At 72.4% G+C, this 57,671-nt stretch carries 44 protein-coding genes and 2 pseudogenes (1 of these 46 running past the window's edge); 22 read left to right on the top strand and 24 right to left on the bottom strand.

The features are described from left to right. The 3 genes from AB0G15_RS30850 to AB0G15_RS30840 form a co-directional block, all read left to right on the top strand. A protein-coding gene (locus tag AB0G15_RS30850) for a hypothetical protein (RefSeq protein WP_362846511.1) crosses the window boundary here: on the top strand, positions 1-358 show its final stretch. It extends 860 nt beyond the left edge of the window; the window shows 358 of its 1,218 coding nt (coding positions 861-1,218); the start codon falls outside the window, past its left edge; the stop codon is at positions 356-358. Further along, on the top strand, positions 348-1,817 hold the full coding sequence (locus AB0G15_RS30845; protein ID WP_362846509.1) for a hypothetical protein: 1,470 nt from the start codon (positions 348-350) through the stop codon (positions 1,815-1,817). Before AB0G15_RS30850 ends, AB0G15_RS30845 begins: the two co-directional genes overlap by 11 nt. Before the next feature lie 188 nt (positions 1,818-2,005). Then, positions 2,006-5,380, top strand: coding sequence for a chromosome partitioning protein ParA (locus AB0G15_RS30840; protein ID WP_362846507.1), 3,375 nt, complete (start codon positions 2,006-2,008; stop codon positions 5,378-5,380). 425 nt (positions 5,381-5,805) lie between these two features. Here AB0G15_RS30840 and AB0G15_RS30835 read toward each other — a convergent pair whose 3' ends face one another. Further along, a complete protein-coding gene (locus AB0G15_RS30835) occupies positions 5,806-6,450 on the bottom strand; it encodes a TetR/AcrR family transcriptional regulator (RefSeq protein WP_362846505.1) in 645 nt (214 codons plus the stop codon). Positions 6,451-6,594: 144 nt separating this feature from the next. Here AB0G15_RS30835 and AB0G15_RS30830 point away from each other — a divergent pair, with 144 nt between their 5' ends. From AB0G15_RS30830 to AB0G15_RS30805, 6 genes and pseudogenes are all read left to right on the top strand, one after another. Continuing rightward, positions 6,595-7,374 carry a glucose 1-dehydrogenase gene (locus AB0G15_RS30830; RefSeq protein WP_362846503.1) on the top strand — a complete coding sequence of 260 codons (780 nt, stop codon included), beginning with the start codon at positions 6,595-6,597 and terminating at the stop codon, positions 7,372-7,374. Continuing rightward, entirely contained in the window at positions 7,371-7,847 is a 477-nt protein-coding gene (locus AB0G15_RS30825) for a nitroreductase/quinone reductase family protein (protein WP_362846501.1), read from the top strand. Before AB0G15_RS30830 ends, AB0G15_RS30825 begins: the two co-directional genes overlap by 4 nt. Before the next feature lie 164 nt (positions 7,848-8,011). After that, positions 8,012-8,480: pseudogene (locus tag AB0G15_RS30820) on the top strand (transposase); the annotation flags it as partial. Positions 8,481-8,637: 157 nt separating this feature from the next. Continuing rightward, entirely contained in the window at positions 8,638-9,705 is a 1,068-nt protein-coding gene (locus tag AB0G15_RS30815; protein ID WP_362846499.1) for a DUF559 domain-containing protein, read from the top strand. Beyond that, complete coding sequence (locus tag AB0G15_RS30810; RefSeq protein ID WP_362846497.1) at positions 9,705-10,340, top strand: MarR family winged helix-turn-helix transcriptional regulator; 636 nt, start codon at positions 9,705-9,707, stop codon at positions 10,338-10,340. Before AB0G15_RS30815 ends, AB0G15_RS30810 begins: the two co-directional genes overlap by 1 nt. A gap of 2 nt (positions 10,341-10,342) precedes the next feature. Further along, positions 10,343-13,516 carry an ATP-binding protein gene (locus tag AB0G15_RS30805; protein ID WP_362846495.1) on the top strand — a complete coding sequence of 1,058 codons (3,174 nt, stop codon included), beginning with the start codon at positions 10,343-10,345 and terminating at the stop codon, positions 13,514-13,516. Positions 13,517-13,665: 149 nt separating this feature from the next. Here AB0G15_RS30805 and AB0G15_RS30800 read toward each other — a convergent pair whose 3' ends face one another. The 3 genes from AB0G15_RS30800 to AB0G15_RS30790 form a co-directional block, all read right to left on the bottom strand. Beyond that, on the bottom strand, positions 13,666-14,124 hold the full coding sequence (locus AB0G15_RS30800) for a nuclear transport factor 2 family protein (protein WP_362846493.1): 459 nt from the start codon (positions 14,122-14,124) through the stop codon (positions 13,666-13,668). 70 nt (positions 14,125-14,194) lie between these two features. Beyond that, positions 14,195-14,488: an SDR family NAD(P)-dependent oxidoreductase gene (locus AB0G15_RS30795; protein WP_362846491.1), complete on the bottom strand. Its 294-nt coding sequence runs from the start codon at positions 14,486-14,488 to the stop codon at positions 14,195-14,197. A 63-nt stretch (positions 14,489-14,551) separates the two neighbouring features. Beyond that, a complete protein-coding gene (locus tag AB0G15_RS30790; RefSeq protein WP_362846489.1) occupies positions 14,552-15,511 on the bottom strand; it encodes an NADP-dependent oxidoreductase in 960 nt (319 codons plus the stop codon). A gap of 158 nt (positions 15,512-15,669) precedes the next feature. Here AB0G15_RS30790 and AB0G15_RS30785 point away from each other — a divergent pair, with 158 nt between their 5' ends. Then, positions 15,670-16,056, top strand: coding sequence for a helix-turn-helix domain-containing protein (locus AB0G15_RS30785; protein ID WP_362846487.1), 387 nt, complete (start codon positions 15,670-15,672; stop codon positions 16,054-16,056). Between the two features lie 206 nt (positions 16,057-16,262). Here the strand turns inward: AB0G15_RS30785 and AB0G15_RS30780 are convergent, their stop codons facing one another. Both AB0G15_RS30780 and AB0G15_RS30775 read right to left on the bottom strand, forming a co-directional pair. Further along, entirely contained in the window at positions 16,263-17,264 is a 1,002-nt protein-coding gene (locus AB0G15_RS30780) for an AlkA N-terminal domain-containing protein (RefSeq protein WP_362846485.1), read from the bottom strand. A gap of 31 nt (positions 17,265-17,295) precedes the next feature. Continuing rightward, positions 17,296-17,904: a hypothetical protein gene (locus AB0G15_RS30775; RefSeq protein ID WP_362846483.1), complete on the bottom strand. Its 609-nt coding sequence runs from the start codon at positions 17,902-17,904 to the stop codon at positions 17,296-17,298. A 193-nt stretch (positions 17,905-18,097) separates the two neighbouring features. Here AB0G15_RS30775 and AB0G15_RS30770 point away from each other — a divergent pair, with 193 nt between their 5' ends. After that, complete coding sequence (locus AB0G15_RS30770; RefSeq protein ID WP_362846481.1) at positions 18,098-18,478, top strand: VOC family protein; 381 nt, start codon at positions 18,098-18,100, stop codon at positions 18,476-18,478. Between the two features lie 111 nt (positions 18,479-18,589). Here AB0G15_RS30770 and AB0G15_RS30765 read toward each other — a convergent pair whose 3' ends face one another. The 3 genes from AB0G15_RS30765 to AB0G15_RS30755 all read right to left on the bottom strand — a co-directional run bounded on the left by AB0G15_RS30765 (position 18,590) and on the right by AB0G15_RS30755 (position 21,928). Then, positions 18,590-19,987, bottom strand: a complete 1,398-nt coding sequence (locus tag AB0G15_RS30765) for a serine/threonine-protein kinase (RefSeq protein WP_362846479.1) — start codon at positions 19,985-19,987, stop codon at positions 18,590-18,592. Positions 19,988-20,029: 42 nt separating this feature from the next. After that, complete coding sequence (locus AB0G15_RS30760) at positions 20,030-20,719, bottom strand: response regulator transcription factor (RefSeq protein WP_362846477.1); 690 nt, start codon at positions 20,717-20,719, stop codon at positions 20,030-20,032. Between the two features lie 99 nt (positions 20,720-20,818). After that, a complete protein-coding gene (locus AB0G15_RS30755) occupies positions 20,819-21,928 on the bottom strand; it encodes a sensor histidine kinase (protein WP_362846475.1) in 1,110 nt (369 codons plus the stop codon). Between the two features lie 111 nt (positions 21,929-22,039). On the opposite strand from AB0G15_RS30755, the gene AB0G15_RS30750 reads away from it, so the two are divergent. Continuing rightward, positions 22,040-23,101: a DUF418 domain-containing protein gene (locus AB0G15_RS30750; protein WP_362846473.1), complete on the top strand. Its 1,062-nt coding sequence runs from the start codon at positions 22,040-22,042 to the stop codon at positions 23,099-23,101. Positions 23,102-23,249: 148 nt separating this feature from the next. Here AB0G15_RS30750 and AB0G15_RS30745 read toward each other — a convergent pair whose 3' ends face one another. The 3 genes from AB0G15_RS30745 to AB0G15_RS30735 form a co-directional block, all read right to left on the bottom strand. Beyond that, positions 23,250-24,353 carry an ice-binding family protein gene (locus AB0G15_RS30745; RefSeq protein ID WP_362846471.1) on the bottom strand — a complete coding sequence of 368 codons (1,104 nt, stop codon included), beginning with the start codon at positions 24,351-24,353 and terminating at the stop codon, positions 23,250-23,252. 476 nt (positions 24,354-24,829) lie between these two features. Next, positions 24,830-28,948 (bottom strand): SMC family ATPase, encoded by a 4,119-nt coding sequence (locus AB0G15_RS30740; protein WP_362846469.1) that lies wholly within the window; start codon positions 28,946-28,948, stop codon positions 24,830-24,832. Further along, positions 28,949-30,076, bottom strand: a complete 1,128-nt coding sequence (locus AB0G15_RS30735) for an exonuclease SbcCD subunit D (RefSeq protein WP_362846467.1) — start codon at positions 30,074-30,076, stop codon at positions 28,949-28,951. 171 nt (positions 30,077-30,247) lie between these two features. Here AB0G15_RS30735 and AB0G15_RS30730 point away from each other — a divergent pair, with 171 nt between their 5' ends. After that, entirely contained in the window at positions 30,248-31,765 is a 1,518-nt protein-coding gene (locus tag AB0G15_RS30730) for a prolyl oligopeptidase family serine peptidase (RefSeq protein WP_362846465.1), read from the top strand. 127 nt (positions 31,766-31,892) lie between these two features. Here AB0G15_RS30730 and AB0G15_RS30725 read toward each other — a convergent pair whose 3' ends face one another. Then, positions 31,893-32,831, bottom strand: a complete 939-nt coding sequence (locus tag AB0G15_RS30725; protein WP_362846463.1) for an alpha/beta hydrolase — start codon at positions 32,829-32,831, stop codon at positions 31,893-31,895. Positions 32,832-33,280: 449 nt separating this feature from the next. On the opposite strand from AB0G15_RS30725, the gene AB0G15_RS30720 reads away from it, so the two are divergent. Further along, a complete protein-coding gene (locus AB0G15_RS30720) occupies positions 33,281-34,741 on the top strand; it encodes an LCP family protein (RefSeq protein ID WP_362846461.1) in 1,461 nt (486 codons plus the stop codon). 16 nt (positions 34,742-34,757) lie between these two features. Here AB0G15_RS30720 and AB0G15_RS30715 read toward each other — a convergent pair whose 3' ends face one another. Then, complete coding sequence (locus AB0G15_RS30715; RefSeq protein ID WP_362846459.1) at positions 34,758-35,939, bottom strand: hypothetical protein; 1,182 nt, start codon at positions 35,937-35,939, stop codon at positions 34,758-34,760. Between the two features lie 180 nt (positions 35,940-36,119). Here AB0G15_RS30715 and AB0G15_RS30710 point away from each other — a divergent pair, with 180 nt between their 5' ends. After that, positions 36,120-36,638 carry a DUF6879 family protein gene (locus AB0G15_RS30710; protein WP_362846457.1) on the top strand — a complete coding sequence of 173 codons (519 nt, stop codon included), beginning with the start codon at positions 36,120-36,122 and terminating at the stop codon, positions 36,636-36,638. Positions 36,639-36,673: 35 nt separating this feature from the next. On the opposite strand, the gene AB0G15_RS30705 is transcribed toward AB0G15_RS30710, so the two are convergent. After that, on the bottom strand, positions 36,674-37,786 hold the full coding sequence (locus AB0G15_RS30705) for a ThiF family adenylyltransferase (protein WP_362846455.1): 1,113 nt from the start codon (positions 37,784-37,786) through the stop codon (positions 36,674-36,676). 598 nt (positions 37,787-38,384) lie between these two features. Here AB0G15_RS30705 and AB0G15_RS30700 point away from each other — a divergent pair. Beyond that, positions 38,385-38,525, top strand: a complete 141-nt coding sequence (locus AB0G15_RS30700) for a sigma factor-like helix-turn-helix DNA-binding protein (protein ID WP_362846453.1) — start codon at positions 38,385-38,387, stop codon at positions 38,523-38,525. Between the two features lie 160 nt (positions 38,526-38,685). On the opposite strand, the gene AB0G15_RS30695 is transcribed toward AB0G15_RS30700, so the two are convergent. The 3 genes from AB0G15_RS30695 to AB0G15_RS30685 all read right to left on the bottom strand — a co-directional run bounded on the left by AB0G15_RS30695 (position 38,686) and on the right by AB0G15_RS30685 (position 42,278). Next, positions 38,686-39,699: an enolase C-terminal domain-like protein gene (locus tag AB0G15_RS30695; RefSeq protein ID WP_362846451.1), complete on the bottom strand. Its 1,014-nt coding sequence runs from the start codon at positions 39,697-39,699 to the stop codon at positions 38,686-38,688. A gap of 277 nt (positions 39,700-39,976) precedes the next feature. Beyond that, the gene (locus tag AB0G15_RS30690) at positions 39,977-41,491 is read right to left on the bottom strand and encodes an MFS transporter (RefSeq protein WP_362846449.1); all 1,515 of its coding nucleotides are present in this window, start codon (positions 41,489-41,491) and stop codon (positions 39,977-39,979) included. A gap of 49 nt (positions 41,492-41,540) precedes the next feature. After that, the gene (locus AB0G15_RS30685; RefSeq protein WP_362846447.1) at positions 41,541-42,278 is read right to left on the bottom strand and encodes a TetR/AcrR family transcriptional regulator; all 738 of its coding nucleotides are present in this window, start codon (positions 42,276-42,278) and stop codon (positions 41,541-41,543) included. A gap of 172 nt (positions 42,279-42,450) precedes the next feature. Here AB0G15_RS30685 and AB0G15_RS30680 point away from each other — a divergent pair, with 172 nt between their 5' ends. From AB0G15_RS30680 to AB0G15_RS30670, 3 genes are all read left to right on the top strand, one after another. After that, entirely contained in the window at positions 42,451-43,908 is a 1,458-nt protein-coding gene (locus AB0G15_RS30680; RefSeq protein ID WP_362846445.1) for an MFS transporter, read from the top strand. Positions 43,909-44,242: 334 nt separating this feature from the next. Continuing rightward, positions 44,243-44,872 (top strand): TetR/AcrR family transcriptional regulator, encoded by a 630-nt coding sequence (locus tag AB0G15_RS30675; RefSeq protein WP_362846443.1) that lies wholly within the window; start codon positions 44,243-44,245, stop codon positions 44,870-44,872. A 1-nt stretch (position 44,873) separates the two neighbouring features. After that, on the top strand, positions 44,874-45,314 hold the full coding sequence (locus tag AB0G15_RS30670) for a thioesterase family protein (protein WP_362846441.1): 441 nt from the start codon (positions 44,874-44,876) through the stop codon (positions 45,312-45,314). 200 nt (positions 45,315-45,514) lie between these two features. On the opposite strand, the pseudogene AB0G15_RS30665 reads toward AB0G15_RS30670, so the two are convergent. The 6 genes and pseudogenes from AB0G15_RS30665 to AB0G15_RS30640 all read right to left on the bottom strand — a co-directional run. Beyond that, a pseudogene (locus AB0G15_RS30665) lies at positions 45,515-45,715 on the bottom strand (aldo/keto reductase); the annotation flags it as partial. Positions 45,716-45,946: 231 nt separating this feature from the next. Continuing rightward, positions 45,947-47,107 (bottom strand): VWA domain-containing protein, encoded by a 1,161-nt coding sequence (locus AB0G15_RS30660; RefSeq protein WP_362846439.1) that lies wholly within the window; start codon positions 47,105-47,107, stop codon positions 45,947-45,949. Continuing rightward, positions 47,100-49,790, bottom strand: coding sequence for a DUF5682 family protein (locus AB0G15_RS30655; RefSeq protein ID WP_362846437.1), 2,691 nt, complete (start codon positions 49,788-49,790; stop codon positions 47,100-47,102). The genes AB0G15_RS30660 and AB0G15_RS30655 overlap by 8 nt, the downstream gene beginning before the upstream one ends. A gap of 180 nt (positions 49,791-49,970) precedes the next feature. Continuing rightward, entirely contained in the window at positions 49,971-51,038 is a 1,068-nt protein-coding gene (locus AB0G15_RS30650; protein WP_362846435.1) for an AAA family ATPase, read from the bottom strand. After that, on the bottom strand, positions 51,038-52,450 hold the full coding sequence (locus tag AB0G15_RS30645) for a DUF5691 domain-containing protein (RefSeq protein WP_362846433.1): 1,413 nt from the start codon (positions 52,448-52,450) through the stop codon (positions 51,038-51,040). The genes AB0G15_RS30650 and AB0G15_RS30645 overlap by 1 nt, the downstream gene beginning before the upstream one ends. After that, positions 52,447-54,024, bottom strand: coding sequence for an SWIM zinc finger family protein (locus tag AB0G15_RS30640; RefSeq protein WP_362846431.1), 1,578 nt, complete (start codon positions 54,022-54,024; stop codon positions 52,447-52,449). Before AB0G15_RS30640 ends, AB0G15_RS30645 begins: the two co-directional genes overlap by 4 nt. 97 nt (positions 54,025-54,121) lie before the next feature. Between AB0G15_RS30640 and AB0G15_RS30635 the strand changes: the two genes are divergently transcribed. From AB0G15_RS30635 to AB0G15_RS30625, 3 genes are all read left to right on the top strand, one after another. Beyond that, positions 54,122-54,553, top strand: a complete 432-nt coding sequence (locus AB0G15_RS30635; protein ID WP_362846429.1) for a cupin domain-containing protein — start codon at positions 54,122-54,124, stop codon at positions 54,551-54,553. A gap of 213 nt (positions 54,554-54,766) precedes the next feature. Beyond that, positions 54,767-56,302: an aldehyde dehydrogenase family protein gene (locus AB0G15_RS30630; RefSeq protein WP_362846427.1), complete on the top strand. Its 1,536-nt coding sequence runs from the start codon at positions 54,767-54,769 to the stop codon at positions 56,300-56,302. Positions 56,303-56,525: 223 nt separating this feature from the next. Continuing rightward, positions 56,526-57,335: a methyltransferase domain-containing protein gene (locus AB0G15_RS30625; protein WP_362846425.1), complete on the top strand. Its 810-nt coding sequence runs from the start codon at positions 56,526-56,528 to the stop codon at positions 57,333-57,335. The last annotated feature ends 336 nt before the right edge of the window (positions 57,336-57,671 follow it).

The following is a 57,671-nucleotide window of genomic DNA, read 5'->3' as shown; positions in this document are numbered from 1 at the left end:
CAGGGCCGTGGACGAGAGCCCCCGCCCGGCACCCGCCCAGCCCACTCCCCCGCGCTCGGCCCTGCCCGACCCCGGCCCCGCCGGCACCCACGACCCCGGCACCGACGGGCTCGACCACCTGACCGCCGTGGCCGAGGCCGCGCTCGCCGGGCGCTCCGCCGCCCCGCTGGAGGAGCTGCTCACCGCCGACGGCGAGTGGGTCTCCGCCCGCCGGCTGCTGGCCGACCTCGTCTCCGCCGACCTGCGTCCCGACTCCCCCTACCGGCTGCGCTGGTCCGACGGCCTCACCGCCGACCCCGGCGGCGAGCCCGCCTGGCTCTCCCACGGCCACCTCGAAAGGACCGGCGGTGCCGGCTGATCAGCGACACACACCGGCCGCGACGGCCCCGGCGGACGAGCGAGCGGGGACGGCAGGGGCGACGTACGGGCAGGTGAAGGTGCACGAGCAGGCGACGGCGCACGTCCGTGCCAGGGCGGGCGGCCCTCTCCCGCTCGGTGCCGGGGAGGCGGCTCCCGCCGGGATGGCCCGGCTGGGCCGCGGCGACGGGACGGGCCTGGCGTTGCCGGTCTGGCCGGACGGGGCGACCCCGTCGCTCCTGGAGGAATACCAGGTCGCGCCGATGGCGGTGGAACGATCCGGGGAGACCCGGCGGGTGCTGGCCGCGGCGCTGCGGTGCTGCTGGACGGACCTGTCCGCCGACCCCTGGCCCGGCACCACGGCCACGGTGGACGACGTGCTGTCGGCGTACCGGGCGCTGATCGGGCGCGGCGACGACCTCATGCGCAACTGGGCGGTCGGCGCGCTGCGCCGCCTGCACGACTCGGCCTGGCTGGAGGTCACCGGCGGTCTCGTACGGCTCGGCCCCCGGTGCGCCTCCTGGCCCGCCGCGTCGCACGCCCAGTTGCGGGAGCTGATGCGCCGCCTGCCCTCCGGCGAGGAGGTCCCGGCCGGCCTGGAGGTGCTCCCGGTCGCCGAAGACGCCCCTGACGACGCGGAGGCGGGGGCCGGTGTCACGGTTCCCGAGGAGGTGGACGAGGATCTGCTCGGCCCGTTCGACGAGCGGCGCAGGGCCGAGGTCGTGGCGGCCTTCATGGCGGTGGAGCACGCGGCCGAGCCGGTGCACGAGGCTCGTTTTCCCGCGCTGCGCGACCCGGTGCTGCGCCGCGCGCTCACCGAGATGCTGGAGCGCCGCGGCCGGGTCCTCGTCCACGACCGCGACACGTGGACCTCGGGCTACGCACCGGAGACGCTCGCGGGAGGGGGTGCGCCCTCGGGTCCGGGTCCGGGCTCAGCCTCGGGCTCGGGGGCGGGAACGTCCTCGGGAGCGGAGACGGGGCCGGGGACGACAGGCGCGGCCTCGGAGGCGGGTTCGGGAGCGGCCTCGGAAACGGGGCCGCCAGTGAGCATGGGTGCGGCCTCGGGAACGGGCTCCGGCTCGGCCTCGGGAGTGGGCTCGGCTCTGGGTGAGTCCGAGCGGGCGGTTCTGGTGCTCGTGCTGATCCACTCGGTGGCGATCCCGCGGGCCGACGGCCTGCTGCCCGCCGACAGCTGGCTCTCGCCGTTCCCCGCCCAGGTCGACGAGCTTCGGCGGCACACCAGGCTGCCGATCGGCGAGCTGGACGCCGCGTTGCGCGTCCTGCGCCACGCGGGGCTGGTGACCCAGGTGAAGGCGGGCGAGGAGGCCGGGGGTTACGTGCCGGGGCCGCAGTTCCACCGGCTGACCCCGCAGGCCAGGCGCCGCCTGCAGGAGGAGCTGATCCTCGCCGCGGGACCGCACACCCCGCTGGCGGCGGCCGTACGGGCCGGCCGGCGGTGAGCGGGCCGGGAAGGACCTCTCCCCGCGACGACGGGGCGCCGAAGACCCAGGCGGCGGGCGGCCACGAGGTTGCCGTCGCTCACGGCGAATCGACCCAGGGGCCTCGCGACGAGCCGGCCCCTGGACGGGATACCGGAGACCCGGCGCTCCACGCGCCGGAAGCAGGACGGAAGAAGGGAACGACGGGGTTGACCGACCAGCGGAACCAGGCCGCGAGGAGCTCGCGCGGGAGCCGAGCCAGGGCCACGGAGAACCGCACCGGCACGGCCGGGGCCGGAAACGCCTCCCCGGCCAAGGCCACCGGAGGCGCTCGCACCGGGAACGTCCAGGCGGGGGGCACCCGGAGCGGGAGGACCAGGGGTTCCGAGACCGCCGGGGACCCGGGTGGTACGCAGGCGGCCCTGGCCCCGGTGGAGACGGCCCGCGCCACCGCCCCGAGCGAGAACGTGGTGGGCGACCGGGTGCTGATCGCCGTGCAGCCGGTCAACATCTCCCGGCTCTCGACCCACCCGGTGCCGACCGTGCCGGGCACGCTGATCGTGGTCGCGGGCGCGGGGCCGAAGGATTCCAACGGCGCGGGCAAGTCGTCGTTCATCGCGATGATCACCGCGCTGCTCGGGGACGAGCAGTGGCGTTTCGCCTCGGGGGCGAAATCCGTCGCGGAGCTGCTGTTCAACGCCGAGCTCGCGGCGGGCGGCGGTGGCCGGACGTGGGCCAGCGCCGACCACGGCTACATCGTCGGCGTCTTCGCGGCGGCCGGCCCCGCGCACACCGGCTCCGGCCCCACGGACTCCGTCTCCACCGGCCCCGTCTCCACCGGTCCCGTCTCCACGGGCCCCGCGAACGCCGGCCCCGCGGACACCGATTCCGCGAACGCCGATTCCGCGGACACCGGCCCCGTGGACGGCGACTCCCCGGACACCGGTTCCCCGGACCACGCCTCCATGGACGACGCCTCCCTGGACGACGCGGTGACCGTGTGGTTGCGGGTCAACCAGGAGGCCCCGCATCTGGAGATCAGGTGGATCCAGGGGGTGCACCTGGCGGTGGCGGCCTCGGAGGCCGAGCGGGTGGCGCGGGCCGACGAGCTGTGGGCGGCGCTGCCCCGCTCGGCGGGACGCCGCGACGTGGTGGCGCGCGACCTGACCAGGGTCCTGTACGGCGACCGCGTCAGGTGCGTGTCGTTCCTGTCGACCTCGGTACGGAGCAAGGTCGCCACCAACCTGCTCTCCCAGCCGCTCAACGAGATCTCCCCCGAGCGGGTCTTCGAGGCGATCGCCGCGCTGACCGGGCTGGACTCCGAGCTCGACCAGGAGCGGGAGGCCCGCCGCGACGAGCACGCCAGGCGGGTGCGGGCGACGCGGGCCGTGGAGCTGCTGCGGGAGTTCGAGGGCGAGTCCCGCACGCTCCTGGAGACCTTCGACAGGCGTGACCGTGCCCGGGTCCGGCTGGCCGACGCGCTGCGCTGCTGGCGGGGGCGGCTGGCGCGCCGGCTGGCCGACGCCGGGCAGCGGGACGAGGCGCTGGCGGCCGAGCTGGAGCGGGTCCGAGCGGCGGGCGACCGTGCCACGGGGGCGATCGCCGAGGTCAGGGCCGAGATCGCCACGCTCAAGGACGACACCCTGGAGCGCGGGCTGGCCGAGGCCCGCAGGGAGCTGACCACCCTGCAGGCACGCGCGGCGAAGCTGGACGCCGACCGGGCGGTGGCCGAGAACTCGGTCGACGAGCTGCGCGGCTGGATTCCCGGCCTTGAGGAGCAGCGCCGCCTGGCCGACGGGCGCGACGTGGCGGCGGCGGGCGCCGAGCTGGCCGAGGCCAGGACGCGGCTGAACGAGGCGCTGAAGGCGCTGGGCGTGGCCGACCGGGAGGCCGAGGGGGCGAAGGCCGCGCTGGACGACGCCGAGGGCGGCCCGGCGGCGGCCCAGCTCGACGCGCTCGCCGGGGCGGGTGTCGGGGCGACCGGCCTGCTCGACGCGATCGACGTCGCCGAGCAGGCGCGTGACGACGAGGCCGCGCCGGGCCGAGGCGGCCGGGCCGCGCCCGCTCTGGGAGCCCGCGGGTGGCCGCACGAGCACGCGGTGATCGTCGACGCGGCCGACCTGGAGGCCGCCGCGCGAGCCCTGGACGCGCTGCCCGGATCGGTGCTGGTCAGCGCGGCGGGTGTCACCGTCGTGGGATCGTTCGAGGTCGCGGTCACCGGCAGGGAGGCCCGCATCAAGGCGGCCGAGCAGCGCCTGCACCGGGCGCGTGACACCCAGGAGAGTGCGGCGGCGGTCGTACGGGCCGCCGAGGACGCCGTGGCCGAGGCGGGCAGGAGGCTCGAGGGGGCGAAGGCGTCCGTGCAGCTGGCCGACATCGAGCGCCGGCTGGCCGAGCGCCGCCGCGCGCTCACCGAGCTGTCCGGGGCACTGGCCGGGATCGCGCCGAAGGTCGACGAGGCCGAACGCCGGGCGAGCGCCCTGGACTTCCGCGCCCGTACGAGAAACATGGAGATCGAGCGTCTGGAGGGCCGCAGGGCCCGGCACGAGTCCGACCGCGACCAGGCGGCGGAGCAGGCGGCGAGGATCACCGCCGACCGCGACGCGCTCGGGCTGGACACGCTGGCCGGTGACTGGGGCGGCACCGTCGACGGCGCCCGCGAGTGGCTGGGCGCCCTGGACGAGCAGGAGCGCCCGCTGACGTCCGAGGAGTGGTGGCGGGCCGCCGAGCGCCGCCTGGACGAGGCGCTGCGCGACACCTTCCCCGGCGAGGACGAGGAGATGCCCGAGGAGCTGCGCTTCCTGGTCAGGGAGCGGACCGCGCCGGGCGCCGGGCGCACCGCCCGCGAGCAGGCGACGTTCCCCGGCGTGTGCTCGGCGCTCGCGTCCTACCTGCGCGGCCAGGAGGACTACGAGCGGCACCGGCGCCGCCAGATCGAGACGCAGATCGTCACCCGGCAGCGCGACCTGACGGCCGCCGCCAGGGGCGCCGAGGAGGCGGCCCAGTCCACCGCCGTGCACCGGTCCGCGCTGACCGCCGCGATCAGGGCGCGGCTGACCCGGGTGGCCGAGGAGTTCGACAAGCTCGACACCTCCTACGGCGGTTACGGCGCGACGCTGGAGTTCCCCGTCCCGCCCGCGCCCGCCGACCCCGAGCAGCACTGGGCGTGGCGGGTGACGCCCAAGTGGCGCAGGGGCGAGGGGCAGGGGTTCGTGCCGTACAACCGGCGGGCCAACACCGCGCTGATGGACGAGAAGGCGGTGAAGCTGGTCTGTGCGGCGGCGATCGCGTCCTCGGGCGGCGGGCACCTGTGCCTGGTCCTCGACGAGCTGGGCCGCAACCTCGGCAAGGAGCACCGCAGGGAGGCGGTGGCGCTGTTCCGCCGGATCGGCGAGACGTACGGGATCACGGTGATCGGCGCGCTCCAGGACGACATGGAGCCCTACGCCGTCGACGCGTGCGGGCAGTACGTCAAGCTGCGCCGTTCCTCCGACGCCATGCCCTACAACGAGCCACCGGTCGTCATCGGCCACGACCGGCACGCCGAACGGGTGCGCGCCCTGGCCTCCGCGGTGAGCCGCTGAATCGACAGATCGACCTGCGCCCACGGACCGGCGAACACGCGGGGCGCCCGCACACGCCGCCCGGCCGGAGGCCGCGGTGGTGCCGACGACACGAACGGTGATGTGAAGGACGGCCGGGATGAACGTCTGGGGGCTCTTCACAGACGAGGGTGTAGCCGCGGGCCTGGGCCTGCGGGTCTTGTGCCACCCCTCATGCTGTCGTTGGGGGTTTCCGCCCGGGAGCGGAGCCGTGGACGTTTGGGTCCGCCGCTGGGACTCTTGTCGGCCGTGCTGATGCCAGGATGGTCGAGGTGGGTCAACGCATCGGCATTCCCTCCTTCGTCGTCCGTCCCGGGGATGCCTCGCGAACGCCCTCGGGCCCCCAGCCTCGATGCTCAGGCAGCAGCTCCTTGGTGGCGGTGGGACTCATTCGCGGCCGGCGGGACTCAGCCGTCGGCAGACGGCCCTGGTCCAGTCGCGGCGTACCGGGCGACGATGGTGCGGACGGCCTCGTCGACCACCTGAGCGACGCGTTCGGCGCTCACCTCCCAGCCCGGCACCAGGAGTGTCGGCCAGAAGACGTAGTTGGAGATCATGCCCAGGAACTGGGTGGCTGCGAGGTCCACGTCTTCGACCCGCACCGTTCCCGCCTCGTGCTCGGCCAGGAGGTAGCCGCGTACGGACTCGAAGTAGGGCATCTTCCCGTGCGAGAACTGCGCATTGGCGAGTTCGGGGAATCGCGGCAGCTCGGCGATGACGATTCGGAACAGGTCGGTCATCTGGGCGCGGCTCAACAGCTCGGCGTAGCGGCGACCGATGGTGCTGAGCCCGTCGACAACGTTGCCTGCCGGCGGAGGATCCTCTTCGTCAGCGGTTGACCAGGACTCGGTGACCATGGCGTCGAACAGGGCAGCCTTGGTCGGAAACTGCTTGAACAAGGTGGCTCGCGAAACGCCCGAGCGCTCTGCGATCCGCGCCAGCGACGTCCGGTCGTAGCCCAGCTCGAGGAACAGCGCGGTCGCGGCCGTCATGATCAGCGCGCGCTTCTCCTGGGCGATGCGCTGGTGATACGTCGTCACGACCCTACTCATGGGCCGAGTATACGAGGTGAGTGGCTTGACTCACCATTGTCACCCACCTAGTGTCGGGGCAGTGGTGAGTCACTCGGCTTACCATTGGCCGCCGTTCATCACTGGTGATCCCGGTCAGTCACCCACGTATCGAAGGAACATCTGATGCGCCGCTTCGACAACCAGACCGTGCTCGTGACCGGTGGGACCGGGGGCCAAGGCTCGAGCCACGTACGTGCCTTTCATGCGGAGGGAGCGAACGTGGTGATCGGCGACATCGACGCCGAACGCGGCGCCGCTCTCGCCGCCGAGCTCGGGACCCGCGCTCGCTTCACCCGCCTCGACGTCACCGACGAGAGCTCGTGGTCCGCCGCTGTGCTAGCCGCCGAGAGCGCCTTCGGCGCCCTGAACGTGCTCGTCAACAACGCGGGCGTCCAGAACCCGCCGGCGCCGATCGAGAAGACGGACCAGGCCACGTGGTCGCGCATCCTCGACATCAACCTCACAGGGACCTTCCTCGGCATCAAGGTCGCCGCCCCCGCTCTGCGCCGCGCAACAGGGGGAGCCATCGTCAACATCGCCTCGACAATGGGCCTGGGCGGCACGGCGCACTACGCGCCGTACGTCGCCGGCAAGTGGGCCGTGCGCGGTCTCACCCGAACGGCAGCGCTCGAGCTCGGCCGGGACCACATCCGCGTGAACGCCATCCACCCCGGCGTGATCGCGACCTCCTTCATCCAAGAACCAGCAGCCGGCGCCACCGCGGCAATCGCCGACTTCTACTCACCCGAGCCGTTTGCCATCCCCCGACTTGGAGAGCCGACCGACGTCACCCGGCTTCTCCTGTTCCTCACGTCATCAGACGCGTCGTTCATCACGGGGTCGGAGTACGTCATCGACGGTGGACTCCTCCTCGGGCCCGCCCTTCAGACCGAGACCGCATGAACAGCCCAGACACGACCGGATGGAACGACTCCGTACGGGACGCGTCTTTGTCGCACCTGCCCGATCACATCCGGCGAGCCATCGAGATCACACCCGCCGCAGGCACCAGCGAACGGACCATCGACATCACGACGCTGGGGCGCCGCACCGGCCGACCACGCCGCATCGAGATCTTCTTCTACCGAGCTGCGGGCACCACCTACCTGTGTAGCGGCGCCGGCGGGACCGCTACCGACTGGCATGCGAACCTTCTCGCCAATCCCACCTTCACCTTCCACCTCAAGAACGGGATCCGTGCAGATCTGCCTGCACGGGCCACGCCGGTCACCGCCCCAGCCGAACGTCAGGCCGTGCTGGCGGAGATCGTCGCGGATCTCAATCAGCCCCACGACCCCGGCACCATCCGGCCGACTCGGCTCGAAGACTGGGCTGACAGCCGGCTGATGCGCATCAGCTTCCGCCATCGGCCGTGATCGCGGCCCCCTCGGCAGATGACCTGCTCCCGGAGACTGGGGTGTAGCCGCGGCCAGAGCGGCTCTTCGCCAGATGAAGGTGTAGCCGGCGCGGCGGTCCCGGGACAGATGTCGAGGTCTTCAGAGGGAAAGGCTCCTGCACGCTCATCCTGAGAGACCTCCACGTGCCCGACGCCACCGTCGGCGAGCGCTTGGATGCGTTCGCCCACCCCGATCCGACAACCTTCTGCCGCCTCGACGAGCTTGGGCTCGTGGTCACCGGCCGGCGCCTCGAGCCCGAGCGCGCAGTCCTCGGCGTGCCGGGTCGTCGACCCCGGCCGTTGGTGCCACCGCTGCGGCTGTGAAGGGACCCCACGGGACACCGTGACCCGGGGCAAGCGGGTCCTGATCGACGACCCGGTACGGTCCGGCAACGTGTTGGTCGTCGGTGTAGATGAGCACGTCTGGAGGCACACCCGTCACGGCGACAAGTACGTCACGGTCATCATCGACCTCACGCCGATCCGCGACGGCACCGGCCCAGCACGGCTGCTCGACATGGTCGAGGGCCGCTCGAAGCATGTGTTCAAGGCCTGGCTCGCCGCTCGCCCAGAAGCGTGGCGCGACGGGATCGAGGTGGTCGCGATGGACGGGTCCAGACCACGACTACACCCTCAACCGCGAAGAGCCCGTTTGGGTGGTTCTGTAACTTCAGAACGGGAGATATCTTTGGATTTCCCGCGCCTCAACTCATGCGCCCTATATCCTGCGCAAAGTCACGTTTTCAGAGGGGTGGCCAGAGGGAGCCGGTGTGGCATTGTCATGGGGCGATCTCCCGGTCGGGAGGGTGCTCCGCCTCGCCGGAGTCAATTCCAGTATTGACGCCAATGTCATGGAATTGTTGCTGGATCCCTTACCGGAGACCGGCCCCGCCATCGTCACCTACACGGCGACCGACGGAAACTCGGCCTCAGAAGTGGTGGAATCCATCCTCCGCGAGCTGGAAACACTGGCCATCGGGCTTTTCCCCGCCTGGTTGCCCGAAGGGGAGAAACTCTCCGGCCCCGGCGGTGGCGGAGTGGCGGCGGCGAGGATTCTCGCGACGCGCCTGGCATCGGGCACCCGTCATTTCGGACCGTTCCTGGCCGACCTCGCCGCCCGGGCCATCCAGCACGGCGGCCCGCTGGTTCCCGGCCGGCGCGCCCCCATAGGACGATCATTCCCCGCGGAGTCGCGGGCGGCCGGCCTGGCCCGGGTCATCGCCTCCACGTTCGGCCGCGAATCGGCGGCGCTGGTCATCTATGTGCCGGAGAAGCCGACCTCCCGGGGGGAGACCGTCCTGGTCGCCGGATGTGAGTGGCTGGCACACCGGAGCGGCATGGGGATCTGGTTCGTCGGCCCCGAACTGCGCCGCGTCGAAACCCTCCACCTGGAGGTGCCCGCAGCGGTCAGGAGACTGGCCGGGGAGATGACGGCACCACCGCTCACCACGACGGCGGGAGTGCCGCCGATCGCCGGAAGACCACACGCGGGGAGTGTGGTCGAGCGGACGATGGAGGCGGCCCTGGCGGAATGCGCGTGGGCTCATGGCCGGACGTGGAATCAGATGTATCAGTCCAGAGATCCCTTGTTCGTGATGATTCGCACGGATCTGATGTGGGCGCCGGAGAAGTGCGTCGTGGAACTCGACGGACCGGAACACGAGACGTTCCCCCAAATGGAGCGCGACCGGATTCGTGACCGGCACCTGGAACGTGACGGGTTCACGGTGTTGCGATTCACCAACCAGCAGGTGATGAACGATCTGGGGGCGGTTTTGCGGCACATTGAAGAATTCCTCCGGGGCCGACGCCTCGGAATGAACGAAGGAGCAGGCTGATGTCCGAAGGAAGACTCACGTATCGGCAGGCTGCGGTTCTGCTCGTGCTGAGGGAGCTCGGAACCCCGTTGGCCCACAAGGAACTGAAAGAGGAGTGGGGCCTGGACCTCGACACCAAGAACCGCGCGGGTCTCGTCGACGCCAAACTGATCGAGTCGGAGACCAGGGCCCGTCGAGCTTTCTGGTACACGATCACACCGGCCGGTGAAGAGCGCGCGATCGAGGAGGTACGCGCGGGAGTCCCGGTGACCTCCCGCTCGGGCAAGACGCTGGCTCTGCTGTACCTGCGCTCCCTCCTGGCGCCCGGAGCGGCGGTCCCGGTCGCCGAGGAACCCGTACGGGCGCCGGTCACGACGGTGTCGCCGGTGTCGCCGGAGGAGGTGGAAGACCGGATTCGCGAGGCCTACGCGAAGATCACGCCTGGCGCCGGCCGGTGGGCCGCGATGACCAAGCTGCGAGCCCTCCTGACAGACATCGACCGGGATCTCCAGGACGACGTCCTGCGCGCCATGATGCTGGCGGGGCGGGTGGACATCGAGCCCGTCGCGATCTTGGGTGACCTGAAGCCCGAAGACCACGCCGCCGCGATCGTCATCGGCAGCACACCCAACCATCAGTTCCGCGTCGGAGCGTGACGATGGTCACCGAATGGTACGCACTGGAGAGCCTCAAGACCCTCTCGACCGTCAACGCCAGCGAGGACGTCTGGCGGCCGGTTCCGTTCCACGTGCCCGAGATGCACCCGGCGGCCTCCCACGCTCTCCGCTCGGGACTGGACGCCGCCACCGACTCCCCCGCGACCAGCCCGATCGGGGTGGTCCTTGAGGGCGGCGCCGGAAGCGGGAAGACGCACCTGATGAGCTGGCTGCGTGAGCAGGCCATCCAGCGCGACGGCTACTTCTTCCTCATGGGCATTTTCGACGCCCGCAGCTTCTGGGAAAGCGCGGTCGTGTCCGTCCAGGACGGGCTGGCCCGGGTGGGCACGGACGAGGAGACCCAGCTCAAACGGTTCCTCCGCAATCTGACGGACCGGATGGGACTCCCGCGCAAAACCCAGCAGGCGATCATCGGCAACCAGATGGTCACCCGCGTGGACCTCGACCTGTTCATCGACGCCCTGTACGGCATCGACCGCCGGGTCGGCAGGGAGGCGCAGGACGTCGCCCGGGCTCTGGTCCTCCTGGGGGCCAACCACAACGCCCTGGTGGACATCGGCGAGTCCTACATCTGCTCGATCGCGGACGGCGGGAGCTACCGGTCGAGCTGGGGCTTCCGGCAGGTCCGCAAATCTCCTCAGGAGATCGTCCGTGACCTCTCGCGGCTGCTGGCGTTGACCGGCCCGAGTGTGATGGCCTTCGACCAGCTCGACGCGTTCATCGCGCAGAGCAGCGTCTACGTCGAGGGCGGCCCCGACCGTGCGGCGACCGCGGCGGTCCTCCAGTTCGCCCACGGGCTGACCAACCTCCGTGAGGTGACCAGCCGGACCCTGACGGTTCTCTCCTGCCTGCCGGAGACGTGGACGCTCATCGAGAACCTGGCCGTCAGGAGTTTCGGCGACCGCTTTCGGAAGGCCGCGTTCCTCCGGCGCGTTCCGACCCCCGCGGTGGGGGCGGAGCTCGTCACCATGCGACTCGCGGAGCACTTCAAGGACATCGGCTTCGACCGGCCGTATCCGACGTGGCCGATCAGGCCGGAGGCCTTCGACCAGGCCCCCTTCTACACCCCGCGTCAGATCCTGGAACGCCTGTCCGAGCACATCCGGACGTGTCTGGTACGGGGCGAGATCACCGAGCTGGACAGCCTCGGCGCGTCCTCGACCGTGGTCGGTCTCGTCGAGAAGCCCGATCCCGAAGAAGTGCTCCGGGGGATCGACACCAAGTTCGCGCTCCTGGCGGATTCGGCCGACGTCAGCGGGGCGCTGGAGGCCGAACGGGAGGACGCGGTCCTTCCCGGCCTGATCTCGGCGGGCCTCCGAGCATGGGTCGTGGAGCGGGGCGGGACGTCCACGTGTTACCGGGTCGACCCGCCGATGGGCCAGAAGACCTCTCTTCACGCGGGCCTCAGGCAGGTCCTGAACGAGGCGACCGAGGACGAGATCCACTGGGCGTTCCGCGGCATCGCCGCCACGCACCATCTCGCGGCGCTGACCCGGCTCCGCAAGGCGGTGCTCAAAGCCGGTCTCGCGGAGGAGAATCCCAAGCGCCGGTTGATCGTCATCCGGAACATCCCGTGGAACTCCGGGCCGGTCACCCAGGAGTCGGTCGCCGCCTTCCGCGCCAGGGGCGGCCGGGTGATCACGGCCGACGAAGAGGATCTCAGGGTGCTGTGCGCCCTGCGGGATCTCTTCGCGGAGAACCTCCCGCACCTCGACCGGTGGATCGCCGACAGGAAACCCGCCGCCGACCTCAAGCTCCTCAAGGACGCCCTGGGTGATTGGGCGGATCCGACCGCTCCGCGGGTGCCCCAAGCCCCAAAAGACCCTGAGGGGCCGCCCGCGCAGGCGAAGTCCCTGCCGGCTCAGAAGTCCCTGCCGGCTCATGAGGCCGGCGCCTCGGACCGCTCTCCGGAAAACGGGCCGGCCGGAGTACCGTCGCTGACCGTGGGGCGCTCCTACGATCGCGGGCTTCCGGTCTCCGTCGAGTTGGAGGCGCTCCGTAAGCACGTTGCGATCTTCGCGGGATCCGGCTCGGGGAAGACCGTTCTGATCAGGCGAATCATCGAGGAGTGCGCTCTTCAGGGCGTCTCCTCGATCGTGCTCGACCCGAACAACGACCTCGCCCGTCTCGGTGACGCCTGGCCGGAGGAGCCTCCCGCCTGGGACCCCGGTGACGGGGGCCGGGCGGCTCGTTACATCGCGGACACCGATGTCGTGGTCTGGACACCGCGCCGGGAGAGGGGCCGTCCACTGGCCTTCCAGCCGTTGCCCGACTTCTCCAGCGTCCGGGACGACGTCGACGAGTTCAACGAGGCCGTCCACGCCGCCATCGCGGCGCTCGCTCCGCGGGCGAAGGTGGAGGGCGGCACCGGCAAGGCCCAGGTCGCTCGGGCGGTGCTCACGGAGGCGGTCGTCCACTTCGGGAAGTACAAAGGTGGCGGCCTCGACGGGCTGATCAATCTGCTCGCGGACTTCCCCGAGGACGTCAGTCAGATCAGCGGAGCGGCGAAGATCGCGGACGGGCTCGCCCAGGTGCTCCGGGCCGCCGCCGTGACCGATCCGCTGTTCGGTGGGGAAGGTGAGCCGATCGATCCAGGGCGGCTTCTCACTCCTGCCGAGGGGAAGCGTGCCCGGGTCTCGGTCATCAGTTTCGTGGGGCTGCAGAGCGACTCCGAGCGGCAGTCCTTCGTGAACCAGCTGCAGATGGCGCTGTTCGCCTGGATCAAGAAGAACCCCGCCGGTGACCTGCCCCTCGGCGGGCTCTTCGTCATGGACGAAGCGCAGACCTTCGCCCCCTCGGGCGCTATGACCGCGTGCACGCGGAGCACACTCGCGCTGGCTTCCCAGGCCCGGAAATACGGGCTCGGGCTGGTGTTCGCGACCCAGGCGCCCAAGGGCCTGCACAACCGGATCCCGGGCAACGCCGCCACACAGTTCTACGGTCTGCTCAACGCGGATGTGCAGATCGAGGCCGCCAAGGCGATGGCCCGCGTCAAAGGCGGCAGTGCCGATGACATCGGTTCGCTTCGCAGCGGCCAGTTCTACGTCGCACTCGAGGGCGCGGGGTTCGCGAAGGTGCGCACACCTCTGTGCCTGACCCATCATCCCAGGGCACCGCTGACGACCGAGGAGGTCATCGTCCGAGCAAGTCGATGACCTGGCGGGTCAGCCGGTACTCACCCGTGGCGTGATCACTCGCGGGGAGGATCGTGCGCGCCGCCGGAACGTTCGTCCCGGGCTGCGGCCGCACGATCTCTCGCGCCCTTGGGACCTCCGTCGCATGTCGAGCGCTCAGGGGATCGCCCTCACACGGGAGGCAGGCCGCCCTCGAAGACCTCGAGCTTCAGGCGGTCCAGCCTCAGGCGGCTGATCAGCCACCTGCCGTCGATCTTCCGGTACTCCTCGTGGTAGTGCCCGTAGCCCCGCATCCCCTGCGGCAGGCCGTCCTTCTCGGGCCATTCGAGATAGTCGTCCATGCTCCAGATACCGGTGGCGGTGTCGGGACCGGTGATGTCGATCTCGGGCATGAAGCCCCGGTGGACGGCGATCGCGTTCCCGTTCCAGCCGCTGGTGACGCGGGCCAGCTCGGCGGGATCGCGGAGCACCGTCCCATCGATCTCGAGATGGATCTCCGGCGTGAACAACCCGACCCATTCGTCCCACTTCTTGGTGTCGTGGAACCGGAAATAGCGCGCCTTGAGCTGCTTGATCTCTTCGATGTCGAGAAGGCGCCGCAGCGCGGCGTCGTTACCCACGGTGTTCATGTGGCACTCCTGAACAGTCGTCCGTGACGGGGTCACGGAGAATGAGATGTCGATCGTTCGTTGAGGAAGGTCATGCGACGGCGCCGTGGGCGGCGGGCCCCGTACCGTCCGCGCCCCCGCGGCGGCTCACCGCCTGCCGGACCGACTCGGCCCCCTCGGCCTCCACCGTCACGTCGGCCGGGACGAAGGGGGCCTCGCCTCCGGCGGCGCGGATGCCGGCCGCCGGCGCGTCGCCGGCCTCCTTGCCGCGGGCGGCCAGGACGACCTTCGCGCCCTCGGCGGCGATCCGCTCGGCGGCGGCACGGCCCATGCCGGAGGTGGCGCCGGTGATCAGGATGACCTTCTCCGCGAGGCGCGCGGCCACGACCACTCCTTTGTCGGTGAGAGTCGGTGAGGGCCGGCGGGGTCAGAAGGCCAGCCGGCGGGATCAGAAGGTGAGCACGAGCCGGCCGCGGACACCGCCGGCCGCGAGCCGCCGGTGCGCGTCGGCCGCCTCGGCGGCGGGCAGGGTCGCCGCGACGCGCGGGATGAGCACGCCCGCCTCGGCGAGCCGGCGGATCTGGTCCAGCTTGTCCGTCCGCCCCGCGTAGTCGGGGACGAACGTCGTCTGCACCGTGATCGGGCCGTCGCCGTCGAACTCGTGGCCGCCGGGTTCATCGCCGGTGCGGAACCGGGCGTACGTGCCGCCGTCGCGTACGGCGTCGAGGAGTCGCGGCCCGACCAGCGCCGTGTCGGCGACCGCGTCCACGCCGTCCGGGTACCGGGCCCGGATACGGTCGGCGACGTCGGATCCCCTGGCCACGACCTCGGTCGCGCCGGACAGGCGGACCAGGGCCTCGTCGGCGGGCGCGGCGTCGGCGATCACGGTCAGTCCCGCGTGCGCGGCCATCTGGACCAGGTAGCCGCCGAGCGTCCCGGCGGCCCCGATCACGGCGAGGACGGAGCCAGGCGCGAGCGCCAGCTGGTCGAGTGCCAGCCGCGCGGTGAGCCCGTTCATCGGCAGCGTCGCCGCCGCCGCGTGATCGACGCCCGCCGGTGCGCGGACGACCCAGCCGGCCGGCAGCACCACGTACTCGGCGTAGCCTCCCGCGGCCGGGCCGATCGGCATCACCATCGCCATCACCGGCTCCCCCGGGGACAGCTCGGTCTCCGTCCCCGGGCCGATCTCGTCGATCACGCCGGCGATGTCCATCCCGGCGACGTACGGGGCCGGCACCCCGGCGAACGCCTGAGCGTGCACGCCGGCGCGCACCAGCGTGTCCGCCGGATTCACCGCGGCCGCGTGCACCCGCACCCGGACCTCACCGGGTCCGGCATGCGGCTCCGGAAGGTCGATGACCCGCAGCACGTCGGGTCCCCCGAACTCGTAAAACCCAATCACTTGCATAACCGCAGCTCCAAGGCAGTTCTCTTTAGATACCAGGTCTGTTGTTCGTACCATTGCATCGAAATGGAGGAGGCTGCAAGAGAGCACTTCAACGTGCCCAGGTATCCCCGGGAGAACCGTCCAGGACAGAACCAGGTATCTCTCGTATACTGGCGGCCATGGCGCATCCGACCACCGAGACGGACGACATCACCCCCGGCCTGTGCGAGCAGAGCCGCGCCCTGATCCGCGACGTGCTCGAGCGGATCGGCGACAAGTGGTCGGTGGTCGTCATCTGCCAGCTGGGCGACGGCACCCGGCGGTTCAACGAACTGCGCCGGATGAGCGAGCCCATCACCCAGCGCATGCTCAGCGCGACGCTGCGAGGGCTGGAGCGAGACGGCCTGGTGACCCGGACCGTCCACGACACCACCCCGCCGCGCGTCGACTACGCGCTGACCCCGCGCGGGGTCGACCTGCTCGGGGTCGTCCGCGGCCTGGCCGGCTGGGCGGAGAGCAACGCCGCCGGCATCTTGGAGTCCAGGACGACCTTCGACGCGCGGTGACCCGGAGGCCCGGCGTGACCGGCCGGGCGGGCTCGCGTCTCCCGCGACCGTCTCCCGCGGCCCCGACGGCACGATCCGGATCGGCGGCGGCACGATCCACCCGCGGCGCGGGCGAGGCCGAGCCGTGGCCCGCGCCAGATCGCGAGTTCGTGTTCGTGTTCGTCCGGCGCGTACGACCTGAACCGGCGGGACGGTTCCGGCGGGTTTCAGGCCGCGGGCAGCCGGTTGACGGGGTGGTCGCCGGTGGCCCAGAGATACTGGACGGCGTAGGCGCGCCAGGGGCGCCAGGCGGCGGCACGGCGGGTGAGCGCCGCGGGGGTGACGGGAAGGCCGAGCCTGCGGGCGGCGACGCGGATCCCCAGGTCGGCGGGTATGAAGGCGTCGGGGTCACCGAGGGCGCGCATCGCGATGGTCTCGACCGTCCAGGGCCCGAGCCCGGGAAGCGCCGAGAGCTGTGCCCGTGCTCGACGCCGGTCGCCTCCGGCGCCGAGATCGATCTCGTCGGCCGCCAGGGCGGCGATCAGGCCGGTGAGCGTCGCGCGGCGCGTCCGGGGGAGGGCGAGCTTCGCCGGATCCAGCGAGGCCAGTGCCCCGGGGGTGGGGAAGAGATGGGTGAGGCCTCCGCCGGGGTCCGTGATCGGCTCGCCGTGCGCGGTGACCAGCCGGGCGGCATGGGTGCGGGCGGCCGCGGTGGACACCTGCTGCCCGAGCACCGCGCGTACCGCCAGCTCGGACGCGTCGACGGTACGGGGCACCCGGCGGCCGGGGTGCTCGTCCACGAAGGGTGCGAGCACCGGGTCGGCGCGAAGGACGTCTCCGACGGCGACCGGGTCGGCGTCGAGGTCGAGCAGGTTCCGGCACCGGCCGATCGCGGTGGGGAGGTCACGGCGGTCGCTGAGGGCCAGGCGGCAGCCGACGTGGTCGGGCATCGGCCACAGGGTGACGATGCCGTGGCCGTGCGGCAGGCGCAGCGTGCGGCGGTACGCGCCGTCGCGCCACTCCTCCACCCCGGGCACGGCGGTCGCGGCGAGATGCCCGAACAGGTTGCCGGGGCACAGCGGAGCCCGGAACGGCAGCCGCAGCGCCACCATCTCATGGCCGGTCACCGGCCGTTCGCGGGGCGGTGCCGGGGCGGCGTAGGCGTGGTCCTCGCAGCCGGACCGCGCCCGGGCGGCGCATCCCCTCGACCGGGAGTCCTCGTCATGCATACCTGCAGTGTCCAGGAGGGCGACGACCGTCCTACCCGCACACCCCGCGAAGGGCGCACACCTTCTTCGCCATCCTCTTCACCTGACCCGCGATCCTCCCCTCGACCCCTCTCCCGGCGATGTCCTGGGTGTAGAGGAAGAGGGCGGCGCCCCGGCGGCCGACGCCCCACAGAGAGCTGGGTTCACGATCACGCTTCCCCTTCCTGGAGGAGTGGCTTCCGACGATCATGGCCTCGTCCCCGGCGCGCAGGGCCTCGCCGACGTGGACACGCCCGGGACGGGTGGCGGTCTCCTGCTTCACGCACCGCTTCATGTCCGTCCGGAGCTTGAGAAAGGCGGCATGGGCGGATCTCGCGCTCGGGTACAGCGCGAGCTGCTCGCTGCCGTAGGAGGGGCCGCTGGTCAGGTGCGTGATCGTCCGCATCGCGACACGGCCGTCACGGGCTCTCCCCTTCGTGCCGCAGGGGTTGAGTTCGAGCTGCCGGGACGTGCTGTCGCTGATCTTCCACCACTCCTCGCCCACCGCCACGGGAGGGAGCGGCGCCCTCGCCGTGGGTTCGGTCAGCAGGAAGCCCTTGGGAATCCTGGCGGACCCCGCCTCGGCCGCACAGCTTCCGCCGAGAACCAAGCAGATTGTCACGATCGTCGCCATCGCCCGTTCGATCACAGGGAACGAGTCTGCGAGCCCCGCGAAGGCTCCGCAACCCGAAAGCACAACATGCATTGAAATATCACCCGGCTGACCCTCAAACGCCCGGGTGAGATCTCCAGGGATGCCCGCGCCCTGTGTGATCCGAGCGTGATCCGAGCGTTTTTCCGGGCAGGACGCAGCCATGCTCGGACGAACAAGATCTCACCACTGGGGTGTGGTGCTCGACGCACCCGACGCACAGGAACTCGCGCGGTTCTACGCGCGCCTTCTCGACTGGAAGATCACCAAGGACGAGCCCGGGTGGGCCATGGTCGCACCGGCCGACGGGGTCACCTACCTGGGTTTCCAGACATCCCCGGACTACGTACGCCCGGTCTGGCCGTCCGCCGGCGGCTCCCAGCAGATGATGATGCACCTCGACCTGGAGGTCGGCGACCTGGAGGGAGCGGTCGCCCACGCGGTCGAGGCGGGCGCGACGGTCGCGGCCCACCAGCCGCAGGACGACGTCCGGGTCCTCCTCGACCCCGCGGGGCACCCGTTCTGCCTCTACGTGGACGAGTGACAGAACGCCTGAGGCGTGCACGCCGTGCCCGGTGAACGTCCGGGGCGGCGTGTCAGGCAGCGGCCGGCCGGTAGCGGTGCGGAACGTCGCCCGAGTCGAAGGTCCCGGCCCTCAATGATTTTTGCCGTTGCCCTGGCCGTTGCCGTTGCCCTGGCCGTTCCCCGGGCCGTTGCCGTGCCGCGCCGGCTTGCCCTTGTCCTTGTTCTTGCCGGAGTTGGGATCGGGCTCCTTCGCGGCGGTCCCGGACGTGCCGGCCCCGGGGGATCCGGTGGTCGCCGCCCTGGGGGCGACGTCGGCCCGCCCGTCGCGGCGAGGCGCGGCGGTGGGGTACTCGTCGTCGATCACCTGCCGCGTCTCGGGGGTACGGGTGTTCTGTGGCGCCGTGACAGGAGCGGTCCCGGAAGGGGCGACCCGCTCCGGCCGGCCGGACTCGCCACCGTGCCCTCCGGCGGTGAGGGCCGCGGCGGCGACGACGCCGGCGGCCAGAGCCGCGACACCCGCCGACAGGCGCCGGCGCCCGATCATCCGCCGGGGTGCCGAGGTGGGCCCGGCCTCCTCACGAAGGTGGTGCGCCGCGGAGCGGCCGGCCTCGACAGGCCCGGTGGACCGCTGGTCCGCGGCCGACGCCACGACGCGGGCGGCGAGGAAGGGCGCCGCGGTGACGTCCGCGTCCCGTTCCCACAGCGTGGTCACGTCCTCCAGCTGTTTCCGGGCACGGGCGGCGCCGGTGCGCCGGGCGGGGTCCTTGTCGAGCAGGCCGGCGATGACGGGCGCCAGGGGTCCGGCGTGCCGGAACGGTTCGGGATCGGCCGTCAGCACGGCGGCGAGGGTGGCCAGCGCGGTGCTGCGTCCGAACGCGGAGCGGCCCTCGGCGGCGGCGTACAGGGTGGCCCCGAAGGACCACATGTCGCTTTCCACGCTCGACGCGACGCCACCGGCGCGCTCGGGGGCGATGTAGGCGGGCGTGCCCACGACCATCCCCGTCCTGGTGAGGGACACGTCCTCGTCGACGGCGGCGGCCAGCCCGAAGTCGGTCAGGATGGCCTGCCCCTCCTCGGTGAGCAGGATGTTCGCGGGTTTGACGTCGCGGTGCATGACTCCGGCCGCGTGGGCGGCCTCCAGCGCCGACAGCACGTCCAGCCCGACGCGCGCGAGAGTGGTCGCGGGCATGGGCCCCTCCTCGGCGACCACCTCGGCGAGGTTGCGCGAGCGCACGAGCTGCATCACGATCCACAGGGAGTCGTCGGCCCGCACCACGTCGTACACCGCGGCGATGTTGGGGTGGTGCAGCCGCGCGGCGAGGCGCGCCTCCCGCATGGTGCGTTCCAGCAGGACCTCGCGCTCCGGCCCGGCCAGGTGATCGGGGAGCTCGACCTCCTTGACCGCGACCTCACGGTCGAGGAGGTCGTCATGGGCGCGCCACACCGTCGCCGTGCCGCCTCTGCCCAGTCCGGCCAGGAGACGGTAACGCCCGGCCAGCAGCCACCCTTCGTAGCGCAAAGAAGACATTGGGCATGCCTACCCGATGATTGATGCTGTATGTCACTGATATCACCACATCCGATGCCTACCGGTTACCGGATCGTCCTCCGGAGGCGGCCAGCCCCGGCCTCGGCTCTCCCAGACCCAGGCCACGATCTCGACCCGGTTGCGTACGCCGAGCTTGGCCGTGATGCCCGACACATGCCCCTTGACCGTGCTCAGCGAGATGAACAGCTCGTCGGCGATCTCCTGGTTGGTGCGTCCCCTGCCGATCGCCTGGACGATCTCGGTCTCCCGCGCGGTCAGGGGCTGTGCCGGCACGCGGGTCCCTGTCCGGGTGCCGCGGTCGGCGAGGTGGCGCAGCAGCCGCAGCGTGATGGACGGTGAGATGAGCGCGTCTCCCGTGTACGCGGCCCGCACGGCCTCGACCAGCAGGCGGGGACCCGCGTCCTTCAGCACGAATCCGGCCGCGCCGCAGCGCAGCGCGCCGTAGACGTACTCGTCCAGGTCGAACGTGGTGACCATGACCACCCTGGGCGGGGCTCCGGCCAGCGCGCGGGCGACCTCGATCCCGTCGAGGCGGGGCATCTGGATGTCCACCAGGCACACGTCCGGGCGCGTCCGGTGGGCCTGCTCGATCGCCTCGACGCCGTCGCCCGCCTCGGCGACCACGGTGATGTCGGGCTGGTCTTCGAGAATGATCCGCAGGCTGGCCCGGACCATCGCCTGGTCGTCGGCCAGAAGCACCCGGATGGTCATCGGCGCCCCCTGACGGGCAGGGGCCGCGCCATCCGGCATCGGAGCTCCGTGACGGGCGCAGGGGGTCTCATCGGTGTTCTCCGGTAGGCACAGGCCGTCTCATCGGTGCTCGCCGGTGGGGACGGTGGCGCGGACGGACCAGCCGGAGCCGGGGCGAGGGCCGGCGGTCAGGGTGCCGCCGAGGGCTTCGAGGCGTTCGCGCATTCCGATGAGGCCGTACCCCGCGCGGCGGTAGCGGCGGGCGGGCGGCCGCGGGGCGTCGTCCTCGACCTCGACCGTGACGGCCCCCTCGTGCTGGGTGATGCCGACGGTGACCTCGCGGGCGTGCGGGGCGTGCCGGGAGACGTTGGTCAGCGCCTCCCGCACGACCCGGTACACGGTGCTGCTCACCTGGGGCGGCCAGCCGGACGGCTCGGCGTCCAGCCGCAGGTGCGCCCGGCGGCCGTGGCTCTCGAAGTCCTCGATCAGCTCGCCGAGCCGTTCGTGGCCTTCGGCGGCGGGAGCGGCGTCACGCAGGAGGCCGACCACGCGGCGGGTGGCGGCCAGGGCCTCCGAGCCCGCGGTCTCGATGCCGGCGAGGGAGCCGGCCGTCCTCTCCGGGTGCTTGGCGGTGACGAGCTGGGCGGCCTGGGCCTGGAGCACGATGCTGGTGATGTGATGTGCGACGACGTCGTGCAGCTCCCTGGCCAGATCGAGGCGCTCGGCACGTCGTATCCGCTCGGCGACGGTACGGCGGTGGGCGGCGAGCAGCCGGAGGCCGCCCCCCGCCGCCAGGGCGGTGAGCCAGAGCAGGCCGCTCACCACCGGCACGGCCGAGCCGGGGTTGGCGAGAAGGCCGCCCGCCACCACGGCCAGTCCCGCGCCGGCCACGGCGCAGGCCGTGCGGGCGGGCAGCGTCCTGACCGCGGAGCCGACGAGCACCGCCGCCCCCAGGGACGCGGCGGGGCTGGGTTCGGCGGGCAGGTGGACGAGGCGGGTGACGAGGACGGCGAGCGCGGCCACGGCCAGGCCGGCGACAGCGGTCCACAGCGGGTCGCGGCGGCGCGCCAGGGCGAGCGCGCACACCCAGGCGGCGACCGCCGCGCCGAACGGCCAGTACCCGGCGCCCCAGCTGCCGGCGACCTGGTACGCCTGGAAGGCCACGGCCACCGCGAACACGGCGCCGAGCCCGGCGCCGGCCGTCACCCTGAACCGATCGGGAACACCCACGGCCTCCAGGCTAGGGGAGGCGTCCCACCGGCCCGTACCGGCCGAAAGTACTGTTCCCTCCCTGCTTTCCGCCGATGTGGGAGCGGGCCGGAGTCCGCAGGATGAGGTCCCATGCCACATGAAACGCTTCCCCCGTCGCCGGAGGCCACCGCGCCGGGACACCCCGCGACGACCTTCTCCGGCCGGCCGCGTGTCGCCGCGCTCGACGTGCTGCGCGGGTTCGCCCTGTGCGGGATCCTGCTGGCCAACGTCAAGCCGATCGCCCACATGATCTACGCCACCGAGGTCACGAGGTCCGTGGTGGTGGAGAGCCGGGACGAGACCTGGCTGGGGTTGGGGCTCTTCGTCGACCAGCGTTTCTTCCCGATCTTCTCCCTGCTGTTCGGCGTCGGTTTCTCGCTGCTGCTGGAGTCCGCGGGACGCCACGCCCCGCGCCCGCGGGTGCTCCTGGCGCGTCGGCTCCTGGTCCTGCTCGCCGTGGGCCTGGCTCACATGCTCCTGCTGTGGCGGGGCGACATCCTGACCGTCTACGCCGTCGTCGGCCTGGTGGTGCTGCTGCCCTCGACCTGGTTGCCGCGCCGGGCCGTCGCGGGGCTCGCCGCCGTCCTCGTCGCGACGCCGCTGGTCCTCGACAGCAACGGTGTGCCGCTGGTGCCCGGGCTGTTCCTGCTGGGTTCGGCACTCACCCGGTACGGGGTGATCGACCGGATGGAGCGTTCCGTCCGGGTTCCGGCCGCGCTGGGCCTGCTCTTCGCGGCGGGGGCGGTGCCCGCCGTGTGGCTGCAGGTCGGAACGCGGGCGGGCGACCCGTACTTCAACTCCTGGTTCGGCCTCGCCGGGTTGCTGATGGCGGGCGTCTACGTGTGCGCCCTGTTGCTCCTGCTCAGAACGCCGCTCCGTCCGGCGCTGCAGAGGGTTTTCGTGCCGCTGGGCCGGATGGCGCTGACCAACTACCTGTCCGCCACGGTCCTCGTCCTGGTGGCCGCCCGCCTCGTCGGCGGCCCGCCGGACGGCTGGTCCGAGGCGACGGTGCTCCTGATCGCCGGGGCCGTTCTCGTCCCCCAGTGGCTGGTGTCCTCGCTCTGGCTGCGCCGCTACCGCCAGGGCCCGCTGGAATGGCTCTGGCGCTGGGCCACCTGGGCCCGCCGCCCACCTCTGCGCCGTACCCCCTGACCGCCGGGTTCACATCCGCAGAACGGGTTCACATCCGGAGAACGCGGGCTCGGCGGCCGGACGGCTCGCCGAGCCCGCGTGCGTCGGACGCGTTCGGTGTTCCGGGACAGCCGGGCCGGGGGGCCGGACACGGCGAGGTGGCCGAGGCTCAGGTGACCGAGTGGGTGATGGTGGCGGTGTAGGTGCCGACGCGGACGCCGACGGGCAGGGTCACGGTGATCGTCGGGTTCCAGGTGGCGGAGTTCTCGCCCGTGCCCTCGGAGGCGGAGAAGGCGGTGCGCGCGGAGCCGAGGCCGCCTGAGGTGCCGGGGGTGAACTCCGCGACCCCGGTCGTGGCCGTGGCCGCGCCGGGCGCGTAGTCGATGAGGCTTTTCGCGATGGTCTCGGAAGGGGTGGCGCCACCGGTGGTGAAGGTCGTCGAGCTGACGGTCGCGGTCCAGGCGGCGTCGGAGGCGTAGCGGGTGTCGGTCACGGTGACCGCGCCGAGCGGGGCCGAAACCTCGGCGCCCGGTTTCGCGGAACCCAGGTTCGCGTTCTGGGGCGCGCTGATGGACAGGGTGCCGGCGGGGCGGGTGATGATGTCGCTGTCGAGGGTGACGGTGCCGTCGCGGGCCAGGAAGCGCCCGTCGACGACCATGCCGGCGCCGGCGGTGATCGAGGCCAGCGCGAGGATGGTGCCGGAAAGGGTGGAGGCGGCTCCCAGCGTGGCCGAGGTGCCGACCTGCCAGAAGACGTTGCGCGCCTGGGCGCCGCCGGTGAGGGTCACCGTGCTGGCGCCCGCGGTCAGCAGGGTGGAGGCGGCCTGGAAGATGAAGATCGCGTCCGGGTCCCCCTGGGCGTCCAGGGTGAGGTCGCCGGTGTTGCTGAAGGTGCCCGAGAGCGAGCTGTAGACCCCCGGCGTCAGCGTGGTGGCGCCGAGGTCGGTGGGCACGGTGGCGGTGGGAGTGCGGGAGGCGACGTCGCTGTAGGCGAGAGCGAAGTCACTCTGAGCCTGGACGGCGGCGGCGTCGTTCACGTGGATCGTCCCTGTCACGTCCCCGGGCGGAAAACCGGACACCGTCATGCCCGGGGTCACCCCGAGGTCACCGGTGATGATGCTGGCGCCGGTGTTGACCACGGAGTCGCCGGCCAGGACGGCGAAACTCCCGGCCGCGCCGAGAGCCACCGGCGGATCCGCCGCACCCGCGCCGGACCGCCCGGCCGGGAGCACGATCAGGAGAACGGCCAGGAGGCAGGCCAGGAGCACGCTCACGGCGGGAGACGACGCCGGGCCCGCCGCCGTGGGCCCTGCCGGCCGGTATCTTCCGGCGTGGCGCGGCCCGGCCCAGATGAGGCTCCTCATACGTCCCTCTCCTCTACCTCCGAGGTCACGGCGGCTCAAAACGCCGACTCGTGAGAGCCGTCCGGCGAACCGTGCCGCCGCGGATCGGCGCGGATCGGCCATGCCCCGCCGCGCTGCCACGACCGGGCGGGCGTGCCGTTGACGGTCGTCACCGGATCGGGGATCCAGGCCGAAGGCCGAGACGGCACAGGGGCGCGACCGGGTGCGTACCGGCCGCCCTCTCCCCTGTCACGCGCGGCGTCTCTGCCCGTCGCGGCCCGCGCCCCGTCCGAAGACCGTCTCGCAGTCACGCGCCGCCCGAATGACGATCTCGCTGTAGCCGAGAATAGAGGGTCCTCGCGGTAATGGCCGTGAAACCACCGGCGTGTCGCTGACCTGCGAACAGGTCATTGACGGACGGTCGAACCCCGGCGCTCCTTGCGGATGTGCAACTGCGCCGGCACCCGGGTGCGCAGCTCGGCGACGTGGCTGACGATGCCGACCGCCCGGCCGCCGTCGCGCAGGCCGTCGAGGATGTCGAGCACCCCGTCGAGGGTGTCCTCGTCCAGGGTGCCGAAGCCCTCGTCGACGAAGAGCGTGCCGATGTCCGCTCCCCCGGCCTCGGCCGTGACCACGTCGGCCAGGCCGAGGGCGAGGGCGAGCGAGGTGATGAAGCTCTCGCCGCCGGAGAGGGTCGCCGGGTCACGGCCCACGCCGGTCCAGCTGTCCAGGATGTGCAGGCCGAGGCCGCCGCCGGACCTGCTCCGGTCTCCGGCGGAGCGGTCGCGGTTGTGCTCCAGGAGATAGCGTCCGCCCGACATGTGGTCGAGCCGCTCGTTGGCCGACTCGACCACCTGGCCGAGGCGCTCGCCGAGCACGTAGGACGACAGCCGCATCTTCCACCGGTTGTCGGTGGAGTTGCCGCCGGTCAGGGTGGCGAGCCGTTCGGTCAGCCGGTGCCGTTCGTCGGCGGGCTCCCAGCGTCGCAGGCAGGCGGCCAGCTCGGTGCGGAGCGCGGCCAGCCGGGCCAGGCGGGCCTCGCCCCGGTCCCGCTCGGACAGCAGGCGGGCGTGGGCGGCGTCGGCCGCGTCCCGAGCCTCGCGCAGCCCCGCGAGGTCGGGTTCCGGCTCGGCCGCGGCGGCGACCAGCTCGGGGTCGGCGAGCAGCGCGGCGACCGCGGCGCCCTCCTGAGCGAGCTCGCGGAGCCGGGCGGCCTTCTCCTCCCGTTCGGCGGGGGAGCGGACGGCGGCGCGGGCGTCGTCGAGCCCGAGGAATCCCGCCTCGACGACGGCGCCCAGCGCCCGGTCGCGGGCCGTCACGAACTCGGCGGCGGTGACCCGCTCGTCCCTGACCGCCTCGACGGCCTCCCGCAGCAACTCCGCCTCGTCGGCCAGCCGGTCCAGCCTGGCGGCCAGTGTCGGGTCCTGGCCGCGTGCCTCGTCGAGGCGCGCGGCCAGCCGCTCGGCGTCGGCACCGAGCCTTTCGGCGTTCGTACGGCGGGAGGCGAGCCCGACGGCGAGCTCGCGCGAGCGCTGCCCGAGCCGCTCGGACTCGGCGGCGATCCGTCCGGCCTCGGCCGCCAGCACCGGCTCGGCCCCCGCCGACTCGCGGAGCGCGGCCAGTGCCCGCTCCGCCTCGGTGAGCTCGCCCGCGGCGTCCCGTACGGCCAGGTCGGTCCGGTCTCGCGCCTCGCGGTGGGCCGCGGCGGCCTCGATGGCGCGGGTCGCGGCGGCGAGCGCGGCGGACAGGAGCGCGACCTCCCGTGCCAGGCGCTCGCGGCGGGCCCGCACCGAGGGGTCGGCGCCCCGGGCGCCGTCCAGGCGGGCGGTGAGGCGCTCGCGCTCGGCCTGCCAGCCCGTACGGCGGGCGTGACCCTCGGCGAGCCGCCGGGCGATCTCCGCCGCCCGGGTCCTCGCGCCGTCCAGCTCGGCGGCGATCCGCTCCACCTCGGCGGCGAGGGCCTCCTCGGAACTCGCGGCGGAGGTCAGCGCCTCCAGCTTCCTGCCCGTCTCGGCGAGGATCTCCCCCGCCTCCTCGCCGGTCGTCTCTCCCGCGACGGCGAGCGCCTCGTCGAGGCGGGAGACCAGCGTCGTGACGGTGTTCCCCGCGGCCTGGCGCCGTTCCATGGCCGCCTCGTAGGCGCCCTGGGCGGCGCGCTCGTCGTCGGCGGTGGGCGCCTGGTCGGCCGGGGCGGCGGGGGCGGGGTGGTCGGGTGAGCCGCAGACCGCGCAGGGGTGGCCGGGGGTGAGCTTGGCGGCGAGTTCCGCGGCCATGCCGTCGATCCTGGCCTGCCGGATGTCCAGGTGCCGGTCGCGGAGCGTCTGGGCGAGGTCGGTGGCCTCGGTCTGCGCGGCGCGCGCGGACTCCAGCTCGACGCGGAGTATCTCGCGGCGCCGTGCCGCGGCGAGCACCGCGGCGGCGGTGTCCGCGCTCGCCCGCGCCGCCGGGATCCCCGCCGCGGCGGCCCTGGCCTCACCGAGCCGGGCGGACGCCTCCGCCGACGCGGCGGGCAGCCCCCGCAGGGTCTCGCGGACCTCGGCCTCCCGCCGGACCACCTCCGGGAGCTCGGCGTCGAGCGCGGCGATCAGCCCGTCGAGCTCGGCCAGCCGGGCCTCCTCGACCCGCAGCCCCTCCAGCCCGGCCAGCTCCCGCCCGCGCTCCCTCTCCCGGGCGGTGAGAGTCTCGCGGATCTCCCCGGGGTCGGGGGTCTCGTCGGGGTCGGGGGTCTCGCGCGCCTCCGGAGGTAGGGCGGCCAGCCTGGCGGCGAGGTCGGCGCGGGCGGCGGACAGGTCGGCGGCGAGGCGGTCGCGGTGCTCGGCCGCCCGGAGACGGGTGACGGCGCCCTCCACCGCCGACTCGGCGGCGGGGAGGCGGGCCGCGTCCAGGCGGGCGGCGGTGAGACGTCCGTCCAGCTCCCGGCGGAGACCGGGGAGGGCCTCCAGGCGGGCGTCGGCCTCTGCCTGAGCGGCGGTCAGCTCGACGATCTCGCGAGCGGTCCTCTCCCGCTCCCGGACGATTCCCGCCAGGCGTGACTCCTCCGCGCGCAGCTCGCCCAGGCGGGTGATCTCACTCTGGCGGTCGCGCTCCAGCGCGGCCAGGTGGCCGAGCACGGCATGACGGCGGTCCGCACCGACATCCGTGGGGTCACGGACATCGTCATGGGCGCCGGCACCCGCAGGGTCACGGACGTCGTCATAAGCGTTTTCACCCGCATGGTCACGGACATCCCCATGGGCGCCGGCACCCATGTGGTCACGGGCGTCGTCGCCGTGGGCCGCGCCTGCCGTACCGGCGCCGTCGCGGGCGGTGCCGGTGTGGCCGCGGACGGCGTCCCACCGGCCGAGGGGGGCACCGAGGAGGGGGAGGGCGCGGGCGACGGCGTCGGCGGCCAGCTGGTGGGCCTTGGACGCGGCCTCGGCGCGCTGCTCGGCGCCCTGGATCAGCGGCAGCACCCGGTCGGCGGCCGCCGCCTCCTCCAGGATGGTCTCCAGGTCGGCCCGCTCCTCGGCCGTCTCCTCCAGCGCCCGGCTCCTGGTCAGCGCCTCGGCGTGACGCCGTCGCCGGTCGGCCAGCGCCGCGCCGCGTTCCAGGCTCTCGCGCGCCCGCCGTACGGCGGCCTCGCCCTCGGCTCCCTGCCCGTCCAGCCGAGCGGCCTCCAGGCGCGCGAGGTTCTCAAGCGCCTGGGCCCACCCCAGCGGGTCGTCCTCCACGGACCGCGCGGACTCCACGGACTCCGTGGGCTCCGTGGGCTCAACGGACTCCGTGGGCTCCACGATCCTCACGGACTCTCCCGGCTCCGTGGCCTCCGTGGAGACCCGCGGCTCGGGGAGGCCGGCTAGCGCGGTCAGGAGGGCCGGGCCCGCGGCCTCCTCCAGGCGCTTGACGGCGAAGTCGACCTCCTTGCGCAGGGTCTGCTGCTCGCGGTACGCCTCGGTGCGCTGCTCGGCGAGCCAGGACTCGGCGGTGGCGTAGATCTTCACCGAGAACAGGCGCTCCAGGACCCTGCGGCGGTCCTCGCCGTCGGCGCGCAGGAACTTGGCGAAGTCCCCCTGGGGCAGCATCGCGACCTGGAGGAACTGCTCGGCGTTCATGCCGAGCAGGGTGCCGACGAACTCCCCCGCCTCGTCGACCCTGGTCGTCAGCCCCACCCACTCCCCGGAGGGCGCGAGCTCCTGGAGCAGGGCCTTCTCGTTCTCCCTGGTCGTGCCGGTGCCCCTGAGCTTGGGGCGCTGCCAGGCCGGCGATCGGGTGATCTTCAGCCTGCGGCCCCTGACCGTGACCTCCAGTGCCACGCTGGGCCCCCGGCCCGGGGGCGCGTGGTCGCAGCGCAGGCTCTTGGCGCTGTCGCGCCTGCCGGGCACCCTGCCGTACAGGGCGTAGCAGAGCGCGTCGAGCACGGTGGTCTTGCCCGCGCCGGTGGGGCCGTGGATCAGGAACAGCCCCGCCTCGGCGAGGGCGTCGAAGTCGACCTGCTCCTCACCGGGGAAGGAGCCGAAAGCGGTGATCCACAGACGGTGCGGGCGCATCTACGCCTTCGCCTCCTTCATGCGGGAGAACTCCACGGCCTCCCGCAGCAGCCGGGTCTCGGCGGGGTCGGCGGCCTCGCCGCGCACCTCGCGGACGAAGTCGAGGGCGACGTCGATCTCGGGGCGCCCGGCCGCCCTGGCGCGGGTCACGGTCTCGTGGACCCCGCCCTCGGGTTCGAAGGACAGGGCGAGCGTGTGCGGGAAGCGGGACCGGAGCCGCTCCATCGCGCCCTTGGGGCGGATCCGGTCGACGAGCGTCACCTGGAGCCAGTGGTCCTCGTGACGGGCGTGCTCGGGCGCGGCCAGCAGCTCGTCGATGCGGCCGGTGAGGCGGCTGACCGGCCGGGGCACCGGGGCCTCGACGAACTCGGCGCCCTCGTAGCCGCCGGGGCCGATGTCGACCACCCAGGAACCCTTCGTCTGACCGCTCTCGGAGAAGGAGTAGGCGATCGGGGAGCCGGAGTAGCGGGCGGTCTCGCTCATCCGCTGGCGGCCGTGCAGGTGGCCGAGCGCCACGTAGTCGACGCCGTCGAAGGCGCGCACCGGGACGTGCGCGACGCCTCCAACGCTGATGTCGCGCTCGCTGTCGCTGCCCTGCCCCCCGGTCACGAACGCGTGGGCGAGGACCACCGACCGGGGTCCGCGCCGCCCGAGGTCGGCGCGGACCAGGGACATCGCGTGCTCGATCGCGGCGGTGTGGGTGCGCTCGGACAGCTCCCAGGGGACGCGTACCAGCTCGGGTTCCAGGTAGGGGATGCCGTAGAAGGCGACGTCGCCGACGACGACCGGCTCGCCGACCCGCTCCGGGTCGGTGCGCAGGTGGACGCCCGCCGCGTCGATGAGGTCGGCGCCGAAGCCGAGGCGGCGGGCCGAGTCGTGGTTGCCGCTGATCAGCACGGTGCGCACCCGGGCGTCGACGAGCCGGCGCAGCGCCTGGTTGCACAGGTCGACCGCGTCGACCGAGGGCAGCGCCCGGTCGTAGACGTCACCGGAGACCACGACCACGTCGATCCGCTCCGACCTGACCGTCTCGATCAGGTGGTCGACGAAGACGCCCTGGGCGGCCAGGAGACTCTCCCGGTGGAACGAGCGGCCCAGGTGCCAGTCCGATGTGTGCAACACCCGCATGTCGCACGAAGCTAACAGGACTCAGCGACAAATGTGGCCACTCGCGTCACGCGAATCCCCGCTCTGGTGGGGGCTTCCGGTGGTGAGTACGCTTGAAGATCGGATGGAACGATACCGGAACCTTGAAGATCGGATGGAACGATACCGGAACAACGACGATCACGGAGGCGAGTGACCATCGGGGATCGCGTCGGTGTCCAGGTGGGCCGCGGTGTCCTGAGCGTCGCCTCCGGCCTGATCCTGGTGGTTCTCGCGACGGTGGGCTACACCCTGCCGCCGCCGTTCGACCCGACCCCTCTGCACGTCGATCCGGTCTTCCAGACCCTCCCTCCCCAGCCGCCGTCCGAGCTCCGGTACGTCCCCTCGAACAGGCAGATCACCACGCAGGACGTCACCGTCACGGCCGAGGACGGCACGTTGCTGGGAGCGACCATCCGCGCGCCGATGACCCCGGGACGGCACCCGGCGCTGGTCTTCGTGCAGGGGGCGGGCCCCGGGGTGAGGGGTGAGTTCACCACCCAGGCCGAGTGGCTGGCCAAGGCCGGGATCGTCACCCTCGTCTACGACAAGCGGACCGTGGGCTACGACTTCATGAAGCGCGACTTCGGCCTCCTCGCCCGCGACGCCCTGCGCGTCCTGAAGGAGCTGCGCTCGCGCGAGGACGTCGACCCGGCCAGGGTGGGACTGTGGGGGGTGAGCGAGGGGAGCTGGGTGGTGCCCCTCGCCGCCAACGAGAGCGGCGCCGTCGGGTTCACCGTGCTGGTGTCGGCCCCCAACGTCTCCCCCATGCGGCAGGTGACGTGGGCGCTGGGCGAGCAGCTCCAGCGGCTGTACGCGCCCAGCGGGGTGCGCGAGCTGCTCATCCGCGCGATCGGCGCCGTGGACGCGGACTTCCTGCGCTACGACGGCCTGCCCGCGCTGCGCGAGCTGCGGCAGCCGGTCCTGGCCCTGTACGGCACGCGCGATCCCTCGATCCCGTTCGTGGAGAGCAGCAAGGCGCTGACCGGCGCGCTCGCCGAGGGCGGCAACGACGCCTACACGATCCGCTACCTCGACCGCGCCGACCACGGCATGCGCTTCCACGGCGGCCCCCTCGTCCCCGACTACCTGCGGACGCTGGCCAACTGGGTGCTGGGCCTGCCGGGCACGGCCACGCCGCCGGTGCACATCGCCGGCGCCACGCCGGTCCAGCGCCTGGAGGCGAGCGACGTTCCGGCCGCTCCCTGGTACGCCGGGGGTACGGTGATCGGCCTGACGCTCTGCCTGGCCGTGGTCGGTTACGTGGTCGGGCCGGTGGCGGAGATGGCCGCGCGGCTGCGCGGCCGGGCGGCGATCGCGGAGGCCGGCGTCCTGATCTGGCCGCCGATCCGGCGGCGGTTCCGCCGGATGGCGTGGACCGGGGTCGGGCTGCTCTTCTCGGTGGTGGCGTTCATCACGCTGCTCGTGCTGTTCTCGGTCAACCAGGCCGGGGCGTGGCCCGCGGTGCTCGCCGGGTGGCTGGTCATCAGGATCCTGGCGCTGCTGATGCTGCTGCAGGAGGTCACGGGCGTGGCGGCCGTCGTGTCGGGCCTGCGGGAGGGCTGGGAGCCCTCCCGGCCGCAGAGCTTCGCGGTGGCCGGGGTGCTGGGCAGCACCGGCCTGCTGCTGGTGGCCGCGGCCTACTACGGCCTGTTCTCGTTTCCCTGGTAGGGCTTCACCGGCGGGGTTTTCCACCGGTGGGGCCGCGGCGTCCCCTGCCCCCTCCTCCCCCCGCGTCTCCCGGCGGGCCGCGACGCGGGCCACGACGGCCGAAGGCGGCGTCACGTCCCCGTGACCGTCAGGGGCGGCCGTCGAGCCAGCGGTCCATCTCGGCGAAGACGCGCTTGCGGACCGGCTCGGGTGACAGCACCAGGTCGTGCATGCCACCCGGTACGCGGACGCACGTCACGTGCGAGCCGATGCTGGTCGACCAGCGGGCGATCCGCCGGGGGTCGAGCACGACGTCCGCCTCCTGCGCCTCCGGCGCGAAGGCGCGCAGCCGCAGGCCCTTCTCCGCGCAGAGCACCAGCACCGGCACGTCCACCCGGAGGCCGTCGTGCAGCCTGCGCTGCGCCCGGCGGACCGCCCCGATCCAGGCCGCGTGCACCGGGAACCCGCCGACGGGCTTCCACTCCAGGTCGAAGTCCCACTCGCCGTGGTGGCTGCGGTGCAGGCTCGTGCCGTACGCGGTGGCGGTCACCATGGGCAGGACCGCGCGGGTGGGCAACCTGGACAGCTGCACCCGCAGCAGGTCCGCGGCGACCCGCACGGGGGCCGGGACGTTGAGGTCGAGGAAGGGGCTGTTGAGCACCAGCGCCTGGACCAGTCCCCGGCCGCGGACCCGGTCGGCCCACAGCGGGGCGATCAGGCCCCCGGTGGAGTGGGCGTTGAGGACGACGTGATCGTGCCCGTCGCGCTCGCGGATGATCCGTACCGCCTCGTCGACCTCCGGGAAGTATTCGGTGAGGCTGCGCACGAACCCGCGGGTCTGGTGCGGCAGCAGCGAGCGGCCGTACTTGCGCAGGTCGAGCCCGTAGAAGTCGAAGCCCCTGGCGACGAAGTGGTCGGCCAGGTGGGTTTGGAAGAAGTAGTCGGTGAAGCCGTGCAGGTAGAGCACGGCCCCGCGGGCGGGCTCGGCGGCACGCCGCCGCACCAGCGAGGCCACCACCGCACCCTCGTCGTCGTCGACCATCGGCAGGACCGTGAGCTCGTAGTCGGGACCGAGAACGTCGGGCATGACGGTCAGGGTAGTTCGTACTGATTGTCCGACTACAGGCGGACCTCCCGGGAAGGCCGGAGCACCTCCCGAGGAAGATCACGGAGAGCCCTCCAGGAAGCGGAGGGCCTCGCGGGAAAGCGACGGGGACCCCGTACGGGACCTCCGGGGGAAAGGCGACGGCAGGTCCCGCACGGGACATCACGAGGGCGTTCCTCCGGAAAAGCCGCGACATCCGCGACATCCGCGACATCCGCGACGGCGTCGAGCCGGCACGGCCGGCCGAGGATCACCGCGGTGACGCCGCGATTCGATCTCACCGAAAACCATGATCGATTCTTATTGCTGTAGAAATGACGCTATATAGGAGCATTAGCTTCCCGAGTTGTTCACCGACTTGTCGCTCGCGACCTGGTTTCGCCCGCCTACCATCTCCCTGCGGCGGTCAAGCGCGAGGAAACGGGGAGCAATTGCGGGAGAGATCAAAGCCGCCCGGCGTCGGTGCGGTCATCGGCTGGACGGCGCTGGCCGCCATCGCCCCGGGCGCCGCGCACCTGCGCGCCGGATGGCGCAGGACGGGACTCGCGCTCCTGTGCACGTACACGGCGCTGCTGCTGGCCCTGCTCTGGGTCGGGCTCACCTCCGACCTCGCCTCCCTCGCCGGGCAGCTGGTCGCCTCCTCCGAGCTGACCGGCGTCACGGTGGCCGCCTCCCTCGTGCTCGGCGTCGCCTGGTTCGCGCTGATCGTGCACTCGTTCGTGGTGATGAACCCCGGCACGCTGCCCGGCGCGGGACAGGCGCTCGCCGGAGGAGTGGCGGGAACGCTCGCGGTGGCCGTACTTCTGCCGTTCGGCCTGGTCGGGCAGTACGCGGCGGTCTCGCAGTCGGCACTGAACGACGTCTTCAGCGCCCCGTCCACCCCGCGCCCCGCGAACGGCGGGGGCGGGGGCGGCGAGGAGGACCCGTGGGCGGGCCGCGACCGGGTGAACATCCTGCTGCTCGGCGGCGACGCCGACACCCACCGGGTGGGCGTGCGGACCGACAGCATCAACGTGGCCAGCGTGGACGTCAAGACCGGCAACACCGTGCTGCTCAGCCTGCCGCGCAACCTGGAGAACGTCCGCTTCGTCCCCGGCTCCCCCATGGCCAAGCGCTTCCCCGAGGGCTTCCGGCTCCCGGCCAACCCCGACGGCTCGCGCGAGGACCTGCTCTTCGCGGTCTGGGAGTACGCCGACTCCCACCCGGAGATCTTCGGGGGCCGCAAGGGCCAGGGCACCAAGACGCTCATCGACACGGTCGGCTACACGCTGGGCCTGAAGATCGACTGGTACGCCCTGGTCAACATGTGGGGCTTCGCCCGGCTGATCGACGCGATCGGCGGCGTGACGCTGACGGTTCCCCAGGACGTGGTCTTCGGCAAGTACGACGAGGGCCTGGTCAAGGCCGGAACCCGCAAGCTGCGCGGCGCCGACGCGATGTGGTTCGCCCGCTCGCGCACCAACAGCGACGACTACACCCGGATGGGACGCCAGCGCTGCGTGCTGGGCGCCCTGCTCTCCCAGTCGGACCCGGCGACCGTGCTGTCCCGGTTCAACCAGGTCGCGCTGGCCACCAAGGAACTGCTGCGGACCGACATCCCGCGCCCGATGCTGGAGCACCTGGTCCCGCTGGCGCTGAAGGTGAAGAACGCGAAGGTGACCAGCGTCCAGTTCGTCCCGCCGCTGATCAACACCGGCTACCCCGACTGGAGCAAGATCCGCACGGTCACCGCCAAGGCCCTGCGCGCCTCGGCCGTCACCCGGCGCCCCCTCACCGCCACCGCGGCCCCCAGCGCCACTCCCAAGGCCACCCCGAAGGCCACCCCCAGAGCCACCGCCGGTTCCCGGACGCCGGACCCCGGCGCTCCCAAGGGCATAACGGACGGCTGCTGACCTCCACGGCGCCGCCTCACCGGACGGTGCCACGCCGTCTTCCCGCCCACGGCACGCGCCCCCTGTGCCGTCGCCACCAGGTCCGGCCCCACAGGACCTGGAAGGTGACGATGACCAGGATCACCACCACGGCATCGGCCGTCGCGACCGGATCGGCCGGAGCCGCGAGCGTGCCGAGGGCGCCGGCGAGCAGCCCCACGGTGACGGGCAGGGTCACGGTGACGGCCACGCCGAGACACAGGACCGTTCCCACGACGAGCAGGACGGTGTAGGCCCGCACCCCGCGCGCCTCCGCGCGAGGCAGGTGGCGCAGGGGGTCGGCCGACGCGCGCAGCAGGACCCGCCGGGCGAGGTGCCGCGCGTAGGCGGCCGCGTCGCCGTACAGGTCGCGGCAGCGGGTCAGGTCCTGCAGGACGAAGTAGAGATCGGTCCGCATGAACGCCAGGAACTGCATGGCCAGCATGGTGATCGTGGTCAGCACGACGACCGAGAGGAACGGGCGGGCGCCCGCGAGGGCGATCGTGAGGAGGCCCGCCGCGCAGATCGTCGCGTCCAGCGCCATCCCCGCCAGGTAAACGGTCATGCGCACCCGCCGCCCGGCCAGCCAGACGCCCGACACGTCCGTCTGCGCGGCGAGGAACTGCAGGCGGGTACCGAGTTTGACACGTCCCGGGAACCCCGCGGCGCGCGCCGTGAACAGGTGGGCCAGCTCGTGCAGGAAGATCAACGACCAGCCCGTCGCGATCTGGCCGAGGAGGACGGGCATGCCCCGTTCGCTCCAGAGCAGTTCCCGCCAGCCCGGTATCACCTCGGGCCGCAGCAGGGCCGCGACCACTCCGGCGATCACCACACAGGCCATGGCGACGTGCAACGACGGGCTCAGCGCCCAGCTCACATGCCGGGAGCGCAGCCGGGGGAAGGTGGACGGCGCCGGTTCGGCCGAGGGAACGGGACGGCCGTCGAGGGAGGCCACCAGCCCCATGTCCAGCAGGGCCCGGACGAACCCGCGCACGTCCGGCCCGGCTCCGAGCCGGAGCTCGATCTCCCGCACCGTCGCGCCTTCCCGCAGGAGGCGGATCACCCGCATCCCCTCGTCCGGCACGGCCGCGAAGTCACCGGTGTCCACCCGGCCGACGATCCACTCCTCCCCGTCACGACGTGACCCGAGATCGTGCAGCCGGACCCGGGTGGCGGCCATGATCGGCGTCTCCGTTTCCCGTGCCGAAGTCAACGGTCACCATCCCTCATGAGGAAAGAACACGCGGACGACCGGACATATGACCGGCCCGGCTCCTCCTTGATCACCAGTCTTGCGGAACGTGGGCGGCGGTGGTCGAATGAACATTCCAACGGTCTCACAGCGAAGCGAGCCAATTCCATGATGAACCTCGAAGAATTCCGGCAGCTCTTCTTGGCCTTCGAAAAGACCGCATGCCGTATCGAGGCCAGGGAAAGTTATCACTCGGCGGAGGAGGCCGAGCCGCTACGCAGATTCCTGGCCGGCGAACCGGACGACTTCGCGTGGCTCGGCGTGTGGCTGGAACGGGTACGCACCCTGACCGCGCGGGGAAAACGCCTTGAGAGGGTGCGCGTCGTCTCGACGCCGCTCTCGGACTACAGCCGCTTCGGCCTGAACGTCTCCCGCGCGACCGTCGAAGCGGGAGAGAACATCCACTATCTCCACAGGGACACCATGCGGGACCTCGGGATACCGCAGAAAGAATTCTGGATTTTCGACGCGGAAACGGTCGCCTCACTCCACCACGGTGAACGCGGTGAGTTTCTCGGAGCCGAACTCGTGACCGATTCCGAGGCGGTCGCCGAATACCAGGAGTGGTGGACCGCGGCATGGAGGCACTCCCAGCCGCGCGATGTGTTCCTCCGGTCTCTGGCGTAGGCGGGCGGCGGGCCCCTCACGGGGCGGCGTGCCCCTCACGCCGGGGCCTCCCGCGCGGGGGCCCTCGACGCGGCCGATCCGCAGACCGGGCAGCCGGGCCGGGGCGGATGCCGTATCCACACGTGCTGGTCGGGCGCGATCAGGTTCATGCCGACAACCGTCCCGGCCGCCGGTTCCGGGACGCCGGTGATCAGCGAGATGACGGCGTGCGCCACCAGCTGGCCGGAGATCCCCGCCGACGTGGCCAGCACGCCGGGCCCTCCGAGGTCCACCGGCAGGCCCGGCCTGAGCCGCCGGGCCTCCCCCTCGGCCAGGCACTCGTAGCAGGCGCCGTCCCGGTGGGTGAACGTGCCCACGGTGACCAGCGGGCCGTTGTAACCTCCGCCGACCCACGGCACGCCGGCCCGGGCGCACACCCGGTTCGCCCAGATCCTGATGCCCCGCCCCCGGGGTTCGTCCGCGCAGAGCGCCAGCACGTCACAGTCCCCGAGCAGGGACTCGAACGCGCTCTCGGTGCCGATCCGGCGCCGCTCACCCGTGATCTCGATGTCCGAGTTCACCCTTCGCAGCGCGGCCACGGCGACGTCGGCCTTCGCCCGGCCGACGTCGGCCTCGGTGTAGAGGACCTGCCGGTTGAGGTTCGACAGTTCCACCACGTCGGTGTCGACACAGTGGAGTCGCCCGACGCCCGAGGTCGCGAGGGCCCACGCGGCATGACTTCCGGTCCCGCCGAGGCCGAGCACCACCACTCGCGCCCCCTTGAGGCGCAGCTGGGCCTCCCAGCCGTGCTCGCGGGGGGTGAGGTCGACACGCTGGAAGAAACCCCGGCTCCTGTCGTACCGCGCGCGTTCACGCTCGCCGAGCTCCTCGGGAACCCGTGCGCCCGCGTCCTCCACGTGGCCGGAGGCGAGCATCATGTCCACGATCTCGCGCGCCGCGGACCGGGACACGCCGGGAAGGGAGTCACGAACGCCCGTCACGACGTCCTCGGTCGTCCGGGTGCCGTCCATCAGCGTCAGCGTGGTCCACACCAGGCCCTGCGGATCGGTGATCTCGGTCGCGATCCCGTAGATCTCGCCGCCTACGCGTAGTGTGCCGTCGTCGAACCTGAAAGGCCGATGTCCGTCCTTGACCCGCGGCAGCAGCAATGACCGGCTCCTTTGCGAAGAAACGGGCGGGAGTCCGTCCTCCCGCCCGCCGAATACCCGCGATCAGGCCTCGGACTGATTCACGCCCGTCGTCTCGATCTTGTCGAGCCGTCTGATGGTGATTTTCCGAATGTGAACCGGCTCCTCCGTCTCGGAAACCGGCCTGACATCGTTCTCGTCCGAACTCATTTCGCGCCTCCCGTTTTTCGCCTGCGTACGACAGATCACCATCCGGCGGCCGGAAAATCAAGATCCAGGGACCGGCAAAGAGTGCTACGGCGATTTGTTGCGAATCCGATACGGTGCTTTGTTCGCACAACCGATGTCCCCCGGAAGCCTCGGAAGGCGTATCTCGGCGATGTCCACGCAGGTCAGCGAGGGCTCAGGCCGATCGGTTATCGAGAATACGACCCCAGGGGCGGCCGGGACGGGCGCCCGCGCGGACCGGCGCCTTTCTTGCGGGCTTCTTCCCGGTCTCTTACCGGCTATTTCGAAAACGACCCCGGCCTCGAATGCGGATGGCCGGAAGTGTCCGTCACGTCCCGCCGGTCATGACGGCGCCGGGCCGCCCGGCGAGGACGGTGACCGGGATGTCCCGATGCCGGCCGCGTGCGCTCAGCTCAGCCACGAGGAGGTGGCCGACGCCCTCGGCACACCTCGGGGAACAGCCGGTTCACGTCCCGACCGCGCCCGTAAGAAACTCCGCAAGATCATCGGTCCCTGCGAGGAGGCGCTGTGATGGATGATCTCCAGACGATCAAGGCTCACCACGGCAGTCCGCCGGGACCCGCTCCCCAGTTCGCGGCACGAGCGTGGGACCGGCTGTCGGCCGAGGCCGAGTGCGCCGGCAGTGGACCTCGCTCGTCGGCCTTGGCGCGGATCGACTCCTCACGGCGGCACTAGACCGAGTACGACTCCTTCGACAGGCGGCGGACCCGGTCCTCGTCGATGCGGTGGCCGAGGCCCGCCTGGGTGAGCGGCACCGCCACCACGCCGCCCGAGGCGCCGACCGGCGGGTCGACGATCTGCGCGCTGCGCGGCGGCTCGGCCACGTCGCAGGGCAGGCCGCAGCCGGGCAGGCTGGCCGCGGCGACGGTGGCCGCGCGGGCCAGCCCGGTGCCCTTGCCCCCGGCGCAGGCGATCTCCCATCCGGCGCGTACCGCGCGGTCGTGCACCCGCCGCACCTCGCGCAGGGAGCCCAGGGCCGCGGGACGGAGCAGCAGCGCCCGGCCCGCCCTCGCGGTGATCGCCTCGTCCAGCTCGGCGGCCGAGGCGACCTCGAGCAGCACCGGGGCGGCGACGCGCTCCTGCAGGTCGGCGTGGTCACCGAGACTCGCGAGACCGGTGAAGGGGCGTTCGATGACGGAGAGCGTGTAGGCGTCCAGCGCCTCGAGGGCGTCGACGTCGGTGTAGGCGCCGCGGGCGTCCACGCCGATGCCCAGCGCGGGGTACGCCCTGCGGACGGCGCGCAGCGGCTCGATGTCCCAGCCGGGATGGACGTCCAGGGTGACGTGGGCGTACCCGGCGCAGACGTGCCGGTTCACCCTCGCGACCAGGCTCTCCAGGTTGCGGTCGGCACCGATCCTGACGGTGGCCATGAGGGAGGTGCGGGTGCCGCCGAGCGCGTGGGCCAGCGGCACCCCGCGCATCTTCGTCCACAGGTCCCAGCAGGCCATGTCGGCGGCGGACCCGCCGGGGACGGCTCCCAGCTCGTCGGGATGCTCCCAGTCGACGCCGATCAGCGCCTGGGCGAGCCCCTCCTCCAACGCGACCCAGGTCTTGGGGTCGGCGTCGACGACCTCTCCCCATCCGGTCATGCCGCCGTAGTCGGTGAGCCGGACGAGGATGCTCTCCGGCCGCCTGCCGTACGGCAGGACCAGCCGGAACACCTCAAGCTCACGGACGCGCGGCATGGACCCCCCTGGACCTCTCCGAGCCCGGACGAGTCCGGGCTCCGACGACTTCCCAGGCTCGGAGGACCCGGGCTCTGGAAACGCGAATCCCGCCCGAAGGCGGGACTCCCCCCTCAACACCGCGAAGAACGGTGTTCTTCCCATGGTGCCACGGTGGCCCGGGAACACCTCCGGCGCGGAGGGGGGAATCCGGTCCGGTGCTTCCGCCCTTTCCGGCTCGGAGGGTACGGGGGTCCGGGTGTCCGGAGGGCTTGAGGAGTGGAGGGACGGGGAGAACTCAGCTCCGGGGGAGGACGCGTCCGGCGACCAGGACTCCGGTGGCCGCCATCAGCGCCGTCAGCCCGAAGCAGAGCACGTAGACGACGGCGGAGGCGCCCAGGGCCGCGAGGAGCGCTCCGGTGATCGCTACCGCGACGACCGTGTAGACCGACTCGGCGACACCGAGCGACGCGCTGTTCTCCCCCTCCTCGCCCGGGGGCGACAGCTCCAGGATGAGGACCGACAGGGTCGGGTACACGATGCCCATGCCGAGTCCCAGGGCCATCTCGCCGACGAAGGCGGTGGCCACCGGGACGGCGCCGAAGACCGTCAGGCCCATCAGCGCGAGGCCCACGGCGATCAGCACCGAGCCCGAGCGCAGCACCAGGACCCGGTCGAACCGCCATCGGCCCACCACCCACGAGGCGAACGACCAGCTCAGCGCACCACCGGTCAGGGTGAGCCCGGCCATGGTCAGCGACAGGCCGCGCTCCTCGTTGAGCATCAGCGGCAGGAACGCCTCGCCGCCGATGGCCGCGCCCGCCGCGATCCCGCGCAGGGAGATCACCGAGGGCAGGCCGCGGGCCGCGCGCAGGGTTCCCGGGGGGAGCAGCCGGGGCAGCGCCGCGACCAGCATGGCCAGACCCGCGGCGAGCAGGACGAACCCGGTGGCGGACGCCATGCCGCCCGACGCCGTGCCATCCGACGCCGTGCCACCGGAGTGCGTGCCCCCGGACTGCGTGAGCGCCGACGCGCCGTACTGCATGAGCGCCGCCCCGGCCGCGACGAGCAGCGCCCAGCCCAGCCGGCGCGCGATCGAGGACCGGGCGCCGGGCGGCCGCTCCGGCCCCTGCACAGGTGTCATCCCCGGAACCGCCCCCGACTCCGGCTCCGACACCGACTCCGGCACGGGCACCGGCACCGGCTCCGGCTTTGTCATCGGCGCGGAGGCCAGCCCGCGCCAGAGCAGCAGGGCCGCCGGGAGGAGGATCGCCGTCACTCCGATGAAGACCCAGCGCCAGCCCGCGTTCTCCACCACGACGCCGGTGATCGCGGGCCCCACCATGGAGGGCACCACCCAGGCGGTCGCGAAGATCGAGAACACCCGGGGGTGAAGATCCGCCGGGTAGGACCGCGAGACCAGCACGTACATCGAGACCTGCAACATGCCCGCGCCGAAGCCCTGGACGAACCGGCCCGCGACGAACACGTCCATCGTCGGCGCCACCCCGGCGACGACCAGCCCGGCGGCGAAGACCGCTACCCCGGTCCAGAGCGGCGCGACCGGCCCCCCGCGGTCGCCCCACCACCCGCCCAGCACCGTCGCGATCACCCCGGCCGCGAGCGCCCCGCTGAACGCCAGCCCGTACAGCGCGTGACCGTCCAGCTCGTCGGCCACGACCGGCATGGCGGTGGCCACCGCGAGGTACTCGAAGGCGGCCAGGGAGATGAGGGCCACCATCCCGACCGTCAGGGCGCGGTGACTCCGGGCGAATATCCCGGCAGGAGGCTCGTCGGTCATCACGGTAGTCATGGGATCGACGGTACGGCCGGCGCGCGGTGGCACGCATCGGGCTTTCGGATCAGCCCTTGGTCGTAGGACCGACGTCCTGGACGTGGGAGGCCAGGCCCCGCAGGAGCAGGTCGAGCCCGAACTCGAACCGCTCGGTGCCGTTCGCGGCCATCAGAGTGTCGACGTGGGCGACGATGTTGGGGAACCGGTCGGCGGGCAGGCTGCGGTAGAACGCGGCGATCTGACCGAAGAACTCACCCAGGAAGCTCGCCAGGTCCTTGCCGCTGCCGCGCTGCCGGTTGACGTAGAGGGACCCCTCGTAGGCGTCCGAGCAGACGTACAGACCGAGGCGGTCGATCATCAGGGCGGCGGCTCCGGGCGGCACACCGCCCGCGAGCATGACGGCCAGCTGCCCTTCGGCCACCCGCAGCGCGTTGGGCCCGGTCGGGATGCCGGCCAGGCCGACCCTGGCGATGTCCGCGTGGGCGCTGAACACCCGGAAGGCGTCGAGGACCATCTCCCTGAGCTGCTCCAGCCAGCGCTCCGGCTCCGGTTCGGGCACGTGGATCTCGCCCACGACCTCGTCGTACATCAGGTCGAGCAGCTCCTCCTTGTTCGCCACGTGGGCGTAGAGCGAGGCGGGACCGGTGCCGAGCTCCTGGGCGACACGGCGCATGCTCAGCGCCTCCAGCCCTTCGGCGTCGACGACGCGCAGCCCGGTGGCGACGATGAGATCCCTGCTCAGGACGGTTCGCGGAGCGCTCACCTTGCGGGTCTTGCGCCACGGCGGGACGGGGATCTCGGTCACGCGCCGATCCTATACCTCGGCGGACCGCGATCGCGAACACCGTACTTTCTACGAACAGCGTTCGTCGATCGCGAACGATGTACTTGACGTAAACGCCGTTCGTTTGTAAAACAGTGTTCGTAGCTAACGAACACCGTTCATCGGTCATCGAAGTCTCCAGATCGGATCCCCCATGACACACACGGTCGAGACCGGCTCCTCACCCACCGGCGCGGAGCCGTACCGGTGGCGCTGGCCCGCCCTCTTCGTGGTCCTCGCCGCGGAGGTGATGGACCTGATGGACGCCATGGTCACGATCATCGCGGCGCCGTCCATCCAGAAGGAGCTGGGCGGCTCGTCGAGCATGATCCAGTGGCTCAGCGCCGGATACACCATGGCGATGGCCGTCGGCCTCGTCACCGGGGGCCGCCTCGGCGACCTCTACGGGCGCAGGCGCATGTTCGTGGCCGGCGCCGTCGGCTTCACCCTGTTCTCGCTGCTGTGCGGCCTGGCCACCTCCCCCGAGATGCTGATCGGCGCGCGGGTGCTGCAGGGCCTGGCCGGGGCGGTGATGGTGCCGCAGGGCCTGGGCATCATCAAGGAGGTGTTCCCGCCCAGGGAGCTGGCCGCCGCGTTCGGCGCGTTCGGCCCGGTCATGGCGCTGTCCACGGTGGCGGGCCCCGTCCTCGCGGGCTGGCTCGTCGACGGCGACTTCTTCGGCACCGGATGGCGCATGATCTTCCTGATCAACCTGCCGGTCGGCCTGATCGCCATCCTCGGCGCGCTCCGCTACCTGCCCGCGTCGAAGACCTCGCAGGCCTCACGCCTGGACCTGACCGGCACCGGGCTCATCTCGGCCGCCTCCTTCCTGCTGATCTTCCCGTTGGTCCAGGGCCGAGACCTCGACTGGCCCGCGTGGACCTTCGTCCTGATGGCCGCCTCGATCCCGGTCTTCGCGCTCTTCTGCCTGCACCAGTCCCGCAAGGAGCGCGCGGGCGGCGACCCGCTGGTGGTGATGAGCCTGTTCCGCAAGCGATCCTTCACCGGCGGCCTGATCACCGGTCTCGCCTTCTTCGCCGGGATGGTCGGCTTCTCCCTGGTGTTCGGGCTCTACACCCAGATCGCCCTGGGCTACGACCCGCTGAAGGCGGGGCTCGCGGGCCTGCCGAACGCCGTCGGCACCCTGGTCGGCTTCGCCCTCGTCAACGCCTCGGGACTGGCGCGGAAGGTGGGTCGCAGGCTGATCCACATCGGCACGGTCGCGATGGCCGGGGGCGTCACGGGAGTCGCCCTCACCCTGAACATCGCGGGCACGGGCGTCACCCCCTGGCAGCTCGCCCCCGCCCTGCTGCTCACCGGCGCCGGGATGAGCCTGATCATGGCGCCGTTCTTCGACATCGTGCTGGCCGGGGTGGAGCCCCACGAGTCCGGTTCGGCCTCCGGCACCCTGACCGCCGTCCAGCAGCTCGGCGGCGCCCTGGGCACGGCGGCGCTCGGGACGCTCTTCTTCGGCCTGGTCAAGCAGGGCCGCAGCCTCGAGGACGCGATGCTGCTGACGATCTGGGTCGAGGTGGGCCTGCTCGCCGTCACCTTCGCGACCGCCTTCCTGCTCCCCCGGCGGGCGCGGGCCGAGCAGGAGGCCGCGCACTGACACCCACCGGGACACCCACCGGCGAACGGGCGGGCTCCCGAGAGCCTGCCCGTTCGCGGCGCCCCGGGTACCGCGGCCCCTGAAGGTGACCCGGCCCTTTGACCCGTACGAAAAACCGGGCCCCGCGAAAGAACCAGACCGCGCGAGAGAGCAACGTCGTACGAAAGAACCAGTCCGCGCGAAAGAACCAGACCGCGCGAAAGAGCCGGGTAGCGCGAAAGAACCATGTCGCACGAGAGCCAGGTCGTGCGATGCCCGGGTCGCGTGATGCCCGGATCGCGCGAGAACAATATTAACGACCGATCGTTCATATTGTTTGCTAGAGTTTCCAGACATGATTGACGGACGGCTCCAGCGCGGGGAGCGCACTCGTCAGGCGGTGCTCGACGCCGCCGTCCGGCTCGCCTCGGTCGAGGGGCTCGACGGCTTGTCTCTCGCCCGGCTGACCGCGACACTCAGCGTCAGCAAGTCCGGACTTTTCACTCACTGGCCAGACAAACAAGCACTTCAACTGGCGATCGTCGAGCACGCCCGGCGGCAATGGACCGAGCACATCATCGCGCCGGCCCTGCGTGCCCCTCGCGGGGTGCGCCGGCTGTGGGCCCTGCACGAGTACCGCCTCGACTTCTACCGGTCCGGACGGCTGCCCGGCGGCTGCTTCTTCCGTTCCGTCGACGGCGAGTTCGACGACCGTCCCGGCCCGGTCCACGACGCCATCGCCGACGCCATCGGCAGCTGGATGAACCTGCTGGCCCGGCTCAGCGAGCTCGCCGTCGAGCTGGGCGACCTGCGGCCCGGCACCGACCCCGCCCAGCTCGCCTTCGAGATCGAGGCGATCGGCTCGGTCGTGGTCATCCACACCCACCTACTCAAACGCGAGCAGAGCTACCGGTTCGCCCGTACGGCCGTCCTCGAACGGCTCCGCTCCCTCTCGACCGATCCCGGCGTCCTCCCGAAGGAATGATGTGACGACCACCCTGCGAAGCGGGCACATCCAGCCCGTCCAGATCCACTTCGACGACCTCGACGCGATGGGTGTCGTTCACAACGCCCGCTACGTCCTGCTCCTCGAACGAGCCCTGTCCGGCTACTGGGCCGAGCGGGGCTGGTCCTTCGATCCCGCCCTGCCGCACTTCGCCGAGATCTTCTTCGTGGTACGCGAGTTCTCCATCACCTACCACGTGCCGATCAGCACCGTGGGCGAGGCCGCGGTGCACTTCTGGCTGGACCGCATGGGCACCACCAGCGTGGTGTACGGCTTCCGCGTGCTGTCGGCCGACCACACCGTCGTGCACGCCGAGGGCCGCCGGGTCCAGGTCAGGCTCGACCCGGCCACGCTCCGGCCGAGCCCGATGAGCGAGCCCCTGCGCGACTCTCTCAGGCAACTGCTGGCCGTCACGCCCTGAGCGCGCCGCGTTCCGGTCGCGGGTTCGGCGCCCGACGCCGGTCGCGGGTTCGGCGCCCGGCATCGGTCACGGACTCGACGCCCGGCACCGCTCTCGGACTCGGCGTCCGACGAGGTTCATGTGCGCCTCGCCGTACCGGTCACCGGCCACGCCCACCCTGACGGCCAGTTCGTCCAGGTCGGCCCGCTCGTCCGCGGACAGCCGGTCAGGAACCCCTTTCCCAACGGGCTGAACGGCACGAACCCAACCCCCAGCTCCGCGCACGCGGGGAGCACCTCGGCCTCGGGGTCACAGGTCCACAGCGAGTACTCCGACTGCACCGCGGTGACCGGATGCATGGCGTGAGCCTTGCGGAGCGTGGCGGCCCCGACCTCGGACAGGCCGAAGTGCCGGACCTTGCCCGCCCGCGTCCTCGCGGGTCCCCGGGTTCGGGCCGTAGCTCTGCGACATGCCCATGCAGCCCAGCCCCAGGGCCGACACCCGCATACCCTGTCCCAACGTCCTGATGTGCACCGCCACCTCCGTGACACACGGCCGATCCCCGACGGTATCGGCGAGCGCCCGAGAACGCGATCACCGGCGTCCCGGCGAGGGCAGGCCCCCGTGGCCCTGCCGCCCTCGCCGGGACGGGATCAGGTGGCGGCGCGCTCCAGCCGGCGCTCGGCCCACTGGCCGATGTCGCGGCGCTCGATCGCCGCGGCCATCAGGTCGGGGAAGGCGTCGGGAGTGCAGGCGAAGGCGGGCACCCCCAGGGCCGCGAGCGCCGCGGCGTTGTCGTGGTCGTAGAAGGGCGCGCCCTCGTCGGAGAGCGCGAGCAGCACGATCACCTGGACACCGGCCGCGGTCATCTGGGCGACCCTGCGGAGCATCTCCTCCCGCACGCCGCCCTCGTAGAGGTCGCTGATCAGGATGAAGATCGAGTCGTTGGGGCGGGTGATGAGGCCCTGGCCGTAGGCGATGGCCCGGTTGATGTCGGTGCCGCCGCCGAGCTGGGTGCCGAACAGCAGCTCCACCGGGTCGTGGAGCTGGTCGGTGAGGTCGACGACCGCCGTGTCGAAGACGACCAGCGAGGTCCTCAGCGAGCTCATCGAGGCGAGCACCGCGCCGAAGACGCTCGAGTAGACGACGGAGGCGGCCATCGACCCGCTCTGGTCGATGCAGAGCACGACCTCGCGCTGGACGGCCCGCTGACGCCTGCCGTATCCGACCAGCCTCGACGGGATCACGGTGTTGCGCTCGGGCAGGTAGTTCTTCAGGTTGGCCCGGATCGTGCGGTCCCAGTCGATGTCGGCGGCCCGCTTGGGCCGGTGGGTCCTGGCCGAGCGGTCCAGGGCGCCGGTCACGGCGGCCTTCGTCCTCTGCACGAGTTTCCGCTCCAGCTCGGAGACGACCTTGCGCACCAGCGCCCTGGCCGACTCGCGCGCCTTCTCGGGCATCACCCGGTTGAGCGACAGGAGCGTGCCGACCATGTGGACGTCCGGCTCGACCGCGTCCAGCATCTCCGGCTCCATCAGCAACCGGGTCAGGTTCAGCCGGTCGACGGCGTCCTTCTGCATGACCTGGACGACGGTCGAGGGGAAATAGGAGCGGATGTCGCCCAGCCAGCGCGCCACCCTGGGCGCGGAGGCGCCCAGGCCCCCGCTCCGCCCGGCGGAAGCACCACCATCGCCGCCGCCGTTGTACAGCGCGGCCAGCGCGCCGTCCATCTGGGCGTCGGTCCCGGTGAGCGAGCACCCGGTGCCGTCGGCGTCTCCGCCCAGGACCATCCGCCAGCGGCGGAGCCTCTCATCCATCGGCGCTGCCCGTCCTTCCCGCAATCGCCGGGCCCGCGGTCGCCGGTCCCAGAATCGTCAGCACGGTCCGCACGGCCGCCGCCGCGCGCTCCTCGTCGAAGTCCTCCGCGTCCGGCGCCGGGCCGCCGGCGCCCGCCCCCAGGGAACGGACGCGCGAGCCGATCGAGCGCCGCTCCGGGGCGGCGAAGGCTCCGAACGTCCTGCGGAGCAGGGGCAGCACGTCGACGAAGGTCTCCGGGGCGAGCCCGGTGAGCCACTCGTCGACCAGCCCGAGCAACCGGGAGTCGTGTACGAGCAACAGCCCGCCCCCCGACAGGAACCCCTCGATCCAGGCGGCCGCCCTGGCCGGTGGGTGTCCCGCCGACATCGCCCGCGACATCCGCCGTCCCACCTCGTCCGTGTCGAGGTCGGCGGCGTCCAGCAGGATCCTGGTGAGCCGTCCCTCGATGAGCCCGTGCAGGTCGGCGCGGCCGGAGGCACCGCGCAGCGCCACCAGCCACCGGTCCTGCGGCGTCTCCTCCCCGGAACCGGCCGGGCCTCCCGGGACTCGCGAGCCATCCGCGCCCGCTCCCTCGGACACGTCCCCTTCCCCGGGACCGTCGATTTCCCCGGGACCACCGAGGGCGCGGGAACCGGCCGGGCGGGCGGGTCCGGTGCCGAGCAGGGCGACGGCGGCGTGGACGGCGTCGATGTGGCGGATCAGGTCGCGGGCGGCGTCGTCGTCGAGACCGGTGACGGCCCCGCCGAGGCCGACGCAGATCCTGGTGAGCATGGCCTCGACGATGGTGACCAGGCCGGTGGCGGGGGTGCCGCGCACGTCACCGTAGCGCTGGGCGCGGACCATCGCGGGGAGCGCGGCCATCAGGTGCGTGACGTCACCGTCGAGCGCGGCCCGCGCCGACAGCGCGTCGAGCACGTGCGGCAGCGCCTCCGGCAGGTCGGCGAGCAGGCAGCGCTCCACCAGGCCGGTGAGCCCGGCCAGCGTGACGCCGCCGGACGTGCCGCCGGGCCCTCCGTGTCCGCCCGGCCCGCTCCCTCCAGGACCGGCCGTCCCCGGGCCGCCTCCTCCCGGACCGGACGTCCCGCCGGGCGCCCGGCTCCGGGCGGCCGGGCCGGACGTCCCTCCCCCGCCGGCGAGGTCGCGGACGCGGGCGGCGGCCGCGGCGGGGACGGTCGTGCCCCAGGCGCCCGCCTCGATCAGGTCGATGTCGAACTCGGGCCGCCAGGCGAGCGACCACGACTCACGGAAGGTGCCCTTGCTCCTGCTCTCGCGGGGGGTGCCCCAGTCGACGCCGAGCAGGCGCAGCCGGTGCAGCAGCCTGCTGCGCTCCAGGTCGAGAGGTTTGCGCAGGTCGAGGTCGTACTCCCGGTCGAGCGCCTCGGGTTTGAGTTTCACCCGCCGCTGCTCCTCGCGCAGGTGGCGCTGGAGAGGGACCATCGGCGTGGAGTCGGGTACCTGGCCGAGCCGCTCCCCCACCACCATGCGCCGCTGGATCAGCTCCACCGGCAGGTCGTCGCCCTCGCACAGTACCGCCCTGACCGCCTCGGTGACCTCCGCCAGTCCGGCCAGCGGCCGCCCTCTGAGCACGGCCAGGCTCTCCGCGAGCCGTACCGCCTCGATGACGTGCGCGGAGGAGACCGGCAGGTCCTCCTCGCGGAGCACCCCGGCCGCCCCGGTCAGCCACCGCTCGACCGGCCGGTCGGGGGAGGCGAACAGGTGGTGGTACCAGCCCGGGGAGGTCACCCCCGCGCCGTACCCGCTCCAGGCGGCCAGCCGCCCGTACGTCCACGGCACCCAGGTCATCTCGGCCCTGACCTTGGGCAGCCCCCGCAGCAGCGCGTCGTCGGCCTTCACGGTGGGCAGCCCGGCCCCCCACGGCGCGCCCTCACCCGCCGTGCCCGCCAGCGCGGGGACGTGCCAGGCCCCGCAGACCACGGCGATCCGCTCGAACCCGTCCCTGACCGCCCTGCGGATCGTGCGACGCATGAAGGCCTCGCGCCGCGCCTCGTGCTCGTCGGCGACGTGCCCCTCGCGGACGGCCTCCATGGCTTGGGCGATCATGTGGAACGGGGTGTCGCCACGGTGCTCGACCGCGTCCTCCCACCACCGCTCCGGGTCGTCGTACCCGGCGGCGCGGGCGAGGGCCCCGATCGGATCGATCCGTACGGCCGCCGGGGCGGCGTCGTCCGTGTCACCGTCCGTGTCGCCGTCCCTCTCGCCGTCGGTCGCGTCCCCCGGGGAGCCGGAGTCCCTCCCGTCCGGTCCCCGCGCCCCGGCGCTCTCCGGCGTCTCCCCCTCCCGGGGTTCCGCCGGTCCGGAGTCACCGGTCTTCCCCGGCTCCGCGTGACCGCTCGCGCCGGGGCGGGAGGCGAGGCTGTGCACGGCCGGCAGGTCGCAGAAGCGGACCGGGACGCCCGCCGCGACGGCGTGGCGGATCGCCTGCCACTCGGGGGAGAACACCGCGAACGGCCAGAACGCGGCCGTGGACGGTTCGCCCGGCACGTGGGCGAGCAACGCGACCGGCGGCTGGAGATCGGGGTCATTGGCCAGCGCGACCAGCTCGTCGGCCTCGGGCGGGCCCTCGATGAGCACGACGTCCGGCTTGAGACGTTCGAGCTCGTCGCGCAGGGACCGCGCCGACCCGGGGCCGTGGTGCCGGATGCCCAGCACGGAGACGCTCATCCACGTCCCCCGCCCGGCCGGGGAACCGCCGTCACCGGCGGCACCGGCGACGCGGGCACCGAGAACGTAGGCGCAGAGAATGCGGGAATCGGAAACACGAGGGCCGGGAGCGCAAGGACCGGAAGCGCAGAGGCCGGGAGCGTAGGGGCCGGAAGCGCGCCCGTGCCGGGGGCCGCCGCCTCAGCCCGCGTCACGGCAGGCCCGGTAGAAGTCGCGCCAGTCCTGGCGCTCGCGCACCACGGTCTCCAGGTATTCGCGCCAGACGACGCGGTCGGAGACCGGGTCCTGGATCACGGCGCCGACGATGCCGGCCGCCACGTCGGAGGGGCGGAGCACCCCGTCCCCGAAGTGCGCGGCCAGGGCGATGCCGTTGGTGAGGACGGAGATGGCCTCGGCGGTGCTGAGCGTCCCGCTGGGGGACTTGACCTTGGTGCGGCCGTCCTCGGTGACGCCGGTGCGCAGCTCCCTGAAGACCGTGACGACGCGGCGGATCTCCTCCAGGCCGGTGAGGGTCTCGGGCAGCTCCAGGGAGCGGCCGAGCTGGCCGACCCGCCGGGAGACGATGTCCACCTCCTCCTCCGCGGTGGCGGGAACCGGCAGCACGACGGTGTTGAACCGGCGGCGCAGCGCGCTCGACAGGTCGTTGACGCCGCGGTCGCGGTCGTTGGCGGTGGCGATGATGTTGAAACCGCGCGCGGCCTGGACCTCCCGGTTGAGCTCGGGGATCGGCAGCGTCTTCTCCGACAGCACGGTGATCAGCGCGTCCTGGACGTCGGAGGGCATGCGGGTCAGCTCCTCCACGCGGGCGAGCCGCCCCTCGGCCATCGCCCGCATCACCGGGCTCGGCGTGAGAGCCTCCATCGACGGGCCCTCGGCCAGCAGCCTGGCGTAGTTCCAGCCGTAGCGGACGGCCTCCTCCGCGGTGCCCGCCGTTCCCTGCACCAGGAGGGTGGAGTCACCGCTGATCGCGGCGGCCAGGTGCTCGGACAGCCAGGTCTTGGCGGTGCCGGGCACGCCGAGCAGCAGCAGCGCGCGGTCGGTGGCGAGCGTCGCCACGGCCACCTCGACGATGCGCCGCGGCCCGATGTACTTGGGGGTGATCTGGTCCCCGTCACCGAGGACGTAGGCGGTCACCGCCCAGGGAGACAGCTTCCACCCGGGCGGGCGGGGGCGGTCGTCGCCCTTGGCCAGGATCGCCAGCTCCTCGGCGTACTGGTCTTCGGCATGGGCCCGCAGAACCGTTGTCACTACGTGAGCTCCTTCAGCATGTCGTCACGGAAACGCAGGAGGGCGGCGACCTCCTGGATGGGCGGCTCCGGCGAGAGCCGCCCGGCCAGGCCGTGCAGGGTGGGGTCGATGCGTTCGCCGGCGAGCTTGACCAGCTCCCCGAGGTTCCACGGCTGGGTGCCGGAGACATCGATGACCTTCTGGAGGACGGCCCTGGCCAGGGTGGGTCCCCACGGGGCCGCGGCCCCGCCGAGAACCATGATCAGCTGACCGTCCAGGCCGTGCCGGCGGACGAAGTCGGCGGCGACGGCCTCCTGCTTTTCGGGGGGCAGCGCGGCCAGCAGGTCGGCGAGCGGATCCCAGGTGAAGAGCTCCAGCGCCCACTCCGGATCGCCCTGGAGGACCGAGGCCCTGACCCATCCGGCCATGACCTCGCGACCCCAGTCGACGATCTTCAATCGGACGAGCTCGCGGGGCGGCCGCCCGAGCAGCGAGGGCCAGACTCCGAGCGGGGTGCGGGCCACGGTCTGCTGCAGCCACCAGCTCCGCTCGCCGATCCCCCGGGGCGCCTTGGCCCGGACGCCGTCGCGCTCCAGGGCGCTGTCGCAGGCCACCGGCGGGTCGACGTGGATCTCGTCGCCGACGACGGTGACGTACCGGGCGGCCCGCTCGGCCATCCGCAGGGCCAGACGTGATCCGGGCAGCCGGGTGAGCAGATCTGCGGCCCGGTGGCGGACCTCGCGGCGGCGGTCGTCGAGGGCGGCCTCCAGGAACGGCTCGTCGTCGGGTGAGAGCCCGGTGACGAGGACCTCCAGGAACGCCGCCCGGTCGTCGGGCGTCTCCTTCTCCCAGGTCGCGGCGAGCAGCTCCCGCGCCCCCGCCGGGTCGGCCGCCCGCAGCGCTCCCAGGTGGACGCGGCGGTCACCGGAGGTGCCGAACTCCCAGACCTGGGAGGCCCCGCCGGTGCCGGTGCCGGCGACCCCGGTGACCTCCTCCAGCAGGAAGCCCCACGCCGGGTTCAGTCCCGCCAGCCAGCGTCCCCGGTTTCCGGCCAGGACCCCGAGGTGCGGGCGGATCGACCGGTCCTTGGCCGCGTGGTCGAGGAGCTCGGGCAGCAGGTGCGGCGAGAGGCGGTATCCGCGCGCGGCCGCGGTCTCCAGCCACTCGGTGAGCAGCCTCGGCTGCTCACCGCCGAGGATGCGGGCGAGCCGGTCGCCCGCGGCGCGCGAGACCGCGGGCTGCTGCTCGGGGTCCGCGACGGCGGGCGACTCGGCCGGGACGACCGGCCTCCGCCCGGCACGCGCCCGCAGCGTGTGCACGGCCGCGCGCCCGAGCAGCTCGACCTCGCTCGCCCCCTGACCGGGCAGGGGGCGCCGGTCGGTCCCGACGAGCGCGGCGGACACCAGGTCCTCCCATTCGGCGGAGGTGCTCACAGGACGATCACCCGTCCTTCCTCGTCCCAGGTCGTGAGGGGACGCAGTCCCCTCGGGGTCCATTCGACGGCGACGGTCAGCGGGTGACCGCCGGAGGTGGCGACCAGCCGCCACGGGGTGCCCGCGGACGGGTGGATCGGCAGCCCGCCGGAGGGTCCGGCCAGGAGCCGCGAACCGCTCCCCGCGGGAGTCACCCCCGCCAGCACGAGCGGCCAGGAGTCGAGCCAGGGGTCACCGGCCAGGGCCTCGGCCACCTCGTCGAGGGCCTGCTCGACGGTCGAGCCGGGCGGCGGACCGGCCGGGGCGTCATGATGGCGGTCGCCATGACGGCGGTCGTCATGATGGCGGTCGTCATGATGGCGGTCGTCATGATGGCGGTCGCCATGATGACGGGGGGCGCCATCGCCTGCGGGCTCATCCCGAACGGCGTCGTCGCCGAGGTGTCCGTCCCCGGCGGGATCGTCCGGAACGGGGTCACGATGAGCGGCACCGTGCCGGACGGCGTCACGGCGAGCGGAATCGTGACGGGCGGCGACCACAGCGCGCAGCGGGGCCGAACCGGGATAGAACGCCAGGTCGGCGTCGATGGTCGTGCCGGTGACGAGCGAGGCGTCGAGAGCCTGTCCGACCGGGGCGAAGGAGAGCACCAGGGCCGCCCGGCCCGTCGCGCGCCCGCGAAGCCAGACCCGGCGCGCGATCAGCCGGTCGTGCTCCTCGTCGCGCCGTCCCAGCACGTCCCACCGGTCGCGGACGGCACCGCGGGCGATCACCTCCTCCTTCGTCACCGGGAAGCCGATCCGGTCGCGCACCCTTTCGAGAAGCCCGGCGGGAACCGTTTCCCGGTCCGCCCCCTGAGAACGGTCTCCCCCCTGAGAACCGGCCCCGTCGCCGTCCGGGAGGGAGAGCCGGCGGTGGGCCACGCAGAGCAGGTGCAGCAGCGCGTACTCGCCGAGCAGGCGAGCGGGCCAGTCGTCGCCGTCCAGCACGGCGCTGAGGCGGGACAGCGAGCCCGCGACAGCGGGCGCCTGGGCGTCGACCAGGCGTTTGGCCAGGTCGTCCCACAGGTCGTGGCGCCGTGACCCGGCGATGCCCTGCCTGATCTGATCGGCGAGCCAGCGCTCCAGATCCGACAGCCCCGCGGTCACCCGCTGCTCGCGCTGCGCGGCCCGGCGGCCGTCCGCGGGACCGGGCTCGGCGGCCCTGGCGGCGCGGGCCGTCCCCGCCTCCGCGGCCCTGGCGGCGCGGCCGCGCCGCCCGTCGAGCCACTCGCCCACCCAGTCGGCGGGCTCCCCGGCCGCGGGAACACCGTCGGCCGACCACAGGAGCAGCAGGCCGAGAGCGTGCTTGCACGGGAACTTCCTGCTGGGGCAGCTGCACCGGTAGGCGGGCTCGGACAGGTCGACACACGTCCGGTAGGGCTTGGAGCCGCTGCCCGCGCACTCGCCCCACACCGCGTCGGTGGTGGCTCCTGACCCCGACCACTTGCCGGGGGCGGAGATTCCCCGGGCCGCTTTCTGGGACGAGGCGTCGGGGGCGAGCGCCAGCACCTGGTCCCGGTTCCACCGTTCGATCACGGACCGAACCTAACCAACCCCGCCGACAAATCCGGGCCCGTCCTCAACAGCCGTCCCACCGCACGCCCTCCGGAACCGGGTCCCTAGAATCGGTGCGATGACGACCCCTTCGCGTCCTCCGCTCGCCGAGGCCCTTGACCTGCTGCCGCACCCCGAGGGCGGCTGGTTCCGCGAGACCTGGAAGACCTCCGTCGACCTCACCCCGCCCGGGTACGCCGGCACGCGGGCCACCGCCACCGGAATCTACTTCCTGCTGGAGCCGGGCGAGGAGTCGCGCCCGCACGTGGTCGCCTCCGACGAGGTGTGGTTCTGGCACCGGGGCGGCCCGCTGACGCTGATCCTCGGTGGTCACGAGGACCAGCCCTCCGGCACCGTGACCCTGGGGCCGCTGGTGGAGGAGGGGCAGGTCCTCCAGGCCGTGGTGCCCGGCGGCACCTGGCAGGCCGCCCGCCCGGCCGGGGCCGAGGGCGTGCTGGTGAGCTGCGTCGTGTCCCCCGGTTTCGACTTCGCCGACTTCCGGATGGTCTGACGGACGGCGTGCGGATGACGTGACGGACGATGCGGCGGACGGCGCAGTGGACGACTCGATGAACGACGCGATGGACGACGCGGCGGACACCGTGACGGCCGGCGTGACGGACGGGCCGTCGGGGGAAACGACGCGAACGCCCTCCCGGCCGATGTGACGGCCTCCCCCTGCGCGGGGAGAATGCGGTCACAGGTCCACACCGGGAGGTCGAAGGTGACCAGCGAGATCGTCTCCGTCATCGGCGGAAAAGAAACGTCCAGCGGCACTGCGTACGAGTCGGTCAACCCGGCTCGCGTGGACGAGGTGGTGGCGCGGGTCCGGCTGGCGGACGCGAGGACGTTCTCCTCCGCGTGCCGCACGGCCGCCACCGCGCAGCGGGAGTGGGCGCGGGTCCCCGCGCCCGTCCGGGGACGGGTGATCGCCTCGATCGGACGCCTGGTGGAGGCCAACGCGGAAGAGCTGGCCCGCCTGGTCACCCGCGAGATCGGCAAACCGTACGCCGAGGCGCTGGGCGAGGTACGCGAGATCGTCGACACGTGCGACTTCTTCCTCGGCGAGGGCAGGCGGCTGTACGGGCAGACGGTTCCCTCGGAGATGCCGGACAAGAACCTGTTCACCTTCCGGGTTCCCGTGGGGACGGCCGCGGTGATCACCGCGGGCAACTTCCCGGTCGCGGTGCCGTCGTGGTACCTCGTCCCGGCGCTGCTGTGCGGCAACGCGGTGGTGTGGAAGCCCGCCGAGTACGCGGCGGCCTCCGCGCACGCGCTCTACCGGCTGTTCACCGCGGCCGGTCTGCCCGACGGCGTGCTGAACCTGGTCCTCGCCGACGGTGCCGCGACGTTCGAGGGCCTGGAGGCGGCGCTGGCCGAGGGCACGGTGCACAAGGTCGGGTTCACCGGCTCCACCGAGGTGGGCCGCCGCGTCGGCGAGCTGTGCGGGCGCCACCTGCAGACCCCCTGCCTGGAGCTGGGCGGCAAGAACCCGATGGTGGTCATGCCCGACGCCGACCTCGACCTCGCCGTGGAGGGTGCCCTGTTCGCCGGCTTCGGCACCGCCGGGCAGCGTTGCACGTCGCTCGGCACGGTGATCGTGCACGAGAGCGTCCACGACGAGTTCCTCCGCCGGTACGCACACGCCGTGGCCGGGGCCGCGGTCGGCGACCCCGCGGGGGACGTGCTGTGCGGTCCGCTGCTCGACCGGAAATTCGCCTCGCGTTACGAGGAGTATCTGGGCTGGATCCAGCCGCACCACACGGTCGTCTCCGGTCCCGTCGGCCGCATCACCCCGGACAACCCGCGCGGCGACTTCACCGGCGAGGGCGGCCTCTACTACCACCCGGTGGTCGTGGACGGCGTCCGTCCCGGCGACCGGCTCTTCCTGGAGGAGACCTTCGGTCCCATCGTCGGCGTGACGCCCTTCGGCACGCTGGACGAGGCCGTCGACCTGGCCAACCTTCCCGGTTACGGGCTCTCCTCGTCCATCTACACCACCGACCCGGCGTCGGCCTTCCGCTTCCGCGAGGGCATCGGCGCGGGCATGGTCAGCGTCAACAACTCCACCTCCGGCGCGGAGGCCCACCTGCCCTTCGGCGGCAACGGCAAGTCGGGCAACGGCAGCCGCCAGTCGGGGATGTGGGTCCTCGACCAGTTCACCCGATGGCAGGCGATGAACTGGGACCATTCGGGCAGGCTCCAGAAGGCCCAGATGGACGTCGCCGAGATCGTCCCCGACCTGGACTTCCGTCTTTGAAGTCTCCGACGTCTTCGACACCCCTGACGACGCCGGCGTTCATGACATCCCCGGCATCGCCTGGAACCGGTCGCACATGCCGCCATCGGCCCGCCGTACGCCCCCGGCGCTCCTCGCCGGCGGTTCCCGCCACATCAATATCGATCATATAGTGAGACAATTTTTCTTGATATGTGAGACTCGTGTTATGGTCCGACCAGTGTGACGAGAAGGGGAGGACGCCATGACCGGCAAAGACGCCGTCTACACGCACGGGCACCACGAGTCCGTGCTCATGTCCCACAGGTGGCGTACGGCGGAGAACTCGGCGGCCCATCTCCTGCCGCACCTGAGGCCGGGCACGACGCTGCTGGACGTGGGCTGCGGGCCGGGCACCATCACCGTCGACCTGGCGGAGCGGATCGCGCCCGGCGCGGTCACCGCGGTCGACATCACCGAGGCGGCACTCGGGCCGGCCCGCGCGGAGGCGGCGCGGCGCGGGCGCTCCGACATCACGTTCGCCGTGGCGGACACGCACGCGCTGGAGTTTCCCGACGACACCTTCGACGTCGTCCATGCCCACCAGGTGCTGCAGCACGTCGGCGACCCGGTCCGGGCGTTGCGCGAGATGCGGCGGGTCTGCAGGCCGGGTGGGATCGTCGCGGTGCGCGACAGCGACTACGCCGCGTTCGCCTGGTTCCCCGAGACACCCGAGCTGGACGAGTGGATGGACCTGTACCAGAGGGTGGCGAGGGCCAACGGCGGCGAACCCGACGCGGCACGACGGCTGCTGTCGTGGGCGCACGCGGCCGGGTTCACCGATGTCTCGGCCACCTCCTCGACCTGGTGCTTCGCCACTCCCGACGACCGCGCGTGGTGGGGCGGCATGTGGGCCGAGCGGATCCTGAAGTCCGACATGGCCGGCCAGGCGCTCGCCTCGGGCGCCGCCACGCAGGATGACCTGCGCCGTATCTCGGAGGGCTGGAGGGCCTGGGCCGGGGAGCCGGACGGCTGGCTGTCGCTGCTCCACGGCGAGCTGATCTGCCGCGCCTGAACCCCTGGTCCGCCGCGTCCGAACCCCGGGGCCTCGCGGGCCCGCCACCCCGGTTCCTCCAGGCTTCTTCGCTCCCCCGGACTCCCGCGCGCCCCGGGATCTCCGGAGTTCCCGGGGCTCTCGGGGTTCCGGTTTCCCGGGGCTCTCGGGGTTTCGGTGAGGGGGAAGGATGGCTCGGGGCGCCCCCTGTGGAGACGCCCCGAGGGAGGGTCAGGGCTGCTGGGTGATCTTGACGTTGTCGACCCCGGCCTCGACCAGGGAGGCGCCGGAGGCGTCACCGGCCTCGACCAGGATCCGGACGCTCTGCCCCGCGAAGGCGGAGACGTCGACGTTGGC

Origin of the sequence: Streptosporangium sp. NPDC023825, from assembly GCF_040639575.1 — a bacterium.
Lineage (GTDB): Bacteria > Actinomycetota > Actinomycetes > Streptosporangiales > Streptosporangiaceae > Streptosporangium.
This window is presented reverse-complemented; position numbering and strand designations above follow the sequence as displayed.

Coding starts and splice junctions, on each gene's coding strand:
- AB0G15_RS30835 (WP_362846505.1), bottom strand. CDS start 6,450: ATGAGTAGGGTCGTGACGACGTATCACCAGCGCATCGCCCAGGAGAAG.
- AB0G15_RS30830 (WP_362846503.1), top strand. CDS start 6,595: ATGCGCCGCTTCGACAACCAGACCGTGCTCGTGACCGGTGGGACCGGG.
- AB0G15_RS30825 (WP_362846501.1), top strand. CDS start 7,371: ATGAACAGCCCAGACACGACCGGATGGAACGACTCCGTACGGGACGCG.
- AB0G15_RS30810 (WP_362846497.1), top strand. CDS start 9,705: ATGTCCGAAGGAAGACTCACGTATCGGCAGGCTGCGGTTCTGCTCGTG.
- AB0G15_RS30805 (WP_362846495.1), top strand. CDS start 10,343: ATGGTCACCGAATGGTACGCACTGGAGAGCCTCAAGACCCTCTCGACC.
- AB0G15_RS30800 (WP_362846493.1), bottom strand. CDS start 14,124: ATGAACACCGTGGGTAACGACGCCGCGCTGCGGCGCCTTCTCGACATC.
- AB0G15_RS30790 (WP_362846489.1), bottom strand. CDS start 15,511: ATGCAAGTGATTGGGTTTTACGAGTTCGGGGGACCCGACGTGCTGCGG.
- AB0G15_RS30785 (WP_362846487.1), top strand. CDS start 15,670: ATGGCGCATCCGACCACCGAGACGGACGACATCACCCCCGGCCTGTGC.
- AB0G15_RS30780 (WP_362846485.1), bottom strand. CDS start 17,264: ATGCATGACGAGGACTCCCGGTCGAGGGGATGCGCCGCCCGGGCGCGG.
- AB0G15_RS30770 (WP_362846481.1), top strand. CDS start 18,098: ATGCTCGGACGAACAAGATCTCACCACTGGGGTGTGGTGCTCGACGCA.
- AB0G15_RS30765 (WP_362846479.1), bottom strand. CDS start 19,987: ATGTCTTCTTTGCGCTACGAAGGGTGGCTGCTGGCCGGGCGTTACCGT.
- AB0G15_RS30760 (WP_362846477.1), bottom strand. CDS start 20,719: ATGACCATCCGGGTGCTTCTGGCCGACGACCAGGCGATGGTCCGGGCC.
- AB0G15_RS30750 (WP_362846473.1), top strand. CDS start 22,040: ATGCCACATGAAACGCTTCCCCCGTCGCCGGAGGCCACCGCGCCGGGA.
- AB0G15_RS30740 (WP_362846469.1), bottom strand. CDS start 28,948: ATGCGCCCGCACCGTCTGTGGATCACCGCTTTCGGCTCCTTCCCCGGT.
- AB0G15_RS30735 (WP_362846467.1), bottom strand. CDS start 30,076: ATGCGGGTGTTGCACACATCGGACTGGCACCTGGGCCGCTCGTTCCAC.
- AB0G15_RS30725 (WP_362846463.1), bottom strand. CDS start 32,831: ATGCCCGACGTTCTCGGTCCCGACTACGAGCTCACGGTCCTGCCGATG.
- AB0G15_RS30715 (WP_362846459.1), bottom strand. CDS start 35,939: ATGGCCGCCACCCGGGTCCGGCTGCACGATCTCGGGTCACGTCGTGAC.
- AB0G15_RS30710 (WP_362846457.1), top strand. CDS start 36,120: ATGATGAACCTCGAAGAATTCCGGCAGCTCTTCTTGGCCTTCGAAAAG.
- AB0G15_RS30700 (WP_362846453.1), top strand. CDS start 38,385: ATGCCGGCCGCGTGCGCTCAGCTCAGCCACGAGGAGGTGGCCGACGCC.
- AB0G15_RS30695 (WP_362846451.1), bottom strand. CDS start 39,699: ATGCCGCGCGTCCGTGAGCTTGAGGTGTTCCGGCTGGTCCTGCCGTAC.
- AB0G15_RS30690 (WP_362846449.1), bottom strand. CDS start 41,491: ATGACTACCGTGATGACCGACGAGCCTCCTGCCGGGATATTCGCCCGG.
- AB0G15_RS30680 (WP_362846445.1), top strand. CDS start 42,451: ATGACACACACGGTCGAGACCGGCTCCTCACCCACCGGCGCGGAGCCG.
- AB0G15_RS30675 (WP_362846443.1), top strand. CDS start 44,243: ATGATTGACGGACGGCTCCAGCGCGGGGAGCGCACTCGTCAGGCGGTG.
- AB0G15_RS30660 (WP_362846439.1), bottom strand. CDS start 47,107: ATGGATGAGAGGCTCCGCCGCTGGCGGATGGTCCTGGGCGGAGACGCC.
- AB0G15_RS30655 (WP_362846437.1), bottom strand. CDS start 49,790: ATGAGCGTCTCCGTGCTGGGCATCCGGCACCACGGCCCCGGGTCGGCG.
- AB0G15_RS30635 (WP_362846429.1), top strand. CDS start 54,122: ATGACGACCCCTTCGCGTCCTCCGCTCGCCGAGGCCCTTGACCTGCTG.
- AB0G15_RS30625 (WP_362846425.1), top strand. CDS start 56,526: ATGACCGGCAAAGACGCCGTCTACACGCACGGGCACCACGAGTCCGTG.